The organism is Mesorhizobium sp. M6A.T.Cr.TU.017.01.1.1, from assembly GCF_004023115.1.
Lineage (GTDB): Bacteria > Pseudomonadota > Alphaproteobacteria > Rhizobiales > Rhizobiaceae > Mesorhizobium > Mesorhizobium mediterraneum.
The window spans coordinates 1-56,838 of sequence record NZ_RZTA01000014.1 but is presented as its reverse complement, the minus strand read 5'-3'; the positions used below and the strand labels follow the sequence as shown (position 1 = coordinate 56,838).

General features: G+C 62.9%; 52 protein-coding genes and 1 pseudogene (1 of these 53 only partly in view). 29 read left to right on the top strand and 24 right to left on the bottom strand.

Translation table 11 applies throughout. The features are described from left to right. From corA to EOB36_RS06955, 4 genes are all read left to right on the top strand, one after another. Positions 1-945: the 3' portion of a magnesium/cobalt transporter CorA gene (corA, locus tag EOB36_RS06970; protein ID WP_095487873.1), read on the top strand. It extends 150 nt beyond the left edge of the window; only the last 945 of its 1,095 coding nucleotides appear in the window; its start codon lies beyond the left edge, outside the window; the stop codon is at positions 943-945. Positions 946-1,085: 140 nt separating this feature from the next. Continuing rightward, positions 1,086-1,397: a 30S ribosomal protein S15 gene (gene rpsO, locus EOB36_RS06965; protein ID WP_280953385.1), complete on the top strand. Its 312-nt coding sequence runs from the start codon at positions 1,086-1,088 to the stop codon at positions 1,395-1,397. A 414-nt stretch (positions 1,398-1,811) separates the two neighbouring features. Next, the gene (gene pnp, locus EOB36_RS06960; protein WP_095487875.1) at positions 1,812-3,959 is read left to right on the top strand and encodes a polyribonucleotide nucleotidyltransferase; all 2,148 of its coding nucleotides are present in this window, start codon (positions 1,812-1,814) and stop codon (positions 3,957-3,959) included. 90 nt (positions 3,960-4,049) lie between these two features. Beyond that, positions 4,050-5,063, top strand: a complete 1,014-nt coding sequence (locus EOB36_RS06955) for a class I SAM-dependent methyltransferase (protein ID WP_128284555.1) — start codon at positions 4,050-4,052, stop codon at positions 5,061-5,063. 39 nt (positions 5,064-5,102) lie between these two features. Here the strand turns inward: EOB36_RS06955 and fabI are convergent, their stop codons facing one another. From fabI to fabA, 3 genes are all read right to left on the bottom strand, one after another. After that, on the bottom strand, positions 5,103-5,915 hold the full coding sequence (gene fabI / locus EOB36_RS06950) for an enoyl-ACP reductase FabI (protein WP_128284554.1): 813 nt from the start codon (positions 5,913-5,915) through the stop codon (positions 5,103-5,105). Between the two features lie 13 nt (positions 5,916-5,928). Then, a complete protein-coding gene (fabB, locus tag EOB36_RS06945; protein ID WP_095487881.1) occupies positions 5,929-7,149 on the bottom strand; it encodes a beta-ketoacyl-ACP synthase I in 1,221 nt (406 codons plus the stop codon). Positions 7,150-7,266: 117 nt separating this feature from the next. Continuing rightward, positions 7,267-7,785 (bottom strand): 3-hydroxyacyl-[acyl-carrier-protein] dehydratase FabA, encoded by a 519-nt coding sequence (gene fabA, locus EOB36_RS06940; protein WP_023802127.1) that lies wholly within the window; start codon positions 7,783-7,785, stop codon positions 7,267-7,269. 243 nt (positions 7,786-8,028) lie between these two features. On the opposite strand from fabA, the gene irrA reads away from it, so the two are divergent. Then, entirely contained in the window at positions 8,029-8,460 is a 432-nt protein-coding gene (gene irrA, locus EOB36_RS06935; RefSeq protein ID WP_006337949.1) for an iron response transcriptional regulator IrrA, read from the top strand. A 71-nt stretch (positions 8,461-8,531) separates the two neighbouring features. Here the strand turns inward: irrA and EOB36_RS06930 are convergent, their stop codons facing one another. After that, complete coding sequence (locus EOB36_RS06930; RefSeq protein ID WP_128284553.1) at positions 8,532-9,089, bottom strand: SH3 domain-containing protein; 558 nt, start codon at positions 9,087-9,089, stop codon at positions 8,532-8,534. A gap of 158 nt (positions 9,090-9,247) precedes the next feature. On the opposite strand from EOB36_RS06930, the gene EOB36_RS06925 reads away from it, so the two are divergent. The 8 genes and pseudogenes from EOB36_RS06925 (at position 9,248) to EOB36_RS06890 (ending at position 16,420) form a co-directional block, all read left to right on the top strand. Further along, complete coding sequence (locus EOB36_RS06925) at positions 9,248-10,249, top strand: D-glycerate dehydrogenase (protein ID WP_095487885.1); 1,002 nt, start codon at positions 9,248-9,250, stop codon at positions 10,247-10,249. 303 nt (positions 10,250-10,552) lie between these two features. Next, entirely contained in the window at positions 10,553-11,740 is a 1,188-nt protein-coding gene (locus tag EOB36_RS06920) for a M20 family metallopeptidase (protein WP_128284552.1), read from the top strand. Positions 11,741-11,805: 65 nt separating this feature from the next. Then, on the top strand, positions 11,806-12,633 hold the full coding sequence (locus EOB36_RS06915; RefSeq protein ID WP_128284551.1) for a transporter substrate-binding domain-containing protein: 828 nt from the start codon (positions 11,806-11,808) through the stop codon (positions 12,631-12,633). A gap of 79 nt (positions 12,634-12,712) precedes the next feature. Then, positions 12,713-13,359, top strand: a pseudogene (locus EOB36_RS06910) (ABC transporter permease subunit). Position 13,360: 1 nt separating this feature from the next. Continuing rightward, complete coding sequence (locus tag EOB36_RS06905) at positions 13,361-14,047, top strand: ABC transporter permease subunit (RefSeq protein WP_128284550.1); 687 nt, start codon at positions 13,361-13,363, stop codon at positions 14,045-14,047. Continuing rightward, a complete protein-coding gene (locus EOB36_RS06900) occupies positions 14,044-14,820 on the top strand; it encodes an ATP-binding cassette domain-containing protein (RefSeq protein ID WP_126103743.1) in 777 nt (258 codons plus the stop codon). The genes EOB36_RS06905 and EOB36_RS06900 overlap by 4 nt, the downstream gene beginning before the upstream one ends. An 11-nt stretch (positions 14,821-14,831) precedes the next feature. Further along, positions 14,832-15,524 carry a GntR family transcriptional regulator gene (locus EOB36_RS06895; protein ID WP_128284549.1) on the top strand — a complete coding sequence of 231 codons (693 nt, stop codon included), beginning with the start codon at positions 14,832-14,834 and terminating at the stop codon, positions 15,522-15,524. Continuing rightward, positions 15,521-16,420, top strand: a complete 900-nt coding sequence (locus EOB36_RS06890; RefSeq protein ID WP_095487894.1) for a homocysteine S-methyltransferase family protein — start codon at positions 15,521-15,523, stop codon at positions 16,418-16,420. The genes EOB36_RS06895 and EOB36_RS06890 overlap by 4 nt, the downstream gene beginning before the upstream one ends. A gap of 130 nt (positions 16,421-16,550) precedes the next feature. Here the strand turns inward: EOB36_RS06890 and EOB36_RS06885 are convergent, their stop codons facing one another. From EOB36_RS06885 to EOB36_RS06845, 9 genes are all read right to left on the bottom strand, one after another. Next, positions 16,551-17,033 (bottom strand): GNAT family N-acetyltransferase, encoded by a 483-nt coding sequence (locus tag EOB36_RS06885; RefSeq protein ID WP_126103741.1) that lies wholly within the window; start codon positions 17,031-17,033, stop codon positions 16,551-16,553. Positions 17,034-17,036: 3 nt separating this feature from the next. Further along, on the bottom strand, positions 17,037-17,792 hold the full coding sequence (locus EOB36_RS06880; RefSeq protein ID WP_095487898.1) for a molybdopterin-synthase adenylyltransferase MoeB: 756 nt from the start codon (positions 17,790-17,792) through the stop codon (positions 17,037-17,039). 31 nt (positions 17,793-17,823) lie between these two features. Beyond that, positions 17,824-18,996 (bottom strand): DNA replication/repair protein RecF, encoded by a 1,173-nt coding sequence (gene recF / locus EOB36_RS06875; RefSeq protein ID WP_126103740.1) that lies wholly within the window; start codon positions 18,994-18,996, stop codon positions 17,824-17,826. Positions 18,997-19,021: 25 nt separating this feature from the next. Further along, on the bottom strand, positions 19,022-20,140 hold the full coding sequence (gene dnaN, locus EOB36_RS06870) for a DNA polymerase III subunit beta (RefSeq protein ID WP_126103739.1): 1,119 nt from the start codon (positions 20,138-20,140) through the stop codon (positions 19,022-19,024). Positions 20,141-20,430: 290 nt separating this feature from the next. Further along, positions 20,431-21,903: a chromosomal replication initiator protein DnaA gene (gene dnaA, locus EOB36_RS06865; RefSeq protein ID WP_245458111.1), complete on the bottom strand. Its 1,473-nt coding sequence runs from the start codon at positions 21,901-21,903 to the stop codon at positions 20,431-20,433. Between the two features lie 920 nt (positions 21,904-22,823). Continuing rightward, a complete protein-coding gene (rpsT, locus tag EOB36_RS06860; protein ID WP_095487906.1) occupies positions 22,824-23,090 on the bottom strand; it encodes a 30S ribosomal protein S20 in 267 nt (88 codons plus the stop codon). 182 nt (positions 23,091-23,272) lie between these two features. Next, on the bottom strand, positions 23,273-24,046 hold the full coding sequence (locus EOB36_RS06855; protein WP_095487908.1) for an enoyl-CoA hydratase: 774 nt from the start codon (positions 24,044-24,046) through the stop codon (positions 23,273-23,275). Between the two features lie 69 nt (positions 24,047-24,115). Beyond that, complete coding sequence (gene mutM, locus EOB36_RS06850; RefSeq protein WP_095487910.1) at positions 24,116-25,024, bottom strand: bifunctional DNA-formamidopyrimidine glycosylase/DNA-(apurinic or apyrimidinic site) lyase; 909 nt, start codon at positions 25,022-25,024, stop codon at positions 24,116-24,118. Then, positions 25,017-26,255, bottom strand: a complete 1,239-nt coding sequence (locus EOB36_RS06845; RefSeq protein WP_095487912.1) for a phosphopentomutase — start codon at positions 26,253-26,255, stop codon at positions 25,017-25,019. The genes mutM and EOB36_RS06845 overlap by 8 nt, the downstream gene beginning before the upstream one ends. Positions 26,256-26,408: 153 nt before the next feature. Here EOB36_RS06845 and EOB36_RS06840 point away from each other — a divergent pair, with 153 nt between their 5' ends. After that, the gene (locus EOB36_RS06840; RefSeq protein ID WP_126103737.1) at positions 26,409-27,332 is read left to right on the top strand and encodes a phosphate/phosphite/phosphonate ABC transporter substrate-binding protein; all 924 of its coding nucleotides are present in this window, start codon (positions 26,409-26,411) and stop codon (positions 27,330-27,332) included. Positions 27,333-27,451: 119 nt separating this feature from the next. Here the strand turns inward: EOB36_RS06840 and EOB36_RS06835 are convergent, their stop codons facing one another. The 3 genes from EOB36_RS06835 to EOB36_RS06825 form a co-directional block, all read right to left on the bottom strand. Then, positions 27,452-28,072 carry a TadE/TadG family type IV pilus assembly protein gene (locus EOB36_RS06835; protein WP_126107252.1) on the bottom strand — a complete coding sequence of 207 codons (621 nt, stop codon included), beginning with the start codon at positions 28,070-28,072 and terminating at the stop codon, positions 27,452-27,454. A 37-nt stretch (positions 28,073-28,109) separates the two neighbouring features. After that, positions 28,110-28,670: a TadE/TadG family type IV pilus assembly protein gene (locus EOB36_RS06830; protein ID WP_126103736.1), complete on the bottom strand. Its 561-nt coding sequence runs from the start codon at positions 28,668-28,670 to the stop codon at positions 28,110-28,112. 154 nt (positions 28,671-28,824) lie between these two features. Continuing rightward, positions 28,825-29,247: a pilus assembly protein N-terminal domain-containing protein gene (locus EOB36_RS06825; protein WP_126103735.1), complete on the bottom strand. Its 423-nt coding sequence runs from the start codon at positions 29,245-29,247 to the stop codon at positions 28,825-28,827. 354 nt (positions 29,248-29,601) lie between these two features. Between EOB36_RS06825 and EOB36_RS06820 the strand changes: the two genes are divergently transcribed. The 9 genes from EOB36_RS06820 to EOB36_RS06780 all read left to right on the top strand — a co-directional run bounded on the left by EOB36_RS06820 (position 29,602) and on the right by EOB36_RS06780 (position 38,677). Further along, a complete protein-coding gene (locus tag EOB36_RS06820) occupies positions 29,602-29,772 on the top strand; it encodes a Flp family type IVb pilin (RefSeq protein WP_126103734.1) in 171 nt (56 codons plus the stop codon). Positions 29,773-29,920: 148 nt separating this feature from the next. Further along, positions 29,921-30,439, top strand: a complete 519-nt coding sequence (locus EOB36_RS06815) for a prepilin peptidase (protein WP_128284548.1) — start codon at positions 29,921-29,923, stop codon at positions 30,437-30,439. A 219-nt stretch (positions 30,440-30,658) separates the two neighbouring features. Continuing rightward, positions 30,659-31,471, top strand: coding sequence for a Flp pilus assembly protein CpaB (gene cpaB, locus EOB36_RS06810; RefSeq protein WP_126103732.1), 813 nt, complete (start codon positions 30,659-30,661; stop codon positions 31,469-31,471). Continuing rightward, complete coding sequence (locus EOB36_RS06805) at positions 31,468-33,000, top strand: type II and III secretion system protein family protein (RefSeq protein ID WP_126103731.1); 1,533 nt, start codon at positions 31,468-31,470, stop codon at positions 32,998-33,000. Before cpaB ends, EOB36_RS06805 begins: the two co-directional genes overlap by 4 nt. A gap of 14 nt (positions 33,001-33,014) precedes the next feature. Then, positions 33,015-33,752: a CpaD family pilus assembly protein gene (locus tag EOB36_RS06800; protein WP_126103730.1), complete on the top strand. Its 738-nt coding sequence runs from the start codon at positions 33,015-33,017 to the stop codon at positions 33,750-33,752. A 28-nt stretch (positions 33,753-33,780) separates the two neighbouring features. Then, on the top strand, positions 33,781-35,070 hold the full coding sequence (locus EOB36_RS06795) for a CpaE family protein (protein ID WP_126103729.1): 1,290 nt from the start codon (positions 33,781-33,783) through the stop codon (positions 35,068-35,070). 29 nt (positions 35,071-35,099) lie between these two features. Beyond that, positions 35,100-36,605 (top strand): CpaF family protein, encoded by a 1,506-nt coding sequence (locus tag EOB36_RS06790; protein ID WP_126103728.1) that lies wholly within the window; start codon positions 35,100-35,102, stop codon positions 36,603-36,605. A 29-nt stretch (positions 36,606-36,634) separates the two neighbouring features. Next, entirely contained in the window at positions 36,635-37,648 is a 1,014-nt protein-coding gene (locus EOB36_RS06785) for a type II secretion system F family protein (protein ID WP_126103727.1), read from the top strand. 12 nt (positions 37,649-37,660) lie between these two features. Next, complete coding sequence (locus EOB36_RS06780; RefSeq protein WP_126103726.1) at positions 37,661-38,677, top strand: type II secretion system F family protein; 1,017 nt, start codon at positions 37,661-37,663, stop codon at positions 38,675-38,677. 108 nt (positions 38,678-38,785) lie between these two features. Here EOB36_RS06780 and EOB36_RS06775 read toward each other — a convergent pair whose 3' ends face one another. Further along, the gene (locus EOB36_RS06775) at positions 38,786-39,607 is read right to left on the bottom strand and encodes a tetratricopeptide repeat protein (protein WP_127290445.1); all 822 of its coding nucleotides are present in this window, start codon (positions 39,605-39,607) and stop codon (positions 38,786-38,788) included. A gap of 121 nt (positions 39,608-39,728) precedes the next feature. On the opposite strand from EOB36_RS06775, the gene EOB36_RS06770 reads away from it, so the two are divergent. From EOB36_RS06770 to pdeM, 5 genes are all read left to right on the top strand, one after another. Next, entirely contained in the window at positions 39,729-41,093 is a 1,365-nt protein-coding gene (locus tag EOB36_RS06770) for a leucyl aminopeptidase family protein (RefSeq protein WP_126103725.1), read from the top strand. 70 nt (positions 41,094-41,163) lie between these two features. Next, positions 41,164-41,514: a MarR family winged helix-turn-helix transcriptional regulator gene (locus EOB36_RS06765; RefSeq protein WP_095487941.1), complete on the top strand. Its 351-nt coding sequence runs from the start codon at positions 41,164-41,166 to the stop codon at positions 41,512-41,514. A 30-nt stretch (positions 41,515-41,544) separates the two neighbouring features. After that, positions 41,545-42,405 carry an NlpC/P60 family protein gene (locus EOB36_RS06760; protein WP_126103724.1) on the top strand — a complete coding sequence of 287 codons (861 nt, stop codon included), beginning with the start codon at positions 41,545-41,547 and terminating at the stop codon, positions 42,403-42,405. 238 nt (positions 42,406-42,643) lie between these two features. Beyond that, entirely contained in the window at positions 42,644-45,166 is a 2,523-nt protein-coding gene (locus EOB36_RS06755) for a ligase-associated DNA damage response DEXH box helicase (RefSeq protein ID WP_126103723.1), read from the top strand. After that, positions 45,163-45,879 (top strand): ligase-associated DNA damage response endonuclease PdeM, encoded by a 717-nt coding sequence (gene pdeM, locus EOB36_RS06750; RefSeq protein ID WP_126103722.1) that lies wholly within the window; start codon positions 45,163-45,165, stop codon positions 45,877-45,879. The genes EOB36_RS06755 and pdeM overlap by 4 nt, the downstream gene beginning before the upstream one ends. A 5-nt stretch (positions 45,880-45,884) precedes the next feature. Here the strand turns inward: pdeM and EOB36_RS06745 are convergent, their stop codons facing one another. From EOB36_RS06745 to EOB36_RS06735, 3 genes are read right to left on the bottom strand one after another with little or no spacing between them, the layout of a single operon-like run. Further along, positions 45,885-46,820, bottom strand: coding sequence for a DmsC/YnfH family molybdoenzyme membrane anchor subunit (locus tag EOB36_RS06745; protein WP_127290289.1), 936 nt, complete (start codon positions 46,818-46,820; stop codon positions 45,885-45,887). Between the two features lie 15 nt (positions 46,821-46,835). Next, positions 46,836-47,570: a 4Fe-4S dicluster domain-containing protein gene (locus EOB36_RS06740; RefSeq protein WP_128284547.1), complete on the bottom strand. Its 735-nt coding sequence runs from the start codon at positions 47,568-47,570 to the stop codon at positions 46,836-46,838. Continuing rightward, on the bottom strand, positions 47,567-50,500 hold the full coding sequence (locus EOB36_RS06735) for a molybdopterin oxidoreductase family protein (protein ID WP_127290291.1): 2,934 nt from the start codon (positions 50,498-50,500) through the stop codon (positions 47,567-47,569). The genes EOB36_RS06740 and EOB36_RS06735 overlap by 4 nt, the downstream gene beginning before the upstream one ends. Before the next feature lie 274 nt (positions 50,501-50,774). Here EOB36_RS06735 and EOB36_RS06725 point away from each other — a divergent pair, with 274 nt between their 5' ends. After that, complete coding sequence (locus EOB36_RS06725; RefSeq protein ID WP_127290295.1) at positions 50,775-51,677, top strand: LysR substrate-binding domain-containing protein; 903 nt, start codon at positions 50,775-50,777, stop codon at positions 51,675-51,677. 6 nt (positions 51,678-51,683) lie between these two features. Here EOB36_RS06725 and EOB36_RS06720 read toward each other — a convergent pair whose 3' ends face one another. The 4 genes from EOB36_RS06720 to EOB36_RS06705 all read right to left on the bottom strand — a co-directional run. Beyond that, positions 51,684-52,940, bottom strand: coding sequence for an Hsp70 family protein (locus EOB36_RS06720; RefSeq protein WP_128284545.1), 1,257 nt, complete (start codon positions 52,938-52,940; stop codon positions 51,684-51,686). A 110-nt stretch (positions 52,941-53,050) separates the two neighbouring features. Continuing rightward, on the bottom strand, positions 53,051-53,842 hold the full coding sequence (locus tag EOB36_RS06715) for a TIGR02186 family protein (protein WP_095487957.1): 792 nt from the start codon (positions 53,840-53,842) through the stop codon (positions 53,051-53,053). Next, complete coding sequence (locus EOB36_RS06710) at positions 53,842-54,765, bottom strand: sulfite exporter TauE/SafE family protein (protein ID WP_095487959.1); 924 nt, start codon at positions 54,763-54,765, stop codon at positions 53,842-53,844. Before EOB36_RS06710 ends, EOB36_RS06715 begins: the two co-directional genes overlap by 1 nt. 192 nt (positions 54,766-54,957) lie before the next feature. Continuing rightward, on the bottom strand, positions 54,958-56,838 hold a 1,881-nt coding region (locus EOB36_RS06705; protein WP_206637144.1), incomplete at its 5' end, for an SEL1-like repeat protein.

Below are 56,838 nucleotides of genomic sequence, written 5' to 3'. Positions count from 1 at the left end.
ATCGAAGATGCCAGCATCGACGACGTCAAAGCCAATTGCGACACATGGCCGGTCATCTGGCTCGACTGTACCGGTCTCGCCAACATCCCGCTGATCGAGGAGATCGGCCGGATTTTCAGCCTGCATCCGCTGGCGCTGGAAGATGTCGTCAACACCGGCCAGCGGCCGAAGGTGGACTTCTTCGAGGACCATGCCTTTGTCGTCGTCAGGATGATCGACGACGTCACCGCGCATCGCTACGAGCAGATCGCCGTCTTCTTCGGCAAGAACTTCGTCGTCACCTTCCAGGAGCGCGAAGGCGATCCGTTCGATCCCGTGCGCAAGCGCATCGAAAGCTCGATGCCCAACCGGTTGCGCGCACGCGGAGCAGACTATCTCGCCTATGCCCTGATCGACGCCATCGTCGACAGCTATTTCCCGCCGATCGAGGCTGCCGGCGAATTGGTCGACAGCATCGAGGACCAGATGCTGCGCGCGTCGGATAAGCACCAGATGCGGCAGCTTCACGAGTTGCGGCGCGACGCCAATGTGCTGAAGGGGGTGCTTTGGCCGATGCGCGATGCGCTGGCCACGCTGATCCGCAACGACGTGCCCTATGTGAAGGCCGAGACCAAGGTTTTCCTGAACGACACGCTCGACCACTCGCTTCGGCTCATCGAACTGGTCGAAACCCAGCGCGACATGCTGACCGGTCTGATCGAGATGCATCTGTCGCTGAGCCAGGCGCGCACCAGCGATGTCATCAGCTATCTGACGATCGTCTCGGTGATCTTCATCCCGCTAACCTTTCTCGTTGGCGTGTGGGGCATGAACTTCGATCCAGAAAGCTCGCCATGGAACATGCCGGAGTTGAAGGCCCAATACGGCTATCCGGCGGCGCTCGTGTTCATGGCCCTTGTCGCGTTCGGGCTGATTGCCTTCTTCAGATGGAAGAAGTGGCTTTAGCCGAAGGGAAATCTTCGTTTGTGCCGCAAAAAGCCGGCTTGTGAATTGGGCTGGTGTTTTTGCCTGAATTGCACTATATGCGCCGCAGCATCGTGCAATGACACGTTGCTTGTACCGGCCCCTGCTGGACGACATCCCGGCTGAGGGCGTCCCGTTTCCTCAAACAGATAAGGAAAAACACGATGTCGATTACTGCCGAGCGCAAGAAGGAATTGATGGGTGAATTCGCAACCGCCAAGGGCGATACCGGGTCTCCGGAAGTCCAGGTGGCCATCCTTTCCGAGCGCATCAAGAACCTGACCGACCATTTCAAGGACCACAAGAAGGATAACCATTCCCGCCGTGGTCTGCTTGCTCTCGTCTCCCAGCGCCGTAGTCTGCTTGATTATCTCAAGCGCAAGGATGACGCGCGCTATCAGACGCTGATCGAGAAGCTCGGTCTGCGCCGTTGACGAATTGACCGGCGGGTTCTTTCGAGAGCCCGCCGGTCGCGCATTGGAGCATCGGATCAGTCCATTGCTCTATGAAGGAAGTAGAGCGCCGCGCATCGATCTAGACGCGCAAATAGGACGCTCTGAAAGTTTGAATTTGCGCATGATGCTTTCCGCAGGCCGCGGTTTCGGGATCATGCGCAAGGCCAGTCGGATCGATTGGCCAGACCCGGTTTCGAAATAGCACAGGGCCATTCGAAACCGCCCATGGACGGTCATGGGGCAGGATTGCAGGACGCTCGCGCGGCAATCGCGCCGGATTTACCCGAGCTTCCCGTTGTCTTGCCCGTGGCTGCCCGAGAAATGAAGCCAAGGGAAAGGGGCACTCGCGCACGGTGAAACGGCGCGGCCCTTTCCGCATATGAAGGACAAGATATGTTCAATCACCATAAAGTGGAAATCGAATGGGGCGGCCGCCCGCTCATCCTCGAAACCGGCAAGATCGCGCGCCAGGCTGACGGCGCGGTGCTCGCCACCTACGGCGAAACCAAGGTTCTCGCCACCGTCGTTTCGATGAAGGAGCCGAAGCCCGGCCTCGATTTCTTCCCGCTAACCGTCAACTACCAGGAAAAGACCTATGCCGCCGGCAAGATCCCGGGCGGCTATTTCAAGCGCGAAGGCCGTCCGAGCGAGAAGGAAACGCTGGTTTCCCGCCTCATCGATCGTCCGATCCGCCCGCTCTTCGCCGACGGCTACAAGAACGACACGCAGATTGTCGTCACCGTCGTCCAGCATGATCTCGAAAACGACCCCGACATCCTGTCGATCGTCGCCACCTCGGCGGCCTTGACGCTGTCCGGCGTCCCCTTCATGGGCCCGATCGGCGGCGCCCGCGTCGGTTACATCAACGGCGAATATGTGCTCAATCCGCATGTCGACGAGATGCAGGAATCCAAGCTTGACCTGATCGTCGCCGGCACCTCAGACGCCGTGCTGATGGTTGAGTCCGAAGCCAAGGAGCTCGGCGAGGACCTGATGCTCGGCGCCGTCATGTTCGGCCATCGCGGCTTCCAGCCGGTGATCGATGCGATCATCAAGCTGGCCGAGGTTGCCGCCAAGGACCCGCGCGATTTCACCGCGCCGGACTATTCGGCGCTTGAAGCAGAGATGCTGAAGATCGTCGAAGGCGAGCTTCGCGATGCCTACAAGATCACCGACAAGCAGAAGCGCTATGCCGCCGTCGACGCCGTCAAGGCGAAGGTCAAGGCTGCGTTCGTACCCGCCGAAGGCGAGGAAGCAAAATACACGTCCGAGCAGATCGGCACCGTGTTCAAGGAGCTCCAGGCCAAGGTCGTGCGCTGGAACATCCTCGACACCGGCTCGCGCATCGACGGCCGCGACCTGAAGACGGTCCGCAAGATCGTCTCCGAAGTCGGCGTCCTGCCACGCACCCACGGCTCGGCGCTGTTCACCCGCGGCGAGACCCAGGCGCTGGTCGTCGCCACGCTCGGCACCGGCGAGGACGAGCAGTATGTCGATTCGCTGACCGGCATGTACAAGGAGAAATTCCTCCTTCATTACAACTTCCCTCCCTATTCGGTTGGTGAAACCGGCCGCATGGGTTCGCCCGGCCGCCGCGAAATCGGCCACGGGAAGCTCGCCTGGCGCGCGATCCGCCCGATGCTGCCGACCGCCGATCAGTTCCCCTACACGCTGCGCGTCGTCTCGGAGATCACCGAGTCCAACGGTTCGTCGTCGATGGCCACCGTCTGCGGCACCTCGCTGGCGCTGATGGATGCCGGTGTGCCGCTGGCAAAGCCGGTCGCCGGCATCGCCATGGGTCTCATCAAGGAAGGCGAGCGCTTCGCGGTGCTCTCCGATATCCTCGGCGACGAGGATCACCTCGGCGATATGGACTTCAAGGTTGCCGGCACCGCCAACGGCATCACCTCGTTGCAGATGGACATCAAGATCGAGGGCATCACCGAGGAGATCATGAAGATCGCGCTCGGCCAGGCCAAGGACGGCCGCCAGCACATTCTCGGCGAAATGGCCAATGCGCTGTCCGGTGCCCGTTCCGAGCTCGGCGAGTTCGCGCCGCGCATCGAGGTCATGCACATCCCGACCGACAAGATCCGCGACGTGATCGGCTCGGGCGGCAAGGTCATCCGCGAGATCGTCGAAAAGACCGGCGCCAAGATCAACATCGAAGACGACGGCACGGTCAAGATCGCTTCGTCCAATGCCAAGGAGATCGAGGCGGCGAAGAAGTGGATACACACCATCGTTGCCGAGCCGGAAGTCGGCGAGATCTACGAGGGCACGGTCGTCAAGACCGCCGACTTCGGCGCATTCGTCAACTTCTTCGGTCCGCGTGACGGCCTCGTCCACATCTCGCAGCTCGCCAACGATCGCGTCGCCAAGACCTCCGACGTCGTCAAGGAAGGCGACAAGGTCTGGGTCAAGCTGATGGGCTTCGATGAGCGCGGCAAGGTCCGCCTGTCGATGAAGGTCGTCGACCAGGCCACGGGCAAGGAAATCGCCCGCGACAAGAAGGCCGAAGGCGAAGAAGACGCCGCCTGAGCGATCTGACGGTATAATCGAAGCGGGCGCGCCGACAGGTCGCGCCCGTTTTCGTTTCAAGACAAGCCAGCTGCATTTCGAGATCGAAGAATGTCCGCCGAGCCGCTAAAAACATTGTTCCACCCGTTCGGGGCCGAGGCTGTCTCCCTGCCGCGTAAGGGCGAGCGTGTCCTCTTTCTGGGCGCCGAGCCGGGCTTCCGCCTGCCCGAAGGCTTCGATGCAGCACTGCATCTGGTGCAGGGCTTCCGGCCGCATTTTCGCGCGCTGCAGGGGTCAGGCTTCACAGCCACGCCGCGACCGGAGAGCGAAGGTTTCGATGCGGCATTGGTGCTCGCCGGCCGTCATCGTGGGCAAAACGAATTGCGCATCGCTGAAGCGATGGAGCGTGTGAGGCCGGGCGGACTGATCGCCGTCGCCGGCGGCAAGGACGATGGCATTGCGAGCCTGCGCAAGCGCATCGGCGAGCTTGTGACGCTCGACGGCCATATGCCGAAACATCACGGCATCGCCTTCTGGTTCCGTCGACCGGCCGACGCTGCGGTCGCGGCAGCGCTTCGCGCCGCCAATCCAACCCTTCTGCTCGAGGCCCGGTTCCGCACCGCGCCAGGCATGTTCTCTTTCGACAAGATCGATACAGGTTCGAAATTGCTGGTGGACAACCTGCCTAACGACCTGCGTGGCAGCGTTGCCGATTTCTGCGCTGGCTGGGGCTATGTCGCGGCCGAGGTCGCCGCCCGCTCACCCGGCATCTCGGCGCTCGATCTCTACGAGGCCGAGTTCGAGGCGCTGGAGGCGGCGAAACGCAATATCGGCAATACAGCGGCGGAACCCAATTTCTTCTGGATCGATCTTTTGAGCGAGCCGGTCGAGCGCCGTTATGACGCCATCGTCATGAACCCGCCCTTCCATCGCAGCCGCGCGACCGAGCCGGAGATCGGTGCCGGCATGATCCGCGCCGCGGCGAAGGCGCTGAAGCCAGGTGGGCGGCTGTTCATGGTGGCGAACCGTCAGCTTCCCTACGAGCCGGTGCTGGCGGCCGCCTTCTCCAGCCACGCCGAGATCGCCCGCGACGGGATGTTCAAGGTTTTGGCGGCGCGCCGCTGAGCGGAGTTCACCGGACCAAGGCATTTTCTATGGGCCGAATTATTCCCGGCCGGTGTCGGCCTGCTTCAACTCGTCGAGCGCCGGCATCGAGACGATGTGGTAGCCGGAATCGACATAGTGGATTTCGCCGGTGACGCCGGACGACAGGTCGGACAGGAGGTAGAGCGCGGAGCCACCGACCTCGTCGATGGTCACTGTACGGCGCAGCGGCGAGTTGCGCTGCTGGTAGGAAAACATATGGCGTGCGTCGGAAATCCCGGCGCCGGCCAGTGTCCGCACCGGTCCCGCCGATATGCCGTTCACCCTGATGCCGCGCGGTCCGTAGTCGTTGGCGAGATAGCGGACGCTGGCTTCCAGCCCGGCCTTGGCCACGCCCATGACGTTATAGTTCGGCATGACACGGACAGAACCCGCATAGGTCAGTGTGATCATCGAGCCACTGTCCTTCATCAGCGCGGCGGCGTGACGGGCGACCTCTGTGAAGGAGTAGCAGGAGATGACCATGGTGCGGACGAAATTGTCGCGGCTGGTGTCGGCGTAAAGGCCCTTCAGCTCGTTCTTGTCGGAAAAGCCAATGGCATGGACGACGAAGTCCAGCCCGCCCCAGGCCTTGCCCAAGGTCTCGAAGATGGCGGCAACCGATGCGCTGTCCTCGACATCGCAAGGCACGACCAGCGAGGCGCCGAGCTTGTCGGCGAGCGGCTTGACCCGGCGCCCGAAGGCCTCGCCTTGATAGGTGAAGGCGAGTTCCGCCCCATGTTCGGAGAGTTTCCGGGCGATGCCCCAGGCGATCGAGTGATCGTTGGCGACACCCATGACAAGCCCGCGCTTGCCCTTCATCAATCCGTCCATGGTCGGCAAATCCTTATGCGGAATAGCGCTGGAAAATCAGCGTTGCGTTGGTGCCGCCGAAACCAAACGAATTGGACAAAACAGTGTCGATCCTGGCGTCGTCGATGCGTGTGCGCACGATCGGCATGCCTTCGAATTCCGGATCGAGTTGCTCGATATGAGCGCTCTCGCCGATGAAGCCGCCTTGCATCATCAGGATAGAGTAGATCGATTCCTGCACGCCGGCCGCACCCAGCGAATGGCCAGTCAGCGATTTGGTCGAGGTGATGAAAGGCATCTTCTCGCCGAACACTTCGCGGATCGCGCCCATTTCCCTGGAATCGCCGACCGGCGTCGAAGTGCCGTGCGTGTTGATGTAGTCGACTGGCGAAGAGGTGGTCGCCAGCGCCTGCCGCATGCAGCGCACCGCACCTTCGCCCGATGGCGCCACCATGTCGTAGCCGTCTGAGGTCGCGCCATAGCCGACGATCTCGGCGTAGATCTTGGCGCCGCGTGCCTTGGCGTGCTCGAGCTCTTCCAGGACCAGCACGCCGGCACCGCCGGCAATGACGAAGCCGTCGCGATCGACGTCATAGGCGCGCGAGGCGGCCGACGCCCTGTCGTTGAACTTGGACGACATGGCGCCCATCGCGTCGAACAGGTCCGACATCGTCCAATCGAGATCCTCATGGCCGCCGGCGAAGACCATGTCCTGCTTGCCCCACTGGATCAGTTCGTAGCCATTGCCGATGCAATGCGCCGAGGTCGAGCAGGCCGACGAGATCGAATAGTTGACGCCATGGATCTTGAACCAGGTGGCGAGCGTCGCTGAAGCGGTCGACGACATCGCCTTCGGCACGGCGAACGGGCCGATGCGCTTGGGGCTGCCATTCTTGAGCGTGGTTTCGGCCGCTTCGACGATGGCTCGGGTCGACGGTCCGCCCGATCCCATGACGATGCCGGTGCGCTCATTGGTGATGTCGTTCTCACCAAGTCCAGCGTCCACAATAGCCTGGTCCATGGCGACATGGTTCCAGGCCGCACCTTGCGACAGGAAGCGCATAGCGCGACGATCGATCAGGGCGGAGGGGTCGAGCGTCGGCGCTCCCCAGACCTGACAGCGGAAGCCGTGTTCGGCGAAGGAATCAGAGAAGCTGATGCCGGACTTGGCATCGTGGAGCGAGGCCTGCACCTCGTTGGCATTGTTGCCGATCGACGACACGATGCCGAGGCCTGTCACTACGACCCGTCTCATTCGCAACTCCTTCCAGCGCTTGAACCCGAAACCTGTTGGACACGGATCATGCGCAAATTAAAGTTCTACAGCTTCGTTTGCGCGTCCCAGGGACGCGCGGCGCTGTGGGGGCGCCGGTCAGGCGGCGGCCGATTGCTTGGACAGACCCACCTTGAGGTCCGTTGCTGCGTATATGGGTTCGCCATCCGCCTTCAGCCAGCCATCGGCGATACCAAGCACCAGCCGGCCGCGCATCACGCGCTTGAAGTCCACGCCATACTCCACCTTCTTGACCGACGGTGTCACCATGCCCTTGAACTTCACCTCGCCGGTCGAGAGCGCCATTCCTTTGCCCGGCTCGCCGAGCCAGCCGAGGTAGAATCCCGTCAATTGCCACATGGCGTCGAGGCCCAGGCACCCCGGCATGATTGGATTGCCGATGAAGTGGCAGGCGAAAAACCACAGGTCCGGCTTAATGTCGAACTCTGCGCGGATGAAGCCCTTGTCGAAGGCACCGCCCGTCTCGCTGATTTCGGTGATGCGGTCGAACATCAGCATCGGCGGATAGGGGAGTTGGGCGTTTCCAGGTCCGAACAGCTCGCCGCGGGCGCAGGCAAGCAGTTCTTCGTAATCGTAGCTGGATTTCGAAACCGCCATCAATCTCTTCCCCGTAATCGTCCCGGGCGGTAGAGCGCCCTTGTCGTTGGTTTCCTAACACAATCTATTTCAGGCCGGAAACCGGCGTTTGCGCTTAACCTGCCCGTCTGCCTGGGTCAATGCGCGCTATTGATCGTATTCGGCCGACAGAATATATGTCGGGAGGTGTTCAGTTTCGGGCGATGTTCGTTTTTTGCCATTCTGGGCATATCTTGGGGCGAAACTATGAGCTTGGACGGATAGATGGATCTGGGCTGCCGGAAGGAAAATGTCGCTGTGGACAAGCGGGTTCGCGAAGCTGGGCTGAGGCCGACGCGTCAGCGCATTGCGCTGGCCGATCTGCTTTTCGCCAAGGGCGACCGCCATCTGTCGGCCGAGGAATTGCACGAGGAGGCGATCGCCGCCGGCGTGCCGGTGTCGCTCGCCACCGTCTACAACGCCCTTCATCAATTCACCCAGGCGGGCCTTCTGCGCATCCTGGCCGTCGAGGGGTCAAAGACCTACTTCGACACCAACACCTCCGATCACCATCATTTCTACATTGAAGGCGAAAACAGGATCTTCGATATCGCCAGCGGTCCTGTCACGGTTTCCAACCTGCCGGAGCCGCCGGAAGGCATGGAGATCGCCAATGTCGACATCGTGGTAAGGCTGCGTCCCAAACGCTGCGATTGATCGGCGCGTCATTGGGTCCGCGAGATACCGTCTCGCCCGCTAGACCATGATCCCGAACCGACAAGGAGAGGTCAGTTTTTGACCCGTTCGCCCGGATAGGCGCCCCAGACAAGCGACTGGGCGAGCCAGCCGGTGTGGCCGTCGAAGGTCATTTCGCACCACTCGCCGTCACAGGACCTGATCGTGCCCATGGCGCCCGGCTCGATGATCGCGATGATGCTGGCATCCTTTTCCGGGTCGTTGAGAAGGTTGATTCGGGCATCCTTGCCGCGCTGCCAGGGTGCCACGATCGCCGTGCGGCGGCCTGAAAGCAGCGACTGGTTGATCCAGCCTTCCGAGCCGTCGGCATCGCGCACCCGACGCCAGGTGTCGAATTCCTGGATGATTTCCATCGGCAGGCCAGGCTTCATGTACATCCAGTCGACGGAATAGTTGACGCCTGGTCCGACGCGGGAGTTGACGCGGCCCGCTTTCAGGCTGACGAAACGCGGCAGCGGCAGGCCGCTCGGCCCAAGCGTTGCGCTCTGGGCCGGTGCTGCCGCACTCTGTGCCGCCACAAGCGGGGAATAAAGGAGAGCGCCGATAAATGCTGCGCTGAGGGTCAGGCGGAGCGACGCAAAACCAGACACTTTCGTTCCTTTCAGCGCCGGCTCATCGGCCTTGGCGCCCCTTTTTCTTTGTCTTCGGCGGAACCTCTTGTTACATGGAGAACTGGCACCGCGACCGGCCTCCAGTTTCGCCTGTCTTGGTTAAAGAGGTCTCAACGAGGGTTGGGTTTGAGGAAACAATGGCAGGCAGAAAAAGGCCCCTCGTCGTCATCACGCGCAAGCTGCCCGATCCGGTCGAGACCCGCATGCGTGAGCTGTTCGACGCCCGGCTGAATGTCGAAGACAGGCCGATGACGCAGCCGGAACTGGTCGCGGCGGTCAAGGAAGCCGACGTGCTGGTGCCGACTATAACCGATCATATCGACGCAGCGCTGATCGCTCAGGCTGGCGACAACCTCAAGCTGATCGCCAATTTCGGCAACGGCGTCGACAAGATCGACGTGGCGGCAGCAGCGAAGAAGGGCATTACCGTCACCAACACGCCGAACGTGCTGACCGAAGATACGGCCGACATGACCATGGCGCTGATGCTGGCGGTGCCTCGGCGACTGGCGGAAGGCGCCAATGTGCTGACCGGCGACAAGAAGTGGGCGGGCTGGTCACCAACCTGGATGCTCGGCCGGCGGATCTGGGGCAAACGTCTCGGCATTGTCGGCATGGGCCGCATCGGCACCGCTGTCGCCCGGCGGGCCAAGGCTTTTGGGCTGTCGATCCACTACCACAATCGCCATCGCGTGCTGCCGGCGGTCGAGGATGAGCTGGAGGCAACCTACTGGGAAAGCCTCGACCAGATGCTTGCCCGCATGGACATCATCTCGGTTAACTGTCCATCGACGCCGGCAACCTTCCATCTGCTCTCGGCGCGGCGGCTGGCGCTTCTGCAACCGTCCGCTTACATCGTCAACACGGCGCGCGGCGATATCATCGACGAGGACTCTCTGGTCAAGCTGATCCAGGACGGCAAGATCGCCGGCGCCGGCCTCGACGTCTACGAGCATGAGCCGGCGCTGAACAGCAAATTGCTGAAGCTCGCCGCCAAGGGCAAGGTCGTGCTGTTGCCGCATATGGGATCGGCGACGCTCGAAGGCCGCATCGATATGGGCGAGAAGGTGATCATCAACATCCGCGCCTTCTTCGATGGCCATCGCCCGCCTGACCGCGTACTGCCGCTGCGGACGTGACCGGGCGCCGCCCAATTCTTCAGCAAAGACTTTAGGGTCCCCGATAGGGGATCAGGGACCCCGCCTTGAGGCGGCTGGGATGGCTCGGCATGAGCAACCATCTCACGCAAAAGTTTGCGGCACCGGTTGCACGCGGTGCAGTCGCGCGGGAAACAAGGTTCCCAGATGCTGCCCCCGGAGCAGCTCCCATGTGGCTTTAGAAAATCATTCTACTCCCGATCGGTCTCGTCGATTGTCGATCCTTGACAATAGGTGACAGTAGCATCAAGCAAAGGGCTTCCATCGCAAGAGTGTAAAAAGCTGATGCCTGAACGCCGCAACGACCCCGGCCCCGAGATCGAGGGACTTATCCGCGCCATCGAGGCTCGCCTCATTGAACTACGTCGCGACATCCATGCCCATCCAGAAACCGGCTTCGACACGGTCCGCACGGCCGGCCTGGTCGCCGCCGAGCTTGGCGCGCTCGGGATCGAGGCGCGCACCGGCGTCGGCCGCACCGGCGTCGTGGCCGAGATATCCGGAGCCTTTCCCGGTCCTTGCCTGATCCTGCGGGCCGATATGGATGCCTTGCCGATCGGGGAGCAGACCGGTCTGCCTTATGCTTCGACCATTCCAGGCAGGATGCATGCCTGCGGGCACGATCTTCACACCGCCTCGCTTCTCGGCGCCGCGCATGCGCTCGTCTCGCTGGCGCCGCGTCTGCGCGGCTCGGTCCGGCTGATTTTTCAGCCCGCCGAGGAGACGCAGGAGAGCGGCGCGGCGGCCATGGTGGCGGACGGTGCCGCCAAAGGTGCTGACATGGCCATCGCCTTCCACAACCGTCCGGAACTGCCGGCGGGGCAGGTTCTATTGAACCGCGGTGCAAGCACCGCATCGAGCGACGAGTTCAAGGTGGTGGTGCGCGGCAAGTCGGGCCATGCCGCGCGGCCCCATGCCGCCATCGACCCGATCGTCGCCAGCGCCCACATCATCACCCAACTCCAGACCGTGATATCGCGCGAGATGGACCCCGCGCAGTCCGCCGTCCTGACCATCGGCCGTATCGAGGGCGGCGCGACCCAGAACATCATTCCCGACAGCTGCATGTTCGAGGGCACGGTGCGTTGCCGCTCGCCGCGATCGCGCGATCTCGCCGAGGCCGCGTTCCGGCGCATCTGCGAAGGCACGGCGCAGGCGCTCAATGCCGCCGTCGAGATCGACTATGCGCGCGGCGCGCCGCCCCTGATGAACGACGATGCGCTGGTCGATCGTGCGGTTTCCGTGCTCGGCCATCAGTTCGGCGCGACGCCTCAGGTCGAGCCGGGAACGAGCTTCGGAGCCGAGGACTTTTCCTATTTCTCCGAGCTCATGCCTTCGGTCCAGATATTCATCGGTTCGGGCCAGCCCGGCCGTGACGACCGCGTCCACAACTCCGACTATCAGCCCGATGAAGCCTGCATCGGGCAAAGCGCCATCGCGCTCACGCGCATGGCGGTCGATCTTCTTTCCTGACCCCTCAACCCTCCTTCCCAAGGATGATCCAAGCATGAAAAATCACCCGCAGCACCTTCCTGCGCATGGGCCTTGCCGCCATTGCCGGGCTCGCCGTTGCCCCCGCCACAGCTCTTGCCCAGGGACGTAAAAAATATGTTTTCGCCACCGAAGGAGCCTTCCCGCCCTTCAATATGACCCGACCGAATGGCGAGCTCTACGGCTTCGAGCTGGACATGCTGGCCGAGATCGCCAAGCGCGCCGACTTCGACTATGAGGTGATCTCGCAGGCCTGGGACGGCATGATCCAGGGCCTCATCGACGGCAAGTACAATGCGGTGGTCGACTCGGTCTCCGTCACCGAGAAACGCCTCGAAGTGGTCGATTTCTCGCTCCCCTACACCACCGGCGGCTCGACCTTCGTCGTGCTGAAGGAAAGCGGCGTCGAACTGTCGAGCACGGGCGCTTTCGTCGACCTCGACGATACGAAGGCCACCGATGCCGCCATCGCGGCGATCGCCGAGGTGCTGGACGGCAAGACCGTGGGCGTCCACGTCTCGACCATCCAGGCAGACTTCCTGAACAAGTATCTGGCCGACAAGGGCGTGACGATCCGCACCTATCAGACCGGCCCGGAAGTCTATCAGGATCTGCTGAACGGGCGGCTCGACGCCGGGATCGCCTCGGTCACCAACATCTCGGCTTTCCTCGAGAAGAACACAGAAACCGCCAAGGCCACCGGCCCGTCCTTCACGGGCGGCGTCATGGGGCGCGGCTCGGCCTTCGTCGTCCAGAAGGGCGACGCCGAGCTGGCCGGGCTTCTCAGCAAAGCGCTGAAGTCGATGTCGGACGACGGCACGCTCGTCGAGCTGTCGAAAAAATGGTTCGGCATGGTCGTGACGCCCGCGCTCTGAGGCCAGGGTGCAGGCCGATCTGACACTTCTCGGCTTCGGGCCCGACGGATGGGGGCTGGCGCTCGCGCGCGCCGGCCTCATGACGCTCTATGTCTCCGTCGCGGCATTCCTGAGCGGGTTGGCCTTCGGCACGCTCATCGCCTGGGCCCGGGTGGCGGGCAACTGGCCGCTGCGCAAGCTGGCCGAGGCCTACGCCACGGTCTTCCGGGGCGTGCCCGATATCCTGGTGATCTACCTGTTCTATTTCGGCGGCCGGCAGGTCGTCACGGCCATTGGCACGGCGCTCGGACTGTCGGGGCCGTTCGACATCAGCGGCTTTTTGGCCGGAGTGCTGGCGATCGGGCTGATCTCGGCCGCCAACCAGTCCGAGGTGCTGCGCGGCGCCTATCAGGCCGTGCCCCGGGGCACGATCGAGGCGGGGCGCGTGGTCGGCATGACGCGGCTGATCCTGTTTCGGCGGGTCATCGCGCCGCAGGCGCTGGTCACCGCAATTCCCGGCATGGGCAACCAGTGGCAGTCGGTCATCAAGGATCCGCCCTCGTCTCGGTGACGGGGTTGATCGAGACCATGCGCCAGCTCGCGGTCGCAGCGGGCACCACGCAGGAGCATTTCCTGTTCTACGCCGCTGGTGCGATCGTCTATCTCATCATCACCACGCTGTCGGATCATGTCTTCCGCCTCGCCGAAAGACGCAGCCTGCGCGGCCACGAGCAAGGCGGGCTCTGAGATGGATTTCGCCTTTCTCTCGGGCATATTCACGCAGCTCCTCAAGGGATTGCCGCTGACGCTCAACCTCGGCATCCTGGCGCTTGCGGGCGGGTTCTGCCTTTCGCTGATCCTCAACCTCATGCGCACGACGAGGGTCGGCAACGCACTGGCCTCGGCCTATGTCTTCGTCTTCCGCGGCACGCCGCTGCTCATCCAGATTTTCATGATCTACTACGGGCTGGCGGGCTTCGGCTTCATCCGCCACGGCTTCCTCTGGCCCTTCCTGCGCGAGCCCTATTGGTGCGGGCTGCTGGCGCTGATCCTGAACGATGCCGCCTATACGTCCGAGATTCTGCGCGGGGGGTTGCGCGCCGTGCCAAGGGGCGCGGTCGAAGCAGCGCGCGTCTCGGGCATGACGCGGCTGACGGTCATGCGCCGCATCACGCTGCCCATAGCCGTCCGTCAGGCGCTGCCCGCCTATTCCAACGAGGTGATCTCGATCCTCAAATCCACGGCGCTGGTCTCGACCATCACGCTGATGGAAGTCACCGGCATAGCCCGCGCCGCCGCCTCGGAAACGTGGCGGGCGGTCGAGATATTCCTCTGCGCGGCGGCGATCTATCTCGCCCTGTCGCTTCTGGTTACGCGGCTCTCGGCCTGGGCCGAGCGGCGCCTTTCGCCCTGGCAATTCGGAGAGACGCCATGAGCCTCCCATCGACCGCGCTTTCCATCGCCGGCCTGCGCAAGAGCTTCGGCAGCAACGAGGTGCTGCGCGGCATCGACCTTGTCGCCAAGGACGGCGACGTGATCTCGTTGATAGGCGCGAGCGGCTCTGGCAAGAGCACGCTGCTGCGCTGCATCCCCATGCTGGAGATCCCCGACGTCGGAACGGTGTCGGTGGGCGAGGACAGCCTCTCCCCGACGGGCGGACGTCTGTCGCGCGCCCAACTGGCCGTGGCGCGGCAGATGCGCGGACATCTCGGCTTCGTCTTCCAGAACTTCAATCTGTGGCCGCACCGCACCGTGCTGCAGAACGTCATCGAGGCGCCACTGTTCGTCCAGAGCCGTCCCCGCGCCGAGGCAGTGGAGGAGGCCACGGCGCTCCTGGAAAAGGTAGGCCTCGCCGAAAAGCGCGATGCGTGGCCCGCGCATCTTTCGGGCGGGCAGCAGCAGCGGGTCGCGATCGCGCGCGCTCTTGCCCAGCGGCCCCGCGCCATCCTGTTCGACGAGCCCACCTCGGCGCTCGACCCGGAACTGGTGGGCGAGGTCCTGAAGGTGATCCGCGCCCTTGCCGCGGAAGGGCGCACCATGCTGATCGTCACCCACGAGATGGGCTTTGCGCGCGAGGTCTCCTCGCAGGTAGTCTTCCTGCATCAGGGCCTGATAGAAGAGGCCGGCACACCGGGGCAGGTCTTTGGCAATCCTGCATCGGAGCGCTGCCGCGCCTTTCTCAGCGGCCATTTCGACCGCAATCGCTAGGGACCCCGGACATGCGTCAGCCAATCCAGCGCAAGAGCCTTCAGGACCAGGCCACCGAGTGGCTACGCGAGGCGATCGTGCGTGGCGATTTTGCGCCGGGCGCGGTGCTGACCGAGCTGACCTTGACCGAACGCATCGGTCTCGGCCGTGGCACGGTGCGTTCCGCGCTCTTCGCGATGGAAGCGCAGGAACTGGTGACGCGCACGCCCTATTCGAGCTGGCGCGTGGCCGTGCTCGATGCCCAGGCGATCTGGGAGATCTACACATTGCGGGCGGCGTTCGAAGGCGTGGCCGCCCGCATTCTCGCCCAACGCCGCGCCGCTCTCGGTACCGATCTGGTCGAGGCGGCCTTTGCAGCCCTACCGGCGGCGAATGACGGCGGCACGGATGTGCGGGTGGCAGCCGATCTCGGCTTCCATGCCAGTTTCGTCGAGCAGACCGGGCACCAGCATCTGATCCGTCGCCACGGGCTTCTGGCCGACAAGATGGAGTGGCTCTATCGCTGGTCCGAAGCACACTGGCCCTGCCGCCAGCCGCTGGTCAGCGATCACCAGCGCCTGTTCGACGCGCTGATGAGGGGAAGCCCCGAAGCGGCCGAACAGGCCGTCCGCGACCATATCGCCGAGTCGATAGAGCTGGACGTCGCAGGCTTCTACGAACTTCAAGGACGCGGCGCGACGACGCCGCAACAGGAGCAGGCATGAACGACATCACCATTCTCGACGGCGGCATGGGCCGCGAACTCGAGCGCATCGGCGCGCCCTTCCGCCAGCCGGAATGGTCCGCGCTGGCGCTGATGGAAGCGCCCGAGATGGTCCGCCGGGTGCACGAGGATTATATTCGCGCGGGCGCGAAGGTCATCACCACCAATTCCTATGCGCTGGTGCCCTTCCACATCGGCGAGGGGCGGTTCCGTGCGCGCGGCGCCGAGCTGGCGTCGCTGGCCGGAAGGCTGGCGCGCGAGGCGGCCGACGGCACGCCCGGCGTGAAAGTAGCTGGATCGTTGCCGCCAGTCTTCGGCTCCTATCAGCCGGAACTTTTCAAGGCCGACCTGGCGCAGGACTATCTCTCGGTTCTGGTTGAGGGCCTCGCGCCCCACGTCGATTGCTGGCTCGCCGAGACCCAGAGCAGCCTCGAGGAGGCCCACACCGCCGCCGCGGCGGTGCGCGGCAGCGGCAAGCCGCTCTGGCTGTCCTTCACCCTGCGGGACGATGTCGCGCCGCAGGACGTGCCCGAGCCGCAGCTGCGGTCCGGGCAGAGCGTAGCCGACGCTGCCCGTCTCGCACAGCGCACGGGGGCGGAGGCGCTGCTCTTCAATTGCTCTATGCCCGAGGTCATGGGAGCAGCGCTCCAAGCTGCGCGCATTGCCGCCCCCGGTCTGCCGCTCGGGGTCTATGCCAACGCCTTCGGCTCCCAGGACGAGGACGGCGCGGCCAACGAGGTGATCTCGGATATCCGGGCCGATCTCGATCCGAAATCCTATTGCCGCTGGGCCGACGGCTGGGTCGCGAAGGGTGCCTCCATCATCGGCGGCTGCTGCGGGATTGGCGCCGACCACATCCACCATCTGGCCGGGCATCTGCGCTGCGGGCATCATTGATGCCTGTGGGCCGCGCAGAGCGGCTCTTGTCACGGGCGTCAGCCGCGGCATCGGCAGGGCGCTTGCCAAGAGGGGCTGCCGAGGCAGGCTTCGTTGTCGCCATCAACGCCATCTGACCCCGGGTGGGGTATCACGAAAGACATTTGCGCATCGTGATCGAGGTCGGACGGTCGTAGCCGTTGTGCGCCGTCCGTTCGGTTTCGCGAAAGCCGAGGCGGGCAAAGGCTGCATGATTTCCGGTCAGCTCGACCCGCGTCTGAAGCTCGATCGCCGGCTTGCCGCGGTTGCGGGCAAGATCCTCGACAGCTTGCATCAGTTGGCTGCCAATCCCCTGTCCTTGAAAGCCCGGTTCGACGGCGAGCTTTCCGACGTAGAAATCGTTGGCCCGCTCCAGAACAAAAATACAGCCGATGATCCTGCCGTCCTTCAGCGCCGAAAAGCCCATCTCCCGCCGAGCCTTGTCCCGGAGATTTTCGACCGTGAGCCGATGTGCTGAGGATGGCGGATCGATGACGCCGTCCATCGAGGCGAAGGCGCGCATGATCAGCGCCAGCACCTCGTCCCATCGGTCGAAATCGGCGGGAAGCTGCGCGATGGAAACCAGGCTGCCCAAGATCTAGTTTCTCTTGTAGCGGATCGTATCGAAGCGCGCGGTCAACGCATCGTAAAGCAGCAGCCGACCGACCAGCGGCTCGCCTATGCCGGCGATCAGCTTGATCGCCTCCATGGCCTGCAGCGTGCCGACGACGCCGGTCAGCACGCCGAGCACGCCGGCCACAGCGCAGGACGGCACCAGGCCGGGCGGCGGCGGTTCCGGAAAAAGATCGCGATAGCTTGGATATGGCTTGCCGTCCGCGCCGGTCTCGAAGGGTTTCAGCACGGTCACCGAGCCGTCGAAGCGGCCGACGGCGGCATGTACCAGCGGCCGCTTTTCCGCGGCGCAGGCGTCGGCCACCGCATAGCGTGTTTCGAAATTGTCGGAGCCGTCGACGACGATGTCATAGCGGGCGACGAGAGCAGGGGCGTTGTCCGCCGTCAGCCTGAGATTGTGCAGTTCCACGGCGACGTTGGGATTGATGCGGGCGATCGCCGCTTTGGCACTGTCGGTTTTCGCCATGCCGACAGTCTCGGTGCCGTGAATCACCTGTCTTTGCAGGTTTGACAGCGAGACGCTGTCGTCGTCGACGATCCCGAGCGTGCCGACGCCGGCGGCGGCAAGATATTCGAGCACCGGCGCCCCCAACCCGCCGGCGCCGATGACCAGGACCCGCGCACGCTTCAGACGCTGCTGGCCGGCGCCACCGATCTCGGGCAGCACGATGTGGCGGGCGTAGCGTTCAAGCTCTTCGTCGGTGAGCGCGGTGATGTTCATTGCAAGACAATATAGCTGCCGAGAAATCTTGTCAGGCGTCTTTGGTTGGCCCAACCGTGCCGTGATCGACGGTCAGGAACTGCGCGCGTCCCTTAAGACTGGAAAACAGCGCCGCATCGGTCCCGGTCATGAAGGCCTGGCAGTTCAGCTCTTCGAGGATCGAGAACAGCGCGGCGCGCCGGCCTGCGTCGAGATGGGCGGCGATCTCGTCGAGCAGCAGGATCGGCGTCATGCCCGACATCTCGCCGGTCAGCCGGGCATGCGACAGGACCATGCCGACCAGCAGCGCCTTCTGCTCGCCGGTCGAACAGAGTTCGGCCGGCATCGCCTTGGGCCGGTGCCTCACCACGAGATCCGAACGGTGCGGGCCGTCTAGCGTGCGCCCGGCGGCGCGGTCGCGATCGCGGCCTTCGGCAAGGGCGCGGCGGAACCGCTCCTCGACATCGACAGCCGCGGTGGTTCCGACTTCGCTTTCCAACGCGCCCGACAGGCCGATATCGGCTTGCGGAAAGGGACCCGCGCTTGGCAGCCTGTCGATCATCGCGGCAAGCAGGCGCACCAGTTCGGCACGCGCCGCGGCAATCGCCACACCGGTTTCGGCCATTTGCGTCTCGATCGCGTCGAACCAGGCGCCGTCACGCGAGCCTTCGGCGAGCAGCCGATTGCGGCCGCGCATCGCTTTTTCGTAGTCGAGCGCGCGCTGGCCGTGGCCGGGATCGATCGCCAGCACCTGACGGTCGAGAAAGCGCCGGCGGTCTGCAGCCGGCCCGGTGAACAATGCATCCATCGCCGGTGTCAGCCAGACGACGCGCAGCCATTCCAGCATGTCCTCCGCCGAGCGCGCTGCCGCGCCATTGATCCGCACCCGCCGGCCGCCCTCGCCGGCGGCGTCGCCGCCTGCAATGCCGGTGCCGATCTCGACCGGGCCGTCCGGCCCATCGAGCCGGGCATGGAGGGCAAAGCCGCCGTCGCCGCCTTCGCGTGCCACATCGGCATAAGGTGCGCGGCGTAGGCCACGCCCCGGTGTCAGCAGGGAAATCGCTTCCAGCAGATTGGTTTTGCCGGCGCCATTGTCACCGGAAAAAATCACGGCGCCGGGGTCGATGTCGATCGACAGCGTTGCGTAGTTGCGGAAATTCGTAAGCGATAGCTTACTTATATGAGTCTGCTGGTCGTGCGCAGACTGCTTCGCAACTCCGGTCATGACAGCAAGATGGCTTCTTTCGGGCCTATACCCGCATCGGCATCAGCACGTAGAGCGTGGTTTCGTCGGCCATGTCGTGGATCAGCGTTGGCGAACCGGCGTCCGCCAGCATGAATTTTGCCTCAGTGCCGGTCAACTGGGCTGCGACGTCGAGCAGATATTTGGCATTGAAGCCGATTTCGATCGCGTCGGACGAATAATCCGCAGCCAGTTCTTCGGTGGCGCTGCCTGAATCCGGATTGTTGACCGCAAGCGTGACCTGGCCTTCTCCAATCGAAAGCTTCACCGCGCGGCCGCGCTCGGAGGAGATGGTCGAGACGCGGTCGACGGCGGCGGCGAAACTCTGACGGTCGATGATCAGCTTCTTGTCGTTGCCGGTGGGGATGACCCGCTGATAGTCCGGGAAGGTGCCGTCGATCAGCTTCGATGTCAAAACCACACTGCCGATGGTGAAGCGGATCTTGGTGTCGGACAATTCGGTGGTCACGGCGATATCAGGGTCATCGACAAGCTTTTGCAGCTCGCTGACCGTCTTGCGCGGAATGATGATGCCCGGCATGCCCTCGGACCCTGCCGGCGCGTCGATCTCGGCGCGCGCCAGTCGATGTCCGTCGGTCGCTACCGAGCGCAGCTTCAGCTTGCCGTCGGTATCATGCGTGTGCAGATAGATGCCGTTCAGGTAGTAACGCGTCTCTTCGGTGGAGATGGCGAATTGGGTCTTCTCGATCAGGCCCCTGAGCGCAACCGAATCGAGCCGGAAGATATGCGAGAACGATCCGGCCGAAAGCTCCGGGAAATCGGATTGCGGCAGGCATTGGAGACGGAAGCTCGAGCGGCCCGAGGTCACCGTCATGGCGTTGCCGTCTTCGTCGGTCTTCAGCATGACCTCCGCGCCGTCGGCGAGCTTGCGCACGATGTCGTAGAGCAGATGCGCGGGAACCGTCGTCGCTCCGCCGCGCTCGACCTTGGCAGGCGTGGCTTCGGTCACCTCCAGATCGAGGTCGGTCGCCTTCATCTCAAGGGTGGCGCCTTCGGCGCTCAGCAGCACATTCGACAGAATCGGTATGGTGTTGCGCCGCTCGACCACGCGATGAACGTGATTGAGCGACTTCAGGAGATTTGACCGTTCCAAGATAACACGCATGACGAAACAGGCTCGCTTGAATGAATGAGCGGGTCTCCGGCAAGCGGTGCCCCGCGAAAGGTCTGAACAGGCTCAGAATCTGCATAAACTGATAGGAAAAACCCCGCAAGCGCAAGCCCACGCCACCGGTTCGAGCCGGTTACGCAGGCTTTCTGGGGATAAAGCTGGCGAAGCCCGCAAGCCAATGCTTGTCGCCCAAAAGTGCGCAGCGGTTTTGAGGCAACGACATGCATAAAAACGTAGATTTCAAGCGCGTCGCAGCCACGCGACACGCTTTGTTTTCGGGCCGGTCAGGCTTGATCGTTGATCAGTCTTCTCAGCAGTTCGAGCTCCTGCGCCAGCGTGTTGTCGACGCCTGAAAGATCCTCGATCTTGCGCACGGCATGCAGCACCGTCGTGTGGTCGCGGCCACCGAAACGCCGTCCGATCTCCGGCAAGGAGCGCGGTGTCATCACCTTCGACAGGTACATGGCGACCTGCCGCGGCTTGACGATCGTACGCGTGCGCCGGTTGGACAGAAGTTCTGTCTTCGAAACATTGTAATGGCGCGCGACGATGCGCTGGATGTCCTCGATGCGCACCCGCTTCGGCTCGCCCGAACGATAGATGTGGCCGAGGATCTCGTCGATGCGGTCGATGGTGATCTGCGGTTCGAACGACTGGCGGAACAGAAGCTGGTTGAACGCGCCTTCGAGTTCGCGTCCGCTGCCGGTCACAGTGCGGGCGACATGGTTGAGGATCTCCTCCGAGATGTCGAGCGATGCATCGTCAGCCTTTGCGGTGGCAAGGCGCAGCTTGAGCATGCCGATGCGCATGGCGAAATCCGGCGCCGACATTTCGAGCGCGACGCCGCCGTTGAGGCGCGAGCGGACGCGGGGCTCCAGCGATTCCAGTTCCGACGGCGGCCGGTCGGCGGCAACCACCACCTGCTTGGCGCTGTCGAGCAGCATGTTGATCAGATGGCAGAATTCATGCTGGATCGACTTGCCTTGCAGGAACTGCATGTCGTCGATGATGAGGAGGTCGATGTCGCGCAGCTGCTCCTTCAGCGTCAGCGCATTGTTGTCGCGGATCGCGGTGGCGAACCGCCACATGAAATATTCGGCCGTGAGATAGACGACGCGCGACTTTGGATTCTGCTTCAGCGATTCCGCCGCGATCGCCTGCAACAGGTGCGTCTTGCCCAGCCCCACCGTCGCGTGAAGAAAGAGCGGATTGAAGCGCACCGCGCTCGACTGCGATTCCGCCACCGCCTTGGCGGCGGCGAAGGCCACCCGGTTCGACGGTCCCTCGATGAAGGAGCCGAACGTATAGCGCGGGTCAAGCGGCGAACCGAGCACATTGTGCCTGAACTCGGTCTCTGCAGGCATTCCCGAGCGAGGTGCCGGCACCCGCTCCACCCTGCCGGGGCCCGCTGTTCCAGAGGCCAGCGCCGTTTGCGATTGCCTTGTCATCTTGCGCGCCGGGGCCAGTTCGGGCTCGACGCCATTGCGCCCCGGGCGGGTAGCGGTGCGCACGACGATCTCGATCTTGAGGATTTCGGGATCCTCGTGTTTCCACAGCTCGGCGATGAGGTCGAGGTAGTGGCCGTTGATCCACGAGCGCAGGAAGGCAGTCGGCACGGAGATGCGGACAATGCCCCGGGATGCTTCGGCGACCTTCATGCGCCCGAACCAGCTCGAATAGACTTCGGTTCCCAGACGCGCCTTCAACTGAGCCTTGACCCGGTCGAACTTCTGTTCCGCATCGTTGGAAGCCGACATAGTGTCCCCTCCGGTTAAGGTTCCAGGGAATGGGAGGTCGCCCGTAAGCTCCCTTTCGATGCCGCTCTGCATGATCGAGTTCCTTGTCCTTTTGTACCTTTTTCCGCCGGGGATACGCCTCCTGCATCCATGTTTCCGGCGACCGTGTCTTCGCTGCGACACTACCGCCGCCGCCGGCAGATGATGTCGCCTCGTTGTCAGGGGACCGGCGCCGACTCCTCAGAGCCAGCCCGTTTGGTCATGTCAGGGCAATACAATGCCGTCCGGCGAAAACGCCGGCGCGTCATGACCTGCCATATACAGTTACGCCAATCCCCTACCGTATCGAAAAAGACAAACCAAACCCGACGCGGAAATGATCCACGTCATGAATTCCGCCACTTTTTTGCTGGCCGATTCAGGCTGGGTTAAGGGCCAACAGGCCCGTCCCTCTCGATAGACCGACATTAACGAAATCGTTGTGGATAGGGCAAGGCCACGACTAACGGATTTTTAAGGAATGTGGTTACCGCAGACGGGTTCGAACCCTGTGTTGCACGGGCGTATTTTGACAAAGCCATTGTGATTCAAACCCTTTTCCGGCGAATATGAAAAAGGCCACGCCGCGCGAAATTTTCTGAAATAATTTTCTTGACAGGCAATTGTCCCCCATCCCCCGCACGCGATGTGAACAAGCTGTGGATGGACCGTCCGTAAGTTATTGAAAAGTAAGGGTAGTTTTTGACAGCCGATATTTTCGTCGCGGACGCTTTCAGCGGCCTTGAATATCAGCAGGCATGTATATGCCGGCAAAGCATTTCGAACATTGAAGTTCGCGCGGAGGTGTGGTTTGCGAGCATTCTTTTTAAGTACTTGCCGGCAAACGAAAAAACCCGGCGCGAGCGGCCGGGTTTAAAGAAGATCAGTTCTGGAAAGGTATATCAGGCCGACAGCACCTTGAGCCGCTGGGCCAGGCGCGACACCTTACGGGATGCCGTGTTCTTGTGCACCACGCCCTTGGTCGCGGCGCGCATCAATTCCGGCTCCGCCACTTTGAAAGCAGCCTGCGCGGCGGCCTTGTCGCCCGAGGCGAGCGCCTCCTCGACCTGGCGGATATAGGTCCGCACGCGCGAGCGGCGGTTCTTGTTCATCGCCGTGCGACGGGCGATCTTGCGCGTTGCCTTTTTGGCCGAGGAGGTATTGGCCATGATGCCTCTCTTCTGATCTGGTGGGCGCATGCGGGATGCCGCAGGGCGCAAAAAACAAACGGGCAGCCACAGGGCCGCCTCGGTTGGTGCGGCTTATAGTTCAGCTTTTCCGGCGCGTCAACGCTGCTTCGCCTTCTTTTTGGCCGCTGTTGTCGCTCGCATCCCGCCGCCGTCGTCACGATCTACCGGTTCGTGAAATTCGGCTTCCGCTTCTCGGTAAAGGCGGCCATGCCTTCCTTCTGGTCGTCGAGCGCAAACAGGGAGTGAAAAAGCCGGCGCTCGAACCGCAGCCCTTCGGCCAGTGTCGTTTCATAGGCGCGGTTGACGGCCTCTTTCGCCATCATCACCGAGGGCAGCGAAAAATCGGCTATCTTGGCCGCCGCCTTCAACGCCTCCTCGATCAGCTCGTCGGCAGGCACGACGCGCGACACCAGGCCGCAACGCTCGGCCTCCGCGGCATCCATCATCCGTCCGGTCAGGCACATGTCCATCGCCTTCGACTTGCCGACGAAGCGGGTTAGGCGCTGTGATCCGCCCATTCCCGGCATGACGCCGAGCGTGATCTCGGGCTGGCCGAACTTGGCGTTGTCGGCGGCGATGATGAAGTCGCACATCATCGCCAGTTCGCAGCCGCCGCCGAGCGCATAGCCGGCCACTGCCGCGATAACAGGCTTGCGCGCCCGGGTGAACTCTTCCCAGCCGACAAAGAAATCCTGCACATAGGCGTCGGCAAAGGAGATCGCCTGCATCTCCTTGATGTCCGCACCTGCCGCGAAGGCCTTTTCGGAACCGGTGATGACCATCGCGCCGATGTCGGCATTCGCGCAGAAGCCGTTCACGGCCGCGACCACTTCCGCCAGGATTTGGGAGTTCAGCGCATTGAGCGCCTTCGGCCGGTTCAGCGTGATCAGCCCGACCTTGCCGCGGGTTTCCACGATGATCGTTTCATAGGTCATGACTGTATCTCCTCGCTCGGTCATCTATCTACATCTGGCGTCCAACTCACACATGGCGTCCAGGCTTGCTCACATCTGACAGGTCCGGCAATAGAAGGTGGAACGCCCGCTTTGCACGACGCGCTCTATGTGGCCGCCGCAGCCGTGCTTTGAGCAGGGTTCGCCCTCGCGATCGTAGACCGCGAAGGAATGCTGGAAATAGCCCAGGGACCCGTCGGTCTGCACATAGTCGCGCAGCGACGATCCGCCGGCGGCGATTGCATCGGCGATCACCGCGCGGATTGCTTCGGCCAAGGCGTCGCTCTGCTGTCTGGCCTTCTTTCCAGGCTTTGCGATGGTGCCCGACTCGCGCAACGGCGACAGGCTGGCGCGCCACAGGGCTTCCGACACATAGATATTGCCGAGCCCGGCGATCAGCCGCTGATCGAGAAGTGCCGCCTTCAGCGGCGACTTCCGGCCTTTCAGCAGCGAGGCGAGAAGCCCGCCGTCCAACGCATTGCCTGTCGGCTCGACGCCCAGCCCCGCCAGCATCGGATGCGTGTCGGGCGCCCCTTCCGAAAACAGCATGAAGCCGAAACGACGCGGGTCGTTGAAGGTCACGCGCGACCGGACGCCTTTGGGCGAGACGACATGGAAGACGACATGGTCGTGCACCGCGTTTTTCGAGCGCTCGTGATAAAACGCGCCCAACATTTCGCTGTTATCGGGCATTTCGCTGTCATCGGACATTTCGATGCGGAACGAACCAGACATGCCGAGATGGCAGATCAGCACCGGGCCGCCTGCCAGATACATCGTCAGGTATTTGGCCCGGCGACCGAGTGCCGTAATCGTCTTGCCGGTCAGCCTCTCCGAGAATTTTTCAGGAAACGGAAAGCGCAGGTCGGGCCGGCGTGCCTCGACGCGTGCGATGCGGGCGCCTTCCAGGACCGCCTGCAGGCCACGCCGGACCGTTTCGACCTCAGGCAATTCAGGCATGGCCGCCTATCGTTGCATAAAAGGAGGTGCCGTGGCGGCCGCGTGCCAGCCCAAGATGCTCGGCGACCGTTTCACCGATGTCGGCGAACGTCGTTCTGAGCCCAATGTCGCCGCCAAAACCTGGTCCCGTGCCGATCACCGGAATGCGTTCGCGCGTATGATCGGTGCCGTGCCAGGTGGGATCGTTGCCATGGTCGGCCGTGAGGATGAGAAGATCGCCGTGCCTCAGCCGCGCAAGCGCCTCCGGCAGCCGCCGGTCGAACGCCTCGAGCGCGGCGGCATAGCCGGCAACGTCGCGCCGATGGCCGAACTCGGTGTCGAAGTCGACGAAATTGGCGAAGACGAGATCGCCGTCGCCCGCGTCATCCATCGCGCCGAGCGCCTTGTCGAACATCGCCATGTTGCCGGCGGCCTTGCGCACTTCCGAAATGCCGCGATGGGCGAAGATATCGCCGATCTTGCCGACCGCGATGACCCGGCTGCCGCGCGCCGTCAGCCGGTCGAGCAGGGTTGGTTCGGGCGGCGGCACCGAATAGTCCCGGCGGTTGTGCGTCCGTTCGAAGCTGGCGGCGGTTTCCCCAATGAAAGGTCGCGCGATCACCCGTCCGATGTTCAGCGGATCGACCAGCCTGCGCACCACCTTGCAGAATTCGTAGAGCCGTTCCAGGCCGAAGTGAACTTCATGCGCGGCGATCTGCAGAACGGAGTCGACCGAAGTGTAGCAGATCGGCTTGCCGGTGCGGATATGCTCCTCGCCGAACCGTTCGATGATCTCCGTGCCCGGGGCATGGCAATTTCCGAGAACGCCCGGCACCTCTCCTTCGCGGATGATTGCTTCGGTCAGCTCGGCTGGAAAGGCGGGAACCGTGTTCGGAAAATAGCCCCAGTCGAACCGGACTGGCAAGGCGGCGATTTCCCAATGGCCCGACGGCGTGTCCTTGCCGCTTGAAATCTCCTGCGCCGCGCCATGGAAGGCGGAGGCGAGATGGGCCTTGCCGCCGCTTTCGATGCTGAATCCTGTCGCGGTTTTTGCCGCGTGACCCAGACCGAGCGAGAGCATATTGGGTATGAAAAGCGGTCCTTTGCGCAGCCCCTCGCGATCCGCCCGGCCTTCCGCGCAGGCTCTGGCGATGTGTCCGAACGTGTTGGAACCGGCGTCGCCATAGCGCTCGGCGTCGGCCGCGCCGCCGATGCCGAAGGAATCGAGAACGAAAAGGAAGGCGCGCGCCATTGCAGGGTTCATTACTATTGTCTGTCCGTCCGCCCAGACATAGGGTTCCGCGGCGCCATTGGCAATTCGGAACCAGACGGCTTGGCGCGATAGTTGAGATGCCGCGAAATGCCGGCATAGGCATGGACCGATGAAAGGCGAGCGGGGACTCACATGAGGCATGCCTTGAAGGCCTCCGTAGCCATCATGACGATGCTGGGCGCATCCTGGTCAAACCCGGCGCGCGCCGATTGGCGGGACGACATCGGCACGTTTCGTGTCGGCATCGTTGCCGAGCCCGGCGCCGGCAACACCGTTCCAGGTCTTGAGCTGTTGACGGATGCCTACACCAAGGCGCTCGGCATGAGGGTGGAGTTTGTCGTTGCCCGCGACTACGCGGCGCTGATCGAGGCGCAGGCCAATGCCCAGATCGAATATGCGGTCTATTCGGCGACCGCCTACGCCACCGCATCCGAACGTTGCGAATGCGTCGAGCCTCTTGTGGCGCCTGTCGATTCCGACGGCGCGGTCGGCATCCGCTCCGTCTTGCTGACGCGGGACGGCAAGGTCCCGGATCTGGCCGCGATGGAAGCACATCGGGTCGCCATGGCGCCCCCGGACAGCGTCGGCGGTTCTCTCTTGCCACTTGCCGGGCTGGCCGCCGAAGGCGTCAAGGTTGCCGAGGACGCACCATTTCTGACGCACGCCAGTTCGGCTGCGGCGGCTGAAATGATGCTGGTCGGTGGTGAGGCCGATGCCCTGTTCGGCTGGATGCCGGCGATGGCCGATGGCCAGCCGGATGTTCCGGGCGGCACGGTGGCCAGGCTGGAAATGGCAGGGATTTCGAAAGCAGCACTTCGGGTCGTGTGGACGTCCGGCGTGCTGCGATATGGTCCCCATGCCGTCCGCAGCGATCTCGACCCCGAAGCCAAACGGCGGCTCACCGTGTTCCTCATCAATCTCAGATCGATGTCGCCGGATGTCTACGATCTTCTGGAATGGAAACATTCCGGCGGCTTCGCCGTCGCCAGCCCGGATGACTACGCAATGGCCGCGGCGATCGTGCGCCTGATGTCAGGCAACCATCGACAGCAATAGCAACCGGCGTCGGAGCATCGGAGCAAAAAAAGAAGACCGGTTCTGTGTCAATCCGAGTTCAAAAAATGGAGCGGCGGTGCGGCTCGATTTGAGAGTCCGCCGCTCTGCCCGCGGTTGTTTCAGCAGGTGGCGCAAGGAATCGTCAGGCTCCTGCGGGGCCTGAGATAATATGTTTCCCCCATCGATATCTTGTTGAAGGCCGAGCTCAATCCAAGTCGCTTTTCGCTGTCCGCCGACCAGGTGATGATCGGCTCGTATGCAAGATCGCTTTCGACGCGAATGAGGAAGGTGTCCTTGATCTCAAGCGTTTTTGGAATCGTGGTGACGGAGTCCTTGGCGGCGTCGGCGCTGAAGGCATCGCCAACCATCTTGCGTGACCACACGACCTGCACCTTCGGCGGCGTTTCGTTGGTGACCTTTATCGCGGTGATGACGATCTTCGGGGTCGAGCGGTTGTAGGGCTGAAGGGTGGAGTTGCCGATCTTCATGATCGCATCGAGATCGGCGGCGGAGATTATCTCCTGCTGGGTGACCAGATCCGCCACCATGCTGCCTATGCGGCTGACCTTCTTGCTGGTCTCGATGGCTTGCGAGGCTTCCATGGTCATGAAGTACATGATCAGCAGGACAGGCACGATGAAGGCAAACTCAACGGCCGCGACACCGCGGCGATCGCAGCAGAACCGGATGGCTTTCGTGCAGATCCCAGTGATTCCCATATGTGCCCCCGCACGCCCCATGCCCTCGTCCTTTTCCCCACTCACGCAATGGCTCGGTTCAGTCGTCGAACGGCTCGTTCTGCCAGGTCACCGATGTGAAATGCAGCGTCTTGCCGCCGTCCAGATTGGCCATCGATTTAGCCATGAAATCGGTCATGACCGGCCATTTGTAAAAAACCCGCAGCATGTTCTTCGATGCAGCTAGGCCCGGGTCTACCGTAAAGGTCGTTATTTTCGTGCCGGTCAGCTCGATGTCGCCAGCTGTTGTGATCTTGAAGCCCGCGGTTGCCGCGTCGGCGAAGGTTGGGAATTCGCGCAGGTCCACCAGCAATCCGGGGCAGTCCTTGGCGACCATGATCTCCAGCCGGCTGCAGATCATGGCCTTCAGCGTGGCCTCGGTCACGTCGGCCCTCTTTAGCTGCCCTGTCCGTAACTGGCGCGCGACGTCGTCGGTGATGTTGGCCATCACCTCCTGCCCGGCAAATGAAATGCAACTCTCCAGGATGGCAAAGACGAGGAGCGCAAACGGCACCGCAAGCATCGCGAATTCGATGGCCGTGCTGCCGCGCCGGTCACCAAGGAATCGCGCGGAAAAGCTCGCTCGTCCTGCTTTGCTCATGTCCCGTCTTCGCCGATCCTGATGGGGGTGTCGGAGGAAACATTAGCGGAAACCCATTGAGGCGCGGTTTGGATGATCGTTAAATTCGACGGAAAGGTTTTAAGCGGCCGATAACCAAAGCGGCATTTCAGTGAGACGAGAATAGCCCAGTTGCTTATTGGCCGGCGCTCATCTCGGCTTCCGAGGCTTTCTCCGCATCGCTCTTGTACGAGCTTTCGCAATACGGCGTGCAGGACATGGTCTGTATTTCGGCACGTCGATAGATGCGCACCGACGACGCGTCCTGTCGCACGACAGTGATCTGCTCGTCGACGATCGGACTGCCCTCTTGATCGAGGACGACGAGGTTGGTGACGCCAAAGCCCTTGCCCGTCAGCACGATCGTCGAAGCATCCTGCACGGAGGCATCGGCGATCGCCGGATTGCCGACGACGATCGTATCGGCGGCGCGCGACAATTTGACGATCTTCGCCTGGTTCATCGTAACCTCGATGCCGCCGCCCGCATTGGCCGGCACGACGAAGGCCGTGGTGGCAAGAAGCGCGGCAATCGGAAAGGACGATCTCGGCCCGGTCATTGAAGCGCTCCACGGCGGCGAACTGCTCAACGGAACATGAACGAGATTGGTGAACCAACGGTTAAGCGGATGGAAGCCGTGGTGATGTCGGGATCGGAATCATGATCGCCTGGAGCGCGCCGCCCCTTTCTCAAATCGCCAAATTGCGGCTTTCACGGCCTTTGGGGTGTTTGTCGGGTTCGCGAGCGTCACTTAGTTTACGGTTAACCACGCAATGCCTTCGAAGCGGGAAAGGAATCGGTAAGGCTGTTTATTAAGCCGATCGAAAGAGCTTCTCCATAGATTGGCAGCATCCGATCAGCCACCAAGAGAAGTTGACGGAATTGCTGTAACATCTGGAGTAGGAGCTCTCGAATGTCTAATCTCATTGCACGTTTTGTGAAGGACGAATCCGGCGCGACCGCCATCGAATATGGTCTGATCGCCGCCCTCATCGCACTCGCTATCATGGTCGGCGCCGGTCAACTGGGCAATAGCATCAACCAGAAGTTCAAGGATATCTCCTCGACGCTGAACGGCGCCTGATAATAGCGACGTTAGTCGCTTTTTCGGATCAAGGGCCGCCTCGTTTGGCGGCCCTTATTCGTTGTGTCAGGCGATTTTGAATTCCCGGCCTCATCAATCGTTAATCGAACACGTCTAGGCTGGGCCAGGTACCATGGGCGCTGCGCTGATGATTGAAGCCTTGATCTTCGTTGTCTTTCCGTTCTGCATGCTTTTCGCCGCGATCTCCGACATGCTGTCGATGACGATCGCCAATCGCGTGCCGGTGCTGCTCGTGGCTGTTTTCGCTCTGGTCGCACCGCTGACGGGCATGGACTGGGCAACCTATGGCTTGCATTTCGCCTCCGGCGGCCTTGTCCTCGCCGTGACGTTCGGTCTGTTCGCGCTCGGCGGCATGGGAGGCGGAGACGCCAAGCTGCTGGCCGCCACGGCCCTCTGGATGGGGCTGAGCATCCATCTCGTCGAATATCTCGTGGGCTCGGCATTCATCGGTGGCCTGCTGACGCTCGCCATCCTCGCCTACCGGAAATCGCCGCTTGCAGCCGTTACAAGTCACAATCCGTTTTTGCGCCACTTCGCCGACGAGACGACCGGCGTGCCCTATGGCATAGCGCTCGGCATTGGCGGGCTGCTCACCTTTCCAAATTCGCCGTTGATGGCGTGGGCACTCGCAAGGCTGGCAGCCTAATTCTCTCGCCAACCTTCCCTCGCCAGATTAGCCTTCCACTATTTCGATTTGGCGTTGGAGCAGGCGGCTTGGCCGCCTTTTTGCGGGCCGAACCGGGATGCCTCAAATTTATGTAAACCTTAAATTAATCACGATCGTAAGCATTATATTAACCTTGTTTTGACGATTGCCGCTGCAAGGTCCGGCTTGGCTAAGTGGTTTGCCAAGGGGTTCGGACAAATGCCAGCATCCCGACTGATCATTCTAGGCGTGGCGGTGGCCGCGGCGGGTGGCGCAGGCTATGTTGCAAAAAACATGGTGGCGGCTCCGCCGCCTCAAATTGTCGATTCCGGCCCCACGGCGCCGGCAATCGCGCTGCAGGACGTGCTTGTCCTGTCCAGCGACGTTCCGATGGGCAGCCCGCTCGAGAACAATATCAGCTGGCAGTCCTGGCCGGCCGACGGCATCAATGCGAATTTCATAACCCGCGCCGCGGAGCCCGAAGCGCTTGAGAAGCTGAAAGGCGGTGTTGCCCGTGTGGCGATGTATGCCGGCGAGCCGTTGCGGCGCTCCAAGCTGATCGGCGAGGGACAGAGCTTCATGTCGTCGATCCTGCCCTCCGGCATGCGGGCCGTCGCCACAGCCGTATCTGCCGACACCTCGGCCGGCGGCTTCATTCTTCCCAACGATTTCGTCGACGTCATCATGACCCGCAGAGCCGATGCCGCGAGCGGCAGCAGCGGTTTTACGACCGAAACCATCCTCAAGAACATTCGCGTCCTGGCAATCGACCAGACAATCCAGGAGGACGAGGAAGGCAAGAGGACCAGGGTCGGTCAGACCGCCACGCTGGAACTGACACCGCAGCAGGCGGAGATCATCACCGTCGCCCAGCAGATGGCCGATCGCCTGACATTGGCGCTGCGGTCGATCAGCGACACCCAGGAGAAGAATCTGGGCGAGGCCGACTATCTCGTTTCCGGCAATGGGCGGCGCGGAACGGTGCGATTGATAAAGTCGGGCGAAGTTTCCGAAGTGGGGGCAAGGCAATGAGGCTACACGCTGGACTGCCGGTCACCGTGGCTGCGGCAATCGGCCTGTTTCTCCTCGGAACGAATGCGCATGGTGTCGTCGAGGCAAATGCGGCAGGCAGGAATGCCGAGGTGTCGGCTTCGACCGCCACCCAGCGCGTCAAGCTCGGTCTCAACAAATCGGTGGTCATCGACCTGCCGAGCGACGCCTATGACATTCTCGTCGCCAACCCCGCGGTCGCCGATGCGGTGACCCGCACCGCCCGGCGCATCTATCTGTTCGGAAAGGCGGTGGGCGACACCAACATCTTCGTCTTCGGGCCCAATGGCGAGCAGATCGTCAGCCTGGATCTGGCGGTCGAACGCGACGTCGCCGGGCTGGAAGACTATATCAGGCGCTTCATCCCGTCATCGGCCATCACGGTCGAATTGCTGAACGATAACGTCGTCCTGACCGGAACCGTGGACACTCCCCTGGACGCCAAGCGCGCGGTCGATCTGGCCACCATCTTCGTGTCCGGCGGTGAAGCGACCACGGGACAATATTCGCAGACCGCCTCCGGCGGCTCGGCCGAAGCCGGTGTCGACATCGACAATCCGGATTCCGAGCGCCGCGTCAGCCAGATCGTCAACCTGCTGCAGATCATCGGCGACGACCAGGTGACGCTGAAAGTGACGGTGGCCGAAGTCAGCCGCTCGGTGATGAAGCAGCTCGGCGTCAACCTTATTGGCGACGGCGGCAGCAACGGCATCAGTTGGAGCGCACTGACCAGCCCCGCATACGGATTGGGAAAGCCACTGTCGCAAAACTCGGGACTTTCAATCGGCACCTCGGCGCTTCAAGCGTACATCAACGCCATGGAGCAAAGCGGTGTCATGAAGACGCTGGCCGAGCCGACATTGACCGCAGTCTCGGGTGAGAAAGCGACTTTCAAAGTCGGCGGTGAATTCAATCTCATCACAAGCCGAACGAACAACGTTTCAGGCGACAATCAAACGGGCCAGGTTACTTACACCAACGAAAAGCTCGAATATGGAATTGGCCTCGAATTCCAGCCTGTCGTGCTCTCGGCGGGCCGCATCAGCCTTAAAGTGAGGACGTCGGTTTCGGAGCCTACGACGGAAGGCGCCACAGTGCTCGAAGGGGGTGGTGACTTGCCCGGCACCACTTTGCTGTCGATCCGCAAACGCCTGGCCGACACCACCGTCGAATTGCCTTCCGGCGGTTCGATGATGATCGCCGGCCTCGTTCGAGACGATATCCGGCAGGCGGTCGCGGGGCTGCCCGGGCTGACCAAGATACCGGTGCTCGGCACGCTGTTCCGCAGCAGGGACTTCGTCCGCAACGAAACCGAGCTCGTCATCATCATCACGCCCTACCTGGTGAAGCCGGTGGCGCGCAACGAGCTTGCCAAGCCGGATGACAATTTCAACGCGGCCAGCGATGGCGCCGGCATGTTCCTTGGCCGTGTCAATCGCGTCTACGGCACCATGCAGACCGACAAGCCCAACGGCCGTTACCACGGCGTTGTCGGCTTCATCTACAAGTGATCGGGGAAGCGGACATGTCTCAGTCAGCGTCGAAGCCAAGGAAGATCATCGCAGCGATGCGGCCCGGCCGTTCGCGGACCTACCGGCCGGCCATTCCGGTCCTGGCGATTGCGGTCGCGGCATTGCTGGCGGGCTGCGCCAAGCGGGACAGCATCACGGTTGGTGCCGTTCCGGACGACTATCGCACCACGCATCCGATCGTGATCGCTGAGAAGGTCCAGAAGATCGACCTTCCGGTCGGCGCCGGCGACCGCGGCATGACCGGGTCTCAACGCGCCACGCTTCTGGGTTTCCTGGACGGCTACGACAAGAGTGCCGCTCCGGCTCTGACGATCTCGATCCCGAGCGGTTCGGCCAACGAGATCGCCGCGACCGCAGCCGGTCGCGATTTCGCCAGGCTTGCGATTGCCAGCGGCATCAGCCGCAACCGGATCGCCGTGACTACCTACCAGTCGGTTTCGGCCGAAGCGTCCGCGCCGATCCGCGTCGCCTTTGTCTCGGTGAAGGCCCAGACCGATAAATGTGGGCGCTGGCCCGAAGATCTGCTGGAGACGTCGGAAAACAAGCACTACGCCGATTTCGGCTGCTCTTATCAAAACAATCTTGCCGCCCAGATGGCCAACCCAGCCGATCTAATCGGGCCGCGCAAGCAATCCGATATCGACGCGGAAAATCGCGGCGAGGTGATCGACGTCTACCGCCAGAGAGGCATTTCGGACGAGTTCCTCGGCAATTCCGAAGTGGAATATTGAGCTTGAGCCGCGCAGGTCACGGAAAGAAATGACAATGAGCAATCTTGCCTACGACGCAGGGCTAGACGGCGGCGAAACCTCGCAGCAGGATATCGCCGCCATGCAGGCGTTGCGGCCGATTCCGCGCATTTCGATCCAGGCATTTTGCGAGACCGAAGGCGTTGCCAATCCGGTCGAGCGCGCCGGCGAGGATCGCCGCATGGCGAAGGCCCATCTGAAGGTCCATATGGGCGGCATCGCCACCGCCATCGAATTCTACCAATCGGCGCCGACACCGAACTTGATCCTGCTGGAATCGCGCAGCGAGCCGACGCAATTGCTCGAGCAGCTCACGCAGCTCTCCGAATATTGCGATCCGACCTCCAAGGTCGTGGTCATCGGCCACTACAATGATGTTGGCCTTTACCGCGAGCTCATCCGCTCCGGCATTTCCGAATATGTCATCGCGCCGGTGTCGATGGCCGACATCGTCAGCGTGATATCGTCGATTTTCGTTGATCCGGAGGCCGAGCCGATCGGCCGCTCGATCGCCTTCATCGGCGCCAAGGGCGGCGTCGGCTCCTCGACCATTGCCCACAATGTGGCCTGGGCGATGTCGTCCCTGTTCAAATCTGAAGTGGTCGTCGCCGACCTCGATCTTGCTTTCGGAACGGCCAACATCAATTTCGATCAGGATCCGGCGCAAGGCATTGCCGAGGCGGTCTTCTCACCGGAGCGCGTCGACGAGGTCTATCTCGACCGGCTGCTTGCCCAGTGCGCCGAGCACCTGTCGCTGCTTGCAGCACCTTCAACGCTCGACCGGGTCTACGATTTCGATCCCGACGCCTTCATGCAGCTTATCGACACGGCCCAGCGCAGTGTGCCGCTTCTGGTGCTCGATATCCCGCACATCTGGACAGGCTGGACCAAGAACACGCTGGTCAAGGCCGACGAGATCGTGATCACAGCGACGCCGGAGCTGGCCAATCTGCGCAACACCAAGAATCTCGTCGACATGTTAAAGCGGCTTCGCCCGAACGATCCGCCGCCCAAGCTGATCATCAATCAGGCAGGCGTGCCGAAGCGCCCGGAGATTGCGTCATCCGACTTCGCCGACTCGCTCGGCCTGTCGCCGATGTCGGTGATTCCTTTCGAGCCGCAGCTGTTCGGAAATGCCGCCAATAATGGGCGCATGCTCGGTGAAATGGATGCCAAGAACCAGGTCGTCGGCATGGTCAACGAGATTGCGCATGTGCTGACCGGGCGCAGCGAAATCAAGGCAAGAAAGAAAGCGGGCCTGGGCAATCTCCTTGGCAAGCTCTCGCGCAGCAAGAAGTGATGCTTTCGCAGCGGAATTGGTAGTCGATCATGTTTGGTAAAAGAGGTAGCGACGACGGCAGCCGGTTCACCCCGGAATTCCGTCAGCCGGCACCTGCGCCCGCCGCGCCGGCGGCGGCAAACCCTGCGGAAACGTCGGTTCTTGCCAAACCCGCGCCGCCGTTGCTTGGCACGTCCGCGGCCCCGCTCGCGCGCCGCGCTGTCGAGGCGCCGCCACTGGCACCGGAGCCAAAAAGGATCCAGCGCGAGAAGAGCGAAGCCTACTACGACACCAAGAGCCAGGTCTTCTCCGCGCTCATCGACACGATCGACCTGTCGCAGCTCGCCAAGCTCGATCCCGAAAGCGCGCGCGAAGAAATCCGCGACATCGTCAACGACATCATCGCGATCAAGAATTTTGCGATGTCGATCGCCGAACAGGAAGAACTGCTCGACGACATCTGCAATGACGTCCTGGGTTACGGGCCGCTGGAGCCATTGCTCGCCCGCGACGACATCGCCGATATCATGGTCAATGGTTCCAAGGACGTCTACATCGAGGTCAACGGGAAGGTCGAGCAGACCGGAATTCGTTTCCGCGACAACCAGCAGCTTCTCAACATCTGTCAGCGCATCGTCAGCCAGGTTGGCCGCCGCGTCGATGAATCGAGCCCGATCTGCGACGCACGCCTTCCCGATGGTTCCCGCGTCAACGTCATCGCGCCGCCGCTCGCCATCGACGGCACCGCTCTCACTATCCGCAAGTTCAAGAAGGACAAGCTGACGCTCGATCAGCTGGTCAAGTTCGGTGCCATTTCGCCGCATGGCGCCGAGATTCTCAAGATCATCGGCCGCGTCCGCTGCAACATCGTCATTTCGGGCGGCACCGGCTCGGGCAAGACGACGCTGCTCAACTGCCTGACCAACTATATCGACCGCGAGGAACGCGTCATCACCTGCGAGGACTCGGCCGAGCTGCAATTGCAGCAGCCGCATGTCGTGCGTCTGGAAACCCGCCCGCCCAACCTCGAGGGCGAGGGCGAGGTGACCATGCGCGACCTGGTCAAGAACTGCCTGCGCATGCGTCCCGAGCGTATCATCGTTGGCGAAGTGCGCGGACCCGAAGTGTTCGATCTTCTGCAGGCGATGAACACCGGTCATGACGGCTCGATGGGCACGATCCACTCGAACAGCCCGCGCGAATGCCTGAACCGTATCGAATCGATGATCGCGATGGGCGGCTACACGCTGCCGCAGAAGACCGTGCGTGAAATCGTGGTCGGTTCCGTGGACGTGATCATCCAGGCCGCTCGCCTGCGCGACGGATCGCGGCGTATCACCCACATCACCGAGGTGATCGGAATGGAGGGCGATGTCATCATCACGCAGGACATCGTCCTCTACAACATCAAAGGCGAGGATGCGAACGGCAGGCTGCTGGGCGAGCACGTGTCGACAGGCATCGGTCGTCCGCATTTCTGGGAGCGCGCCCGCTACTATGGCGAGGAACAGCGCCTCGCCAATGCGCTCGAGGCGATGGAGAAACGCGCTGACTGAAGCATTCGGAGGCGTAGGGGCCAGGATCGATGTTCGGAATTGACGGCACCGTATTAGCATTCATCGTGCTCGCCGGCTTCAGCGCCGGCGCGGTCGCCTATGCTTTTCTGTTCAATCGGATTAGCACCGAGAAGCAAGTCGGCAGGCGGCTTGAAACGATCAAGACTGCCGAGACGGATCGTGACGTCGTCAAGGCCTCGCGCGATCGCGTGGCGGAAGCGGCCAAGCGTCGCAAATCGGTCCAGGATTCGCTGAAGGATCTTGAGCAGAAGCAGAAAACCAACCAGAGCATCGTCAAGAAGCCGCCACTGAAGGCCCAGATCCGTCAGGCGGGCATGAAGGTCTCGCTCGAGCGCTTCTATCTCTACTCGGCCGTTTGCGGCGCCGTCCTGACGTTTCTTGCGTATTTCATCGGCGCGCCACTGCTTGTCTTGCCGGGTGCGCTGCTGGTCGGCACTCTCGGACTGCCACGCTGGTTCGTCTCGTTTTGCCGCGCGCGCCGGGTCAAGGCGTTCCTCAACGAATTTCCGAATGCGCTCGACATCATCGTGCGTGCGGTCAAATCCGGCCTGCCGCTGAACGACGCCGTCCGCCTGATCGCCAACGAATCTCCCGAACCGGTCAAGACCGAGTTCCGCCGCATCGTCGATTCGCAGCAGATGGGCCTGTCGATCCCCGACGCCAGCCTGCGTATGGCCGAAACAATGCCGTGCACGGAAGCGAGCTTCTTCGGCATCGTCATCCAGATCCAGTCCCAGGCCGGCGGCAATCTTTCGGAGGCGCTTGGCAATCTTTCGCGCGTGCTTCGCGACCGCAAGAAAATGAAGGCCAAGGTCCAGGCGCTGTCCATGGAAGCGAAGGCGTCCGCCGTGATCATCGGCGCGTTGCCTTTCGTCGTCGCCTTTCTCGTCTACCTGACAAGCCCGAACTATATCATGCCTCTGTTTACCACCAGCGCCGGCAATCTGATCCTCGGTTGCTCGGCGGTCTGGATGTCTATCGGCATCCTGGTGATGCGCAAGATGATGAACTTCGAAGTTTAGGATTTCGAGCGCATGACCGAAACTGTCGTCAAGACCCTTACCGACCCGGCATTCCTGATTGCCTTGCTGGTCGGCATCGCGGTGTTTGCGACCGTCTTCACGCTGCTGCCTGCTTTTGGTGGAAACCAGCTCAAGGCGCGCATGAAATCCGTAGCGCTGGAGCGCGACGAATTGCGCGCCAAGCAGCGTGCGCGGCTTGCCGTCGAGGCCGATCGCCGCCGTAAGGGCCTGCGCGAGCAACAGTCGATCGGCATGCGAAATATTGTCGACCGGCTGGACCTGAGACGCGCCCTTGCCGATGAAGGCACGTTGCAGAAACTCAAGGTGGCTGGCTTTCGCGGGCAGAATCCGCTGACGCGTTTCCTTTTCTTCCGTCTGGTCCTGCCCTTTATCGGCTTTGCGCTGGCCGCGATGTATCTGTTCGTGCTCGGAGGATTGCCGGAGCAGCCGCCTCTCATCAAACTGTTTGTCTGCGTCGTCGTCGCCTATGCGGGTTTTTACGCGCCGGTGCTTTACGTCAACAACCGCGCCACTAAGCGCAAGCAGTCGATCCAAATGGCGTGGCCGGACGCGCTCGATCTGATGCTGATCTGCGTCGAATCAGGCATGTCGGTTGAGGCGGCGTTTCGCAAGGTCGCGGACGAGATCGGCGCGCAATCGGTGGCGCTTGCCGAAGAGTTCATCCTGACCAATGCCGAACTTTCCTACTTGCAGGAACGCAAGCAGGCTTACGAGAACCTTGCAAGTCGCACCGGCCTGGAATCGGTCAAGTCGGTGTCGCAGGCGCTGGTCCAGGCTGAGCGCTACGGCACGCCGGTGGCGCATGCGCTGCGCGTGCTTGCCAGTGAAAGCCGCGACATGCGCATGAACGCCGCCGAGAAGAAGGCCGCGGCCTTGCCACCGAAGCTCACCGTGCCGATGATCCTGTTCTTCCTGCCGGTGCTGTTCGCCATCATTCTGGGTCCTGCAGGCATCCAGGTGAGCCAGCGCGGCATCTTCGGCGCCCCGTCGACATCCAGCGGCCAATAGCCTCGCCAAGGCGACAATACACGCAAAATCCGCGGTGCTGATGCACCGCGGCTTTGGAATTTCCGGCATGTCGACGAGTTGAGGGACTGGCCGGCAAAGCCGGCGCGGTCAGTTGGTGGCAGGCTTCGCCTTGTCCTGGTCCTTGAGCTGGCTCCAGGCGTTCTGCTGGGCGAGCATCTGGCGAAGGTAAGCCACGTTCGCTTGCGCCTGTTCGGCCGAGAGCTCCTGCGAAGCGATTTTCTCGGCTTCGTCGAAACGACCCTGCAGGCCGACGACCAACGCCAGGTTCTGGCGGACGCGGCTGTCGGCGTTCGGCTGCTGGGCGGCCGAGCGCATATAGGTTTCGGCCGTGCGCAGGTCACCTTCCAGCACATAGGACATGCCGAGATTTGAAAGGATCGAAGGTTCGTTCGGCTTGAGGTCCAGCGCCTTGCGATAATCCTGGCGCGCCTCGTCTCTCTGGCCAAGCTGGTCGAGAATCGCGGCTTCCGCCGACACCAGTTTCCAGTCCGGATATTCCGGCGTCTGCGCGCGGCGCACGGCGTCGAGCGCCGGCTCGAACTGGCCGTTGGCGGCGAGCGCCTTGCCATAGGCGGCAAGCACGTCGCGGTCTTTCGGCAAGGCGATCGCCAGCTTGCGCATCACGGCGAGCGACTGGTCGGCGTCGCCATCCATTTGCAGCGCCGCCGCGTAATTCGTCGCGATCCGCTTGTCGTTGGGGTTTTTGGCGTAGGACTGACCGAGCGCTGCTGTCGCATTGTGCAACTCGCTGGCCGACATGGTTTCCAGTGGTTTGCCGCTGGAGCGCGAGATGGAACCGGTCGTCAACTTGCTGGTTCCGCAGCCGGCGACGCTGGCCGCAAGCGCCATCATAAACGCCGTGGTGATCAGCCGCTTTCCCGTGGCGTTCATCTTGCGGTTGGTCGGCATCTGCACCAGGCCTCTATTCATAGACGTGGCCATTACGTGGCCATCTTCCCTCCCGCAGAAATATTCTGTTAACCCTAACGGACAGTTAAGAAGCGCCGACTCGAACGCCGGAGACCATCGAATGCCTGTCGAACTCGTCGAGAGAAAACTGAAGACCGCGCTGCCGGTCCATCTGGTGGCGAAGGATAGGCTGGATGCGGCAGGTCTTCCGCCATCCACGATCGCCTGGGCCAGGGCCAACGGCTTTTCCGGTGAGGCAGGCAGGACACTGGCCGTGCCCAGCGAAAACGGCGCGCTGGCCGGAGCCCTGTTCGGCCTCGGCGATGGTGAAAGCGCGCTTGCCCTCGGCGCGTTGGCGCGAGCCTTGCCGGAGGGCGACTGGCATTTCGTGTCCACATTGGCCGAGCCGGACCTTGCGGCAATAGCGCTGGTTCTCAGTGGTTATGTCTTCACCCGCTACGGCAAGAAGCCCGGCAAGGCGCTGCGTTTTTCGCTGCCGTCCGGCGCTGAAGCGGCTTATGTTCGTCGTATCGCCGATGGCGTTTTCCTGACGCGCGATCTGGTCAATACGCCGACCAGCGATATGGGGCCGGACGATTTGGAGGCGGCTGTCCGGACCTTGGCCAAAAAGCACAAGGCCGAAGTGTCGGTGACCAAGGGCGACGATCTGCTCAAGAAGAATTTCCCGATGATCCATGCGGTCGGCCGCGCATCGGTCGGCGCGCCGCGCCTGATCGACATGATTTGGGGGCCGAAGAACGCCCCGAAGGTGACGCTGGTCGGCAAGGGCGTCTGCTTCGACACGGGCGGTCTCGACATCAAGCCCTCCTCGGGCATGCTCTTGATGAAGAAGGACATGGGTGGCGCCGCCAACGTATTGGGCCTTGCCTCCATGATCATGGCCGCTGGCCTGAAGATCCGGCTGCGTGTGCTGATCCCGGCGGTCGAGAATTCGATCGCCGGCAACGCCTTCCGGCCCGGCGACGTGCTGGCGAGCCGCAAGGGCATCACCGTCGAGGTCGGCAACACCGATGCCGAGGGACGGCTGGTGCTGGCGGATGCCTTGGCGCTGGCCGACGACGACGAGCCGCAACTGCTGATCGACATGGCGACCCTGACGGGGGCTGCTCGCGTCGCGCTCGGTCCCGACCTTCCGCCCTTCTACACTGGCGATGAAGCGCTGGCGTCCGAACTGGCGGCGGCTTCCGCCGCGGTCGAGGATCCGCTATGGCGCATGCCGCTGTGGAAGCCCTATGACGCAAAGCTGTCGTCGAAGATCGCCGACATCAACAACGTCACGTCTGACGGGTTCGCCGGCTCGATCACGGCGGCGCTGTTCCTGAAGCGCTTCGTCGAGAAGAGCGCCGGCTGGGCGCATTTCGACATCTTCGCCTGGAACCCGTCCGATCGTCCGTACGGTCTCGCCGGCGGTGAGGCGCAAGGCATCCGGGCGCTGGAAAGGGTCATCTCGAAACGCTACGCCTGACGGTTGCTGTCCGACAGGAAATTCTCGAGACTGAAACGGAACCGAAACAATTTGCCGTCATGTTGGCCGGATGTCGATTTCCATGCGCCCGAGCCAGGCCTTGCGACTGTGGCAGCAGGTGATGCTGTCCCAGGTGCGCGACGATACGCCGGACCTTACCATGCGCCAGACGGCGATCCTGTTCACCATCTATCTCGACCCGCCGCCGCACACGGTGCGCGGGCTCGCTGCCCGGCTCAATGTCACCAAGCCGGTGATTACCCGCGCGCTCGACACAATGGGCGCGCTGAAGCTGGTTTCGCGCCATCGCGACGAGCTCGACAAGCGCAACGTGCTGGTCAAGCGCACTGTCGAAGGTGCTCTCTTTGTCGAGCGCTTCGGCGATGTTATCATCGCCAGAGCCCAGGAATTGCCCATCTGACCGAGTTGCCGATTTGAACGAGTTGCCGATTTGACCGCCAGGGATGCCCGCCTCCACGCCTTCCGTTCCGATCTCGCTGATGTCAGGCTGAAAGGCGAGGTCGCCGCCGATCGCTTCGTCGCCGGACGGCCAGCGCGTATATCAGCTTCAGTGGCCGATATCCGCAAGGCGCCGCGCCCGGATGCCGGAGTCGACACGCAGCTTCTGTTCGGCGACGACGTCCTCGTCTTCGAGGACGTTGAGGGCTGGGCCTGGATCCAGGCCGAGCGCGATGGCTATGTCGGCTATGTCGCCGACACCGTGCTGGGGGCGCGAGGCCATACGCCCACCCATGTCGTCTCGGTGCCGCGCACCTTCCTTTATCCCGGACCGGATTTGCGGTTTCCGTCGAACGGACAGCTCTCGATGGGATCGGCGGTAACGGTGACGGGCGCGGCTGAAACACGCGGTACGCACTATGCGCTGCTGCCATCCGGCGAGGCGGTCATATCGGGCCATTTGCGGCCCTTGAACAAACCAGCTGCCGACTATGTCGCGGTCGCGGAAACCTTTCTCGGCACACCCTATCTGTGGGGCGGCGCCTCCGGCTTCGGCATCGATTGTTCCGGCCTCGTGCAACTGGCGATGCACATGGCCGGCAGGCAAGTGCTGCGCGACACCGACATGCAGGCGGCGACCATCGGTGAGCCGCTCGACCCGGCCCGGGATTCTGCCGGGTTGCGGCGCGGCGACCTGGTGTTTTGGAAAGGCCATGTCGCTGTTATGACCGACCCAGAAACGATGATCCATGCCAACGGCCACACCATGCTGGTCTCGCGTGAAGGGTTCAGAGAAGCCGTCGCCCGCATCGGCTATCTCTATGGCGGCCCGACGGGGTTTCGGCGGCCTTAGGGGCATCCCTTACCTCTCCCCCTGTGGGAGAGGTCGGATTGCCCCGATTTGTCCTTCACAAATCGGTTGGCAATCCGGGTGAGGGGTAAGTTGGCGCCAAGCTGGAACACCCCTCATCCGTCTTGCCGCTTCGCGGCAATCCACCTTCTCCCACACGGGGAGAAGGTGGAGAGGCGCTCGATCACCTTTTGTTCCGATTCTTCTTGGCGATTGCGCGCCGCCGCGCTACCTCTGGCGCGTGACAGAGCAGCCGCGCCTTGCCGAACAGAATGCCGCCGTGCACTTGCCCGAGCCATTCCTCAGATGGTTTTCGCAAAAGGGCTGGTCGCCGCGTGCCCATCAGATCGAATTGCTGGCGACTGCCCAAGCCGGGCAGTCGGTGCTGCTGATCGCACCGACCGGCGCCGGCAAGACGCTGGCAGGGTTCCTGCCGTCGCTGACCGAGTTGGCAGGTCGGCCAAGGAAGAAACCGGGGCAGGCGCGTCGCGGCATCCACACGCTCTACATCTCGCCGCTGAAGGCGCTGGCCGTCGACATCGAGCGCAATCTCGGCAAGCCGGTCGAAGAAATCGGTCTGCCTATCACGATCGAGACACGCACCGGCGACACGCCCGCCCACAAGCGCCAGCGGCAGAAGCTGGCGCCACCCGACATTCTCCTGACCACGCCCGAGCAACTGGCGTTGCTGATCGCGGCGCCCGACGCCAGGCGCTTCTTCGAGGACCTGCATTATGTCGTGCTCGACGAACTGCATTCGCTGGTGACGTCAAAACGCGGGCATCTCCTGTCGCTCGGTCTGGCCCGGCTGCGATCCTTTGTTCCGGGCTTGCAGACGATCGGCCTGTCCGCGACGGTGGCCGAGCCCGATGAATTGCGGCGCTGGCTGGTCAGCCAGAACCCACCCGGCGGCATGGCTGAGTTGATCGTCGTGACGGGCGGCGCCAAGCCCGAGATCTCCATTCTCGACTCGGAGGAGCGTGTGCCGTGGGCCGGACATTCGGCCCGCTACGCAACGCCGGAGATCTATAGCGAGATCAAGCGACACAAGACGACCCTGCTGTTTGTCAACACACGCAGCCAGGCCGAGCTGCTGTTCCAGGAGTTGTGGCGGGTCAATGAAGACACATTACCGATCGCCCTGCATCACGGCTCGCTCGATGTCGCCCAGCGCCGGCGCGTCGAAAAAGCCATGGGCGAGAATGCCTTGCGCGCCATCGTCGCCACTTCGACGCTCGACCTCGGCATCGACTGGGGCGATGTCGACCTGGTCGTCCATGTCGGCGCACCGAAGGGTGCGAGCCGGCTGGCGCAGCGCATCGGCCGCGCCAATCACCGCATGGATGAGCCGTCCAAGGCGATCCTGATTCCGGCCAACCGCTTTGAGGTGCTGGAATGCCGGGCGGCGCTCGACGCCAATTATCTCGGCGCCCAGGACACGCCGCCGCTGGTCAACGGCGGGCTCGACGTGCTGGCGCAGCATGTGCTTGGTTGCGCCTGCGGTGCGCCATTCCATGCCAATGCGCTTTTTGAGGAGGTAAGAGCAGCCGCGCCCTATGCCGAACTCGATCGGCCGACATTCGACCGCGTCATCGATTTCGTCGCCACCGGCGGCTATGCGCTGAAGAACTATGAGCGCTACGCCCGTATCCGCCTGAACAAGGACGGGCTGTGGCGCGTGTCCAATCCTCGGGTTGCTCAGCAGTATCGGTTGAATGTCGGCACCATCATCGAGGTGCCGGCGCTCAACGTGCGTTATATCAAGGCCGGCAGCAAGGGCTCTGCCTCGCGCGGCGGTCGCGTCCTCGGCAAGATCGAGGAGGCGTTCCTTGAAACGCTGACGCATGGCGACACGTTCATGTTTGCCGGCAAAGTACTGCGCTTCGAGGGCATCCGCGAGAATGAGTGCTTCGTATCGAATGCACCCGGCAGCGACGCCAAGGTGCCATATTATGGCGGCGGCAAATTCCCGCTTTCGACCTACCTCGCTGAGCAGGTCCGCATCATGCTGGATGACCCGCAGCGCTGGAAGAAGCTGCCGGAACAGGTGGCCGACTGGCTACGTTTCCAGGCCGACAAATCGGTACTGCCGAAACGCGATGACCTGCTGATCGAGACCTTTCCGCGCGGCAACCGGCACTACCTGGTGGCCTATCCGTTCGAGGGCAGGCTGGCGCACCAGACGCTCGGCATGCTGCTCACCCGCCGTCTCGACAGGGCGGGCGCCAGGCCGCTCGGCTTCGTCGCCACCGACTATGCACTTGCCATATGGTCGCTGGCCGATATGGGCAGGATGTTCCGGGCGAAGAAGCCTTCGCTCAGTGAACTTTTCGACCAAGACATGCTGGGCGACGATCTCGAAGCCTGGCTGGCCGGCAGCTGGCTCTTGAAGCGCACCTTCCGCAACTGCGCGCTGATCTCGGGGCTGATCGAAAAACGCCATCCGGGCCAGGAGAAAAGCGGCCGCCAGGTCACTGTGTCGACCGACCTCATTTACGACGTTCTGCGCAGCCATGAGCCGGACCACATCCTGCTGCAGGCGACGCGTGCCGATGCGGCCACCGGTCTGCTGGATGTCAGCAGACTTGCCGAGATGCTCTCGCGCATCCAGGGACGAATCGTGCATAAGAACCTCGAACAGATCTCGCCGCTCGCCGTGCCGATCATGCTCGAGATCGGCAAGATGCCGGTGCATGGCGAGGCCGATGATACACTGCTGATGGATGCGGCAACGCTGGTCGAGGAAGCCATGGGGACGAAATGACGCGCGCGCTGGCCATGCCTGCACCCCTGGCGGATGCCGATTTTATCGGCATCGCCGGCGAGCGCGCGATCTGCGATCGGCGCGGCGTGCTCTACTTTCCCGAGCTGAAATTGCTGGCGGTGTCGGATCTGCATCTGGAAAAGGGATCGTCGCTAGCACGGCGCGGTACGTTGATCCCGCCTTATGATACCGGTGCGACGTTGTTGCGGCTGCAGGCGGTGATATCAGACTACCAGCCGGCGATCGTCATCAGCCTCGGCGACAGCTTTCATGATGGCGGCGGCGCGTCGCGCATGCACTCAAGCTTTCGCGAGCGGCTGGAAGGACTGATGGCCGGCCGCGACTGGTTCTGGGTTGCCGGCAACCATGACCCGGACGCGCCGGCCGACTTGCCCGGCGAGACGGTGCGCGAGCTGGCCATAGGCTCTCTGCTGTTCCGGCATGAACCTTCGGCAGTGAGAGTGGAAGGCGAGATCGCCGGCCATCTGCATCCGTGCGCCCGCATCGTGCAGCGCGGCCGCTCGGTGCGGCGGCGCTGCTTTGCCGGCGATGGCGGCCGCATGATCATGCCGGCCTTCGGCGCCTATACCGGCTCGCTCAATGTGCTCGACCGCGCCTATGCCGGGCTGTTCCGCCGCGAAACGCTGATGGCCTATATGCTCGGCACGGAGCGCATCTTCGCGATTTCCCGCTCAATGCTGAGGCCCGGCTGAGACCGCTACCGGCCGTAGTACAAGGTGACGGTGTGCTTCGCCTCGGCGAAAAACAGCCAGCGTTCGACCAGCATGCCGGCGAATTGAGCGATTGCGGCGAGCGCCGACAGCACCGCCGCATAGGGCCATGGCAAGGCGAACGCGGCAATCAGCAGTAAGGCGGGCAGCGCGAAGGCCAGCACTTGTGTGATCTGACGCAGCCGCGCCTTGTGCTTGCGTGCGATGCGAAAGCCCATCTCCTTGAGCAGGTAATTCTCCTCGGTGTGCGGCCATTCCAGCGACCGCACCGTGCCGCCGACAAGGCCGGTCGCGGTGTTGGCATTGGTCGGGATTTCCAGCCTGTCATTGTATCGCCAGGTTGCCAGCTTCCAGCCCCAGCCGAGCACGGTCAGCAGCACGCAACCTGCCAGCACGATGATCGAGCCGATGGCGAAACCCTGCAGCAGCGCGTTGAGCAGCACGCTGCCGCTCATCGCCGAAAAGATCAAATAACCAGGCAGGGTGAAGCGGCTGTGCCATTGAGCGATCGGCTTGAGCGACGCATAGATCATGCCGGTGGTGCAGACGGTGACGACCGCGCCGATGGCAGCCAGCAGCCCAGCGACAGCCACCCAGCCGTTCGTACGGCCGAGGAACACCCACCCGATGGCGAAAAACCCCGCCGGTACGAAGGTCGCAACCGACGCGACGCCTTCGCGCGACAGCCATGAGCTGCGCCATTGCGAGAAGGCGCGCCAGGCGCGTTCGGGCCGGCCGAGATGGCCGGCCGATGACAGCAGGCCGGCCGAGATCAGGCCGAGCGCCAGCCCCATACTGACCAAACCGAGCCAGAAATTGGGCGGGACGAACCCCAGTCCGGCCAGCGCGCCAAGCAGCGCGAGCAGGCCGTAGCCGGCGCCCGTGGCGGTGGTGAAAAAGACGACGGAGAAAGCTGGATGCATGAGGTCGGTTGCTGGTCAGTGCGAAAGCATGCGCTCGACCCAGCCAAGGAAACCGCCTTCGGCCCGCACCGGTTCGAGCGCCCGTGCCGGCACCGATGCGGCGCGTGTGGTATGGGCGCGCGGCGGCAAATATTTGTTGGTCGGGTGATAGCCGAGTTCGGGCATCAGATCGACGCCGCCACGTTCGGCCACCAATAGCGAGATCGCCGACGCCGGGTCGCCGAGATCGCCGAAATGCCGCGCGCTGGTTGGGCAGGCGGCTACGCAGGCCGGCACTCGGTCTTCTTCAGCCAGATTGTCGTTGTAGATGCGGTCAACACACAGCGTGCATTTCTTCATGACGCCGACATCGGTGTCGAATTCGCGCGCGCCATAAGGGCAGGCCCAGCTGCATAATTTGCAGCCGATGCACTTGTCCTCGTCGACCAGCACGATGCCGTCCGAGGCCCGCTTGTAGGAGGCTCCGGTCGGGCAGACGGTGACGCAGGCCGGTGTCTCGCAATGCAGGCAGGAGCGTGGGAAATTGACCGTTCGCCCACCCATCTCGGTCATGTGCTCGTAGCTGTGCACGCGGTTGAACCAGACCCCGTCGGCGTCGCCGCCATAAGGATCGATGTCGGTCAGCGGCGCCATGTGGCCGCCGGTGTTCCATTCCTTGCAGGCGGTGACGCAGGCCTGACAGCCGACACAGGTGTCGAGATCGATGACGAGGCCGAGCTTCTTGTCGGTTTGGGCGGGAAGGCAGGTCATGATCTGGAAGCTTCTCTTTCCCGGCGAAACTCGGCGCCGAAACTTAGCTTGTCGGGCGAGGGTTCGAAATGCGGCGGTTGCCGGAACCGCTCGAACTGCGGCTCGGTGAAGCCGGCTTCCTCGGCCGCGCATTTGACGATGCGGACGCGCAGGTCGAACCAGGCCGCCTGGCCGGTCACTGGATCGGAATTCGAATAGCGCCTGCCATTGGCATCGGCAGAAGTCTGGTCGCCGATGATATGGTTGAGCAGGAAGCCACGATTGGATTCAGCGGCGTCGTCCTTCAGCCCCCAGCTGCCGCGCCGCTTGCCGATCGCGTTCCAGGTCCAGACCGTATCCGCGTTGACGCCGTCGACCAGCTTGATCTGTCCCTTGACCTTGCCGTTGATGCTCTCGATCCAAACCCAGTCGTCGTCGACAAGGCCGAGGCCGGCGGCGGTCCGGTTGTGCACGAACAGCCGGTTCTGGCTGGTGATCTGCCTGAGCCAGGCGTTCTGCGAGCCCCAGGAATGATACATGTGCATTGGCCGCTGCGTCAGCGCATGCAGCGGATAGATCTGCGTGTCGACAGCCGCTTCCTCGAAGGGCGCGTACCAGAACGGCAGCGGGTCCATATAGGTCTCGATGCGGCTGCGCTCCGTCTCCGGCGGCAGCACCCGCCCATGGCCGCGCGCGGCGAGGCGAAACCGCTGGATCGGCTCCGAATAGAGCTGGAAGACGATCGGCTCGGCTTTCGGGATGAAGCCCATGTTCTCGGCGAAGTCGAGATAGGAGCGGTTGGCCATCTTGTAGTAGCGCTGGTCGTCCGCAAAATCATGGTGCCAGAAGCCGCCATTGTCGATGTAGCGCTGCAGCTGGTCGGGATTGGCCTCGCCCTTGCCGGTCAAGGTTCCGTCCTTGCCGCGCCAGCCGGCGAGCGGGCCGATGCCCGGCGTGCGCTGGTGATTGACGATGTAATCGGCGTAATCGCGGTATTTGGCCGAGCCGTCGTCATCGACGAAGCCGGGCAGGCCAAGCCGCGCGCCGAGCTCGATCAGCACCGTCTGGAACGGGCGGACGTCGCGGTCTGGCTCGACGACGGGATGGCGGATGGCGTCACCCGGCCCGTCGGCATGGCTGATTGGCCGGTCGAGCAGGCTGATGCAGTCATGCCTTTCGAGATACGTGGTGTCGGGAAGCACGAGATCGGCGAACGGCACGGTCTCGGAATAATAGGCGTCGGAATAGATGATGAAGGGGATCTTGTAGTTTCCGGCCTCGTCGCTGTCGGTCAGCATCGCCATCGTCTCGACGGTGTTCATCGACGAGTTCCAGGCCATGTTGGACATGTACATCATCAGCGTGTCGATCTTGTAGGGGTCGCCGGCCCAGGCGTTGCGGATGACCGTGTGCATAAGGCCGTGCGCGGCAAGCGGTGCATCCCAAGAATAGGCCTTGTCGATACGAACAGGCGTGCCTGCGTCGTCGACCAGCAGATCGTCCGGTCCGCAGACGAAGCCGAGCGGCATGCCTTCAAGCGGCGTCATCGGCCTGACGTCCTTGCCCGCCGGCTTCGGCCCCGGCGGCGCCGACCGGGGATAGGGCGGCTTGAAGCGAAACCCGCCCGGAACGTCCACCGTGCCGAGAAGCACTTGGAGCAGGTGGATGGCGCGGCAGGTATGAAACCCGTTCGAATGGGCCGAGATGCCGCGCATCGCATGCATCGACACCGGCCGGCCCTTGATCGTCTCGTGCCGGCGGCCGGCCCAGTCGGTCCACGCCACCGGCAGTTCGATTGCTTGCTCGAAGGCGACATGCGCCAGTTCGGCGGCGATCCGACGAATGGTGTCGCCTGAAACGCCGCAGCGTTCGGCAACCGCATCGGGAGAATAGCTCTCGTGCAGATAGCGGTCGGCGATGAGCTGGAAGACCGGCACGCAGCGGCGGCCGTCGATCGTGAAGTTGCCGGTCAGCGCCGGCTTTGCATCGGCATCTGTGGCGTTGACGGGCGTCTTCGCTACCCTGTCCCAAGCCAGCGGATCGCCGTCGCTGTCGCGCGCGAACAGCCCGTCATCGGGCGCGCCTGGATCCTGGATGACGAGGACATGGGCGTTGGTGTAACGCAGCAAATAATCGAGATCGACGCGGCCGGCCCGCAGCAGCTCGTGGATGAGGGCAAACACGAACAGGCCATCGGTGCCGGGCCGGATGCCGATCCAGTCATCGGCGATGGCGTTGTAGCCGGTGCGGCACGGATTGATCGAGACCACCTTGGCACCGCGCGCTTTGAGCTTGCCGAGGCCGATCTTGATCGGATTGGAATCATGGTCTTCGGCAACGCCGAACAGCATGAAGTATCTGGTGTTGTCCCAGTCGGGTTCGCCGAACTCCCAGAACGAGCCGCCGATCGTATAGAGCCCGCCGGCCGCCATATTGACCGAGCAGAACCCGCCATGGGCGGCGAAATTCGGCGTGCCGAAATGGCTCGCCCACCAGCCGGTCAAGGATTGCGACTGGTCGCGCCCGGTGAAGAAGGCGAGTTTCTTCGGATCGGTCCGGCGGATTTTCGAAAGCCGTTCCGTCGCGATCGAGAACGCTTCCTCCCACTCGATTTCACGGAATTCTCCCGAGCCGCGCGGACCTGTACGCAGCAATGGTTTCTTCAACCGGGCCGGACTGTAGTGCTGCATGATGCCGGCGCTGCCCTTGCCGCACAGCACGCCGCGATTGACCGGATGGTCCTTGTTACCATTGATGTAGCGGACCTTGCCGTCCTTGATGTGGACGTCGATGCCGCAGCGGCAGGCGCACATATAGCAAGTGGTCTTGGCGATGCTGTCGGAGACATCAGGCGAAGTGTCGACGCCATCGCCTTCGTCGGGCGCGCGCGTGTCGGCAAGCGGCCGTTGCGACGGTGCGGAATTGGCGCCGCGCGGCGGTCCGTTCGTCATGATCTACTTTTGCGGTCCGAGTGTTTGGCTCGCGTTTTTGGCCCGGGGCCGCGCATGTAATGCTCTTCCGGATGATAGCTGTCGCCGGTGAGCCGCCGCCGGAGGCCGCGCGTCCAATGGGCAAACAGGGATTTGAATCGCCCGATCACTTTCTGCCCTTTGCGGGTTGGCCGCGATACTTTTCCAGCTTCGCCCAAAAACTTAGAACAAAATGATCGATCCGTCTAACAAGTTGCTCTTGTAATTCCAATCGAATTTGTTTCTTAATTCACTCATGACCCTGGACCAATTGCGGATCTTCGTTGCTGTCGCCGAACGGGGGCACATGACAAAGGCCGCCGAGTTGCTGGGCATTTCCCAGTCGGCGGCATCGGCCGCCATCCGTTCGCTCGAACAGCAGCACGGCGTCCAGCTGTTCAACCGGGTCGGCCGCAACATCGAGCTGGCGCAGACCGGGCGCCGGTTCCTGCCCGAAGCCAAGGCCGTGCTCGAACGGGCGGCTGCCGCCCACAACGTGCTGGAGCACGTCTCGCAGACGATTACCGGCAGCCTTTCGATCGCCGCCAGCCAAACTATCGCCAGCTACTGGCTGCCGCGCCGGCTGGCCTCTTTCCACGAGGCCTATCCCGCCGTTAGGCTGAGCGTGACCATCGGCAACACCAGACAGGTCGAGACCAATGTCTTGGACGGCACGGCGGATTTTGGCCTGGTCGAGGGGCGAACCGAGTCAGACATATTGCGGCGCGCCAAGGTCGATGTGGATCGCCTGATGCTGGTCGTGGCGCATTCTCATCCTGAGATCGCTGAAGTCTCGCGCGGGCATCCCGATATCAGGGAGCTCCGCTGGATCATCAGGGAAGGCGGGTCGGGCACCCGCGAGGTGCTGGAAGATCTTGCCCGCCGCGAGGGGATTTCGTTCGCGGACCTCAGGATATTCCTGGTGCTGCCGAGCAACGAGGCGGTCCGCCAAGCGGTCGAGGCCGGCGCCGGCGCCACCATCATTTCGGAGCTCGTCGTGGCCCGCGCGGTCGCCGAAGGTAGCCTGCGGTCCGTGCCGATCGATCTGCCGAAGCGCGATTTCGCGATGATCACGCATCGTGACCGGCAGGCAAGTCTGGCCCAAATGGCGCTCAAGGCGCATCTGGGCGAGAAGGCCGGCGAGACCGTCCGGGGGTAAGCTGGATCAGCCGAATTTCCGCTGCGCGTCGAGCGCCAGCCCAAGCCCGACCGAGCCGAACATGTCGCCTTCGATGACGGACGCCTGCGGCACCAAGGCTAATATCTGTTGCTTTGCCAGCGGGATGGCGGTCGATCCGCCGGTCAGGAACACCGCGGTGATGTCGGACGGTTTCACCTGCGCGTCGCGGATGGTCTCACCGACCGTCGCGGCAACCCGTTCGATGTCCCTGGCGATCGTGGCCTCAAGACCGTCGCGCGAAATTTCTGCCGTGAATTCTACCCCCGTCAGCGCGACCACGACATCGGCGGACAATTGCTCCGTCAGCTCGATCTTGGCCTTTTCGACCAAAGCGGCCAGCGCATGCCCGTAACGATGCTCGACGATATGGATGAAACGGTCGACTAGGTCGGCGCGTTCAGCCTCGTAGCGGATCTGGCGCAGATGCGTCATCGCCCGGGCGGTGTAGACCAGATTGATGCGCTGCCATGTCGCCAGATCGATGAAGTAGCTGGCCGGCAAGTTGCGCTTGCCGTCCTTGGTCGGCGAGAGATAGCCGAGCTGCGGCATCACATGGACGATGCTCAGCAGCCGGTCGAAGTCGGTGCCGCCGATGTGGATGCCTCGGCTCGCCAGAATGTCGTCCTTGCGATCGAGGGAGCGGGCGCGCTGCGGCGAGACCCGCACGATCGAGAAGTCGGAAGTGCCGCCGCCCATGTCGACGATCAGCGCCAGTTCTTCCCGCGTGACCTTCTGCTCGTAGTCGAGCGCCGCCGCGATCGGCTCGAACTGAAATGCAATATGCTTGAAGCCCTGGGCGCGCGCCGCGTTTTCGAGTTCGCCTTCGGCCTTGGCATCGGCCTCGGCATCGTCGTCGACGAATTGCACCGGCCGGCCGAGCACCACGCTCTCGACCACGTCGCCGGCATCCTCTTCCAGCCCTTTCCTGAGATGGCCGACGAACAGACCGATGATCTCGGTAAAGGCGATCGACCGTGCCTTGATCCGCGTCTTTTCATGGACAAGCGAACTGCCGAGCACGCTCTTCAGCGAGCGCATCAGGCGACCTTCGATGCTGTCGGTATAGTTGGCGATGGCGCTGCGCCCGAAATAGGTGCGGTTGTCCTCGAAGTTGAAGAACACGGCGCTGGGCAGCGTGACCTGGCCGTCTTCCAGGGCCACAAGCCGCGGCTGCCCGTTTCTGACCACGCCCACGGTGGAATTTGACGTGCCGAAATCGATACCGCCGAATGCTGGTCGCATCGCAAGATCCTGTATTCTTGATTTGGGGAGCGACAGCTCGCGCTTCGGCCGAGCCGGGGAACGCGGTCTAACCCATGAAGCTCGAAAGGGGAACCGTCTTTCGGAAAAGATCAGTCCTTCCGGAAGACGAGCCTTCCGAGCCAGCCGGTCAGCATGGCCAGCGACACGGCGAAGATGCCGTAGAGGAAGGAATAGTCGTGGGCCACGCGGAAGATCGACTGTTCGAAACCGGACTTGCGGATTTCGAGCTGGGCGGAGCTTTCCTTGATGAACAAGCCGCTCTTGAACAGGAACGCACGGGCCTTGTGGGTGCCGACCGGAACATTGGGGGCGAGCCTGACGGTGGCCCGGAACAGGTTCTGCGACAGGAACTGCACGCCGCCGACATTCTCGCTGTAGAGGCCGGTTGCCGTTTTGCGCTCGCGCAGCGCCGCGGTGAATTCCTCGATCGTCGCCGGGCTGTCGTCGTCATCGGCCGGTTGCATATAGAGGTTGGCGGCGCCGAGCGACAGTTGCTTGTAGCTGTTGGGGTCGGTGACGTCCTGCAGCGGTCGCGTCGTCGCCACCGAATAGGACACCGGCACATTCTCGAAGGTCTCGGACTCCAGATTGATCCAGATGCCGAGCACCCGGTCCTTGCGGCGCACGACGACCGGCCGGGCCGGCCCTTCCAGCACGACGATGATGTCGTAGCGACCTTGGCGCGCGACAAGCGGGTCGGCATTTTCCAATGAGCCGAAGATGGTGAGGTCGGCACCGGAAAAGCCGGCGGTGATCGAGACATGGTCGGTGGACAGGCCGATCTGGATGTTTTCGGCAGCCGGCGTCTGCGCTTCTCCCGGTGACACGGCAGCGAACAGCGACAGCGAGGCAACGGCCAAGAACGCCCTCAAGCCGGCCATCAGGTCAGACCCACGCCAGACAGGGAATAGAGGTTGGGCGGTGTCACGAACAGATCGATGGCGAGCCGGATGGCGACCGCCAGCACCAGCAGTGCCAGCAGCGCCCTGAGCTGCTCGCCACGCAGCCTTTGACCAGCCTTGGCGCCATATTGCGCGCCGGCGACGCCGCCCGCCATCAACAGGAAGGCGAGCATGACGTCGACCGTCTGGTTGGTGGTGGCATGCACCAGCGTGGTGTAGGCCGAGGTGAAGATGATCTGGAACAGCGAGGTGCCGATGACGACGTTGGTCGGCACTTTCAAGAGATAGATCAGCGCCGGAACCATGATGAAGCCGCCGCCGACGCCCATGATCGACGACAGGAAGCCGATGCCGGCGCCGAGGCCGAGCACTGGGATAACGCTGACGAAAAGCTTCGAGGCCCTGAACCGCATCTTCAGCGGCAAGCGGTGGATCCAGTTGTGCTGGCCGGATTTCTTCAGCACCGGCGCGGCACCACTGCGGGTGGCGCGCAGCGCATTGACGCTCTCGACCAGCATCAGCCCGCCGACGGTGCCAAGCAGCACGACGTAGAGTAGCGAGATGAACAGGTCGAGCTGGCCGAGCCGGCGCAAGAAGCCAAAGACAAAGATGCCGCCGGTTGAGCCGACGATACCGCCTGCCAAAAGCACTCCGCCAAGCTTGAAGTCGAGCGTGCCGCGCTTCACGTGCGACAATGCGCCGGAGAAGGAGGAGGCGATGACCTGGTTGGCGCCGGTGGCGACCGCGATCGCCGGTGGTATGTTGTAGAAGATCAGAAGCGGCGTGATGAGGAAGCCGCCGCCCACTCCGAACATGCCCGATAGAAAGCCCACCGCCGCGCCCATGGCCAGCAGCACGAAGACGTTGACGGAAATTTCCGCGATCGGGAGATAGATGCCCACCCGTCAGTCTCGATCAGTTTGCCTCTCGGTGAATGCAACCGTTGCGGGCATTTTTGCGCCAAAAAGCTAAATTGTTATTGCGCCGGCAGGACGGCGAAGTCAAACCCCGCCGTACAGCCGAAACAAAAAACAACTCAATCAGTTAACAGGCAAATGTGTGGCAAAGGCATCGTGTAAACGACGCATCTGCCGTTATTTGCGCGCAAGCAGCGCCTTGACCAGCTTTTCGTCGACCGTGCCGGTCGCCGTCATGTCGTTGTCGGTCTGGAAAGCCATGATGGCATTCTTGGTCTTCAGGCCCATCAAGCCATCGGGGTTGCCGGCTTCATAGCCATTCTTGTTGAGAATGCGCTGGATGTTCTGAACGGCCTTCTTCATGTCGACGCTGGCGGTCGTCTGCGGCGTGCCGTCCTGCCACGATTCAGGAATGTCGGCCGAATTGGCCGCCGGATCGAGCGGTTTCGCCTTCCACATTTCGGTGGCGGCGCGTGCGCGTTCGAGCTGCTCGGGCCTGAGCGCCTTGGCGATCTCATCGCGCTTTGCCGCCGCATCCTTGTCGCCGGTCTTGGCGACGAGCGCGAACCATTTGTAGGATTCCTCGAGATTCTGTTTCATGCCGACGCCCTTCGCCGCCAGGATGCCGAGATTGAACTGGCTGTCCTTGACGCCGAGATCGGCGGCGGCCTGGAACCAGTGCGCGGCCGATTCATTGTCGGTCACGCCGTCGGCCGCCATGGCAAAGAGCACGGCGAGATTGTGCATGGCGCTGGCGTTGCCCTGCTCCGCCGCGAGCTGGTACCAGGTCTTCGCCTTCTTGACGTCGCGCGCGACGCCGGTGCCCTTCTCATAGAAGTTGCCAATGCGGTATTCCGCCGGTGCGAAGCCGAGCTCGGCGGCCTTCTCATACCATTTGGCGGCCGCTGCCATGTCTTGCTTGACGCCGCTCGATTCGGCGTAGCGCGAGCCGATCTCGAACAACGCCTTGGCATCGCCGCCGGCCGCTGCGTCACGCAATGCAGCCGGACCGGCATCGGCCGGGATGTCGATCTTGGCAGTGGCTGCCGCAATCGAAGCATCTGCGGGCATAACCGTGCCGGTCATGTCCTGGGTCGCCGGCGTGGCGGCCAGCTCTGTGGCCTTTGGCTCGGTGTCCGCAGCTGCCGGGCCCTCAGGTGCCGACGCTGTCGCGTCCGCCCCCGGATCGGGCGACGCCGTTGAAGCCATGGCAGGAACGGGTTCGGCCTCGGGTGCGGTGTCCATCGGCGTTCCGGCGTCCGACGGCGCGGCGAGGGTGGTCTGTGCCGGCATGTCGTTCTCGGTTACCGATTCGGACGGCTCTGCCTGCCGGACGGCGCGGGCCGGCGCGCTGTCCGGCGCTGCAGTTTGCGCGTCCGTCGTTGGCTCCCTGGCGGCACCGACCGACGCGGCTTCCGCTGGCTGCGCGGCCACGGTCGACGCCGCATCGTTGCTGGCTATTTCGACGGGGTCGGAGAAAAAGGCCTTGCCCAGTTGCAGGCCGGCGAGCGCCAGCATGATTGCAGCGGCCGCCATCAGGATCGGCTTGCGCCGCGCCTTGAGCAGGTCGCCGATCCTGAGCGCCTTCACCGGGCCACGCGTCGTCGACTGCCGCTTGAGAGCCTCGGCCTCGGCAGCGGCGGCTTGCGCCGCGCGTCTGGCTGCTGCGATGAAGTCGGATTTCGATGCATCGGCATTGCCGGCCCTGACCGGCGGTCCGCGTTCGTCGCGCACGCGTTTCATGATGGCGTTGAGGTCGGGTGGCCCGGAGCCGGGCTCCAGCGGCCGGTGGGCAACCTTCGGATCCAGTGGCTCGTCGAGATCGGCGCTCGGTATCTCGACATCAGGCGCCGAGCCGGCAAGCGGTGGAACATCCGCCTCCTTCTTGCCCTTGAAGGCGCGCGCCAGTCCGCCGAGCATCGACCTCCGGCCGCCGGTCTGCTCGCTTTTCTCCGTCGTCGTGTCCGAACCAAGCGCCGCCATGGCCGCGGCCGCAGCGGCTTCGGCTGGCGTGCGGGTGCCTGGTTCGCTACGCGAACCTGGCTCATTGCGCATGAC

Bases quoted from the DNA above. Each gene is read 5' to 3' on its own strand.
- EOB36_RS06920 (WP_128284552.1), top strand. From the start codon at position 10,553: ATGCCTGAACGCCGCAACGACCCCGGCCCCGAGATCGAGGGACTTATC.
- cpaB (WP_126103732.1), top strand. From the start codon at position 30,659: ATGCCAGCATCCCGACTGATCATTCTAGGCGTGGCGGTGGCCGCGGCG.
- EOB36_RS06855 (WP_095487908.1), bottom strand. From the start codon at position 24,046: ATGACCTATGAAACGATCATCGTGGAAACCCGCGGCAAGGTCGGGCTG.
- EOB36_RS06720 (WP_128284545.1), bottom strand. From the start codon at position 52,940: ATGCGACCAGCATTCGGCGGTATCGATTTCGGCACGTCAAATTCCACC.
- EOB36_RS06805 (WP_126103731.1), top strand. From the start codon at position 31,468: ATGAGGCTACACGCTGGACTGCCGGTCACCGTGGCTGCGGCAATCGGC.
- EOB36_RS06745 (WP_127290289.1), bottom strand. From the start codon at position 46,820: ATGCATCCAGCTTTCTCCGTCGTCTTTTTCACCACCGCCACGGGCGCC.
- mutM (WP_095487910.1), bottom strand. From the start codon at position 25,024: ATGCCTGAATTGCCTGAGGTCGAAACGGTCCGGCGTGGCCTGCAGGCG.
- EOB36_RS06765 (WP_095487941.1), top strand. From the start codon at position 41,164: ATGTCGATTTCCATGCGCCCGAGCCAGGCCTTGCGACTGTGGCAGCAG.
- EOB36_RS06840 (WP_126103737.1), top strand. From the start codon at position 26,409: ATGAGGCATGCCTTGAAGGCCTCCGTAGCCATCATGACGATGCTGGGC.
- EOB36_RS06725 (WP_127290295.1), top strand. From the start codon at position 50,775: ATGACCCTGGACCAATTGCGGATCTTCGTTGCTGTCGCCGAACGGGGG.
- EOB36_RS06770 (WP_126103725.1), top strand. From the start codon at position 39,729: ATGCCTGTCGAACTCGTCGAGAGAAAACTGAAGACCGCGCTGCCGGTC.
- EOB36_RS06925 (WP_095487885.1), top strand. From the start codon at position 9,248: ATGGCAGGCAGAAAAAGGCCCCTCGTCGTCATCACGCGCAAGCTGCCC.
- rpsT (WP_095487906.1), bottom strand. From the start codon at position 23,090: ATGGCCAATACCTCCTCGGCCAAAAAGGCAACGCGCAAGATCGCCCGT.
- fabB (WP_095487881.1), bottom strand. From the start codon at position 7,149: ATGAGACGGGTCGTAGTGACAGGCCTCGGCATCGTGTCGTCGATCGGC.
- pdeM (WP_126103722.1), top strand. From the start codon at position 45,163: ATGACGCGCGCGCTGGCCATGCCTGCACCCCTGGCGGATGCCGATTTT.
- EOB36_RS06955 (WP_128284555.1), top strand. From the start codon at position 4,050: ATGTCCGCCGAGCCGCTAAAAACATTGTTCCACCCGTTCGGGGCCGAG.
- recF (WP_126103740.1), bottom strand. From the start codon at position 18,996: ATGACCGGAGTTGCGAAGCAGTCTGCGCACGACCAGCAGACTCATATA.
- EOB36_RS06845 (WP_095487912.1), bottom strand. From the start codon at position 26,255: ATGGCGCGCGCCTTCCTTTTCGTTCTCGATTCCTTCGGCATCGGCGGC.
- fabA (WP_023802127.1), bottom strand. From the start codon at position 7,785: ATGGCGGTTTCGAAATCCAGCTACGATTACGAAGAACTGCTTGCCTGC.
- EOB36_RS06795 (WP_126103729.1), top strand. From the start codon at position 33,781: ATGACAATGAGCAATCTTGCCTACGACGCAGGGCTAGACGGCGGCGAA.
- EOB36_RS06825 (WP_126103735.1), bottom strand. From the start codon at position 29,247: ATGACCGGGCCGAGATCGTCCTTTCCGATTGCCGCGCTTCTTGCCACC.
- irrA (WP_006337949.1), top strand. From the start codon at position 8,029: ATGGATCTGGGCTGCCGGAAGGAAAATGTCGCTGTGGACAAGCGGGTT.
- dnaA (WP_245458111.1), bottom strand. From the start codon at position 21,903: ATGTCGGCTTCCAACGATGCGGAACAGAAGTTCGACCGGGTCAAGGCT.
- EOB36_RS06835 (WP_126107252.1), bottom strand. From the start codon at position 28,072: ATGGGGCGTGCGGGGGCACATATGGGAATCACTGGGATCTGCACGAAA.
- EOB36_RS06890 (WP_095487894.1), top strand. From the start codon at position 15,521: ATGAACGACATCACCATTCTCGACGGCGGCATGGGCCGCGAACTCGAG.
- EOB36_RS06895 (WP_128284549.1), top strand. From the start codon at position 14,832: ATGCGTCAGCCAATCCAGCGCAAGAGCCTTCAGGACCAGGCCACCGAG.
- EOB36_RS06905 (WP_128284550.1), top strand. From the start codon at position 13,361: ATGGATTTCGCCTTTCTCTCGGGCATATTCACGCAGCTCCTCAAGGGA.
- pnp (WP_095487875.1), top strand. From the start codon at position 1,812: ATGTTCAATCACCATAAAGTGGAAATCGAATGGGGCGGCCGCCCGCTC.
- EOB36_RS06830 (WP_126103736.1), bottom strand. From the start codon at position 28,670: ATGAGCAAAGCAGGACGAGCGAGCTTTTCCGCGCGATTCCTTGGTGAC.
- EOB36_RS06900 (WP_126103743.1), top strand. From the start codon at position 14,044: ATGAGCCTCCCATCGACCGCGCTTTCCATCGCCGGCCTGCGCAAGAGC.
- EOB36_RS06740 (WP_128284547.1), bottom strand. From the start codon at position 47,570: ATGACCTGCCTTCCCGCCCAAACCGACAAGAAGCTCGGCCTCGTCATC.
- EOB36_RS06800 (WP_126103730.1), top strand. From the start codon at position 33,015: ATGTCTCAGTCAGCGTCGAAGCCAAGGAAGATCATCGCAGCGATGCGG.
- dnaN (WP_126103739.1), bottom strand. From the start codon at position 20,140: ATGCGTGTTATCTTGGAACGGTCAAATCTCCTGAAGTCGCTCAATCAC.
- EOB36_RS06880 (WP_095487898.1), bottom strand. From the start codon at position 17,792: ATGAACATCACCGCGCTCACCGACGAAGAGCTTGAACGCTACGCCCGC.
- EOB36_RS06815 (WP_128284548.1), top strand. From the start codon at position 29,921: ATGATTGAAGCCTTGATCTTCGTTGTCTTTCCGTTCTGCATGCTTTTC.
- EOB36_RS06785 (WP_126103727.1), top strand. From the start codon at position 36,635: ATGTTCGGAATTGACGGCACCGTATTAGCATTCATCGTGCTCGCCGGC.
- EOB36_RS06780 (WP_126103726.1), top strand. From the start codon at position 37,661: ATGACCGAAACTGTCGTCAAGACCCTTACCGACCCGGCATTCCTGATT.
- fabI (WP_128284554.1), bottom strand. From the start codon at position 5,915: ATGGACGGATTGATGAAGGGCAAGCGCGGGCTTGTCATGGGTGTCGCC.
- EOB36_RS06915 (WP_128284551.1), top strand. From the start codon at position 11,806: ATGGGCCTTGCCGCCATTGCCGGGCTCGCCGTTGCCCCCGCCACAGCT.
- EOB36_RS06775 (WP_127290445.1), bottom strand. From the start codon at position 39,607: ATGCCGACCAACCGCAAGATGAACGCCACGGGAAAGCGGCTGATCACC.
- EOB36_RS06790 (WP_126103728.1), top strand. From the start codon at position 35,100: ATGTTTGGTAAAAGAGGTAGCGACGACGGCAGCCGGTTCACCCCGGAA.
- EOB36_RS06715 (WP_095487957.1), bottom strand. From the start codon at position 53,842: ATGGCCGGCTTGAGGGCGTTCTTGGCCGTTGCCTCGCTGTCGCTGTTC.
- EOB36_RS06735 (WP_127290291.1), bottom strand. From the start codon at position 50,500: ATGACGAACGGACCGCCGCGCGGCGCCAATTCCGCACCGTCGCAACGG.
- EOB36_RS06820 (WP_126103734.1), top strand. From the start codon at position 29,602: ATGTCTAATCTCATTGCACGTTTTGTGAAGGACGAATCCGGCGCGACC.